Here is a 57,671-nt window from a genome sequence, read left to right on the forward strand (position 1 = left end):
ATATGGAACAACCAGTACATTGCCAATGTGCAAATTACCGCATCTGAGACTGTAGGTGTAGAGGAGCGAGCAGGATACTACGATCACTCCGGTGCTATTCGTGATATGGTACAAAATCACATGCTGCAGGTGCTGATGATGACGGCGATGGACAAACCGGGACATATCACAGCTGACCAGGTGCGGGACGAGAAAAGTAAGGTGATGGACGCGCTTCGTGCCCTCGATCCTTCCGATATTAAATCCAACGTAGTTAGAGGACAATATACCGAAGGTGAAATCAACGGAAAAGCAGTTCCATCCTACAAAGAAGAGCCGGACATCGGACCTGATTCGCAAAATGATACGTTCATTTCAGCTCGTCTTTGGATTGATAATGAACAATGGTCGGGTGTGCCGTTCTATATTCGTACTGGCAAACGCATGAAAGAAAAATCCACTCGTATCGTCGTGGAATTTAAAAAGGACAACACAGATCCTTATGCTGCTCAAGGGCAGCCTACAGACCCGAACTTGCTGATCATCCATGTTAACCCGGATGAAAAAGTAACACTTCGTTTGAACAGTAGAGATCCGCTGAACAATGGCCAGCTGGAGACGATTCTGATGAATTATCATTCCGAGGCCAAGGATGTTCCAGAAGCCTATGAACGCCTCATCTATGATGCGCTGCGCGGTGATTCCACCTTTTTTGCTCATTGGAACGAAGTGGAGCTTTCATGGGTGTGGGTTCAACCAGTACTGGAAGCTTTTGCCCGTGGTGAAGTTCCGCTTCACACGTATGCGGCAGGCTCTTACGGTCCAGAAGCTTCAGATCAATTGTTGGAAGAACAAGGCTTTACATGGTGGTTGGACGAAAAGTCCGAAAGCTCTGAAAAAGCAGTCGTTCGTGCTTAACCCAACATAAAAAAAGTGTATACAAAATATATATTTGCTACGGCAGGAGGCCTTTATAATGCAAGTAGGATTAATTGGTTTGGGAAAAATGGGCTTGAATCTTGGAAAAAACCTGATCGATCATAAGCATGAAGTTGTGGCTTATGACGTCAACGCAGCTGCAATCCAAGAAATGAAGGAATATGGAGCTAAGGGTGCTTCTACTTTGGAAGAGCTTGTGCAAGCAACTCAATCCCCTAGAGTGCTGTGGATTATGGTTCCTCACCAAATTGTTGATTCTGTACTGGATCAGCTTCAACCGATGTTGTCCAAAGGAGATATCATTATCGAAGGCGGAAACTCTCATTACAAAGAGTCCATTGCTCGCCATGCCCGTCTGAAAGAATATGGTATTAGCTTCATGGATGCAGGAACTTCTGGCGGTATGGAAGGCGCGCGCAACGGTGCTTGTTATATGATCGGTGGCGATCCAGAAGCTTGGGCAGTTGTTGAGCCTATTTTCCGCGATACAGCGGTGGAAAATGGATATCTGTATGCAGGTAAATCCGGTAGCGGACATTTTCTGAAAATGGTTCACAATGGTGTGGAATACGGCATGATGGCATCCATCGGTGAAGGCTTTGAAGTGCTGGAGAAAAGTAACTTTGACTTTGATTACGAACAAGTAGCGCGTGTGTGGAACAACGGTTCCGTTATCCGCTCTTGGCTGATGGGCTTGACAGAACGCGCATTTTCCAAAGATGCAAACCTGGAGGAAATCCGTGGGGTTATGCACTCTTCCGGCGAAGGTAAATGGACAGTTGAGGAAGCACTGGATCTTCAGGCAGCAACTCCGGTCATTGCCTTGTCCTTGCTGATGCGCTACCGTTCGCTGGATGCCGATACATTCAACGGAAAAGTAGTTGCTGCACTGCGCAATGAATTTGGCGGCCACGCTGTAGAGAAGAAGTAATAACGATATAAGTTAGTATCTATCCCCGTAGCTTCATGACTGCGGGGATATTGCTATATGTTTTTGAGTATCAGATTTTTGTAAAATTCTTCCTTATGCATATTTTTCCTTGTATATCCGCACAATAGGTAAAAAAAGGCGGAGGGATGAATTGCATATGTGCAAAAGATTTTCGTTATCGGCAGATTTGGATGAGGTCAGGGATCATTTTGGTATACAACGTGTCATGTATTATTATAAAACACGTTATAACATGAGTCCCACCCAGCATGTTCCAATCGTGCTGCATCAGGATGGAGAACGGGTGCTTGATGAATTTCGCTGGGGATTTATTCCCTATTGGGGCAAGGATTGTGTCAATGCAGACCTGAATACCGTTCGGGTAAATCCCAGTTATCGCAAGATGGCGGAAACCCGTCGCTGTATTATTCCGTGCAATGGATTTTATTATTGGCGAAAATTAGGAAAACGCATGTGTGCCGTCCGAGTGGTATTGCCGGAACAGAAAATGTTTGCGGTCGCGGGGCTATATGAGATATGGCAGGATAGCCGAAAGGAACCGTTACGCACCTGTACGATGATGACGGTTCAAGCTAATACGGATATACGTGAATTTGACAGCCGTATGCCCGCTATTTTGGAAGTAGACCAAATAGATTCATGGCTAGATCCGTCGCTCCAGAACATTGATGAGTTGCTGCCTTTATTGCGCACGTATGAGCAAGGTGATATGAGCATCTATCCGGTGACCCCGCTGGTGGCCAATGATGAACATGATAGTCGTGAATGCATTCAGGAAATGGATTTGCAGTGGTCCTGGATTAAACCTTAAATGTATGTTTGAAGATTTGTGTCTAATATTGATCATAAGCTTCCCGCCACCTGCATAGGTATGTAGTGGGGAACAAGCGTCATAATCCGGGGAGAGGGGAAACGGCCGAAGGAGTATCTCATATGGGATGGAGGCGATTGGAATGAGTAACGATACACTCATCCAGCTGCTGGTGCTCATGGTGACGATCATCGGTCTGGTCCAAAACCGGTAAGTGGCAGGTTCCAGAAGGCGGGAGAATTGCCGTAGGCAATCTTCCGTTTTTTTCTGCGTTAAAATGCTCGCGGATTGAGGAAGCTTGCGGTACAATAGAGTCTGGACTACAGGTGACAAGACACCTGAATATACGTCTACATACGATGCATTTTTAAGGGAGAGCGGATCATGAGTGAATTAACTTCATTACCACCAGCCAAAAAAAGGAAATTGCTGTTTAGTGCAGGACTTAGCTGGCTGTTTGATGCTATGGATGTGGGGCTGCTCTCATTTATAGTTGCAGCATTGGCTAAGGAGTGGCATCTCGGATCAGAGCAGATTGGTCTGCTGACTGCAATGAATTCGATAGGAATGGTATTTGGGGCTGCTTTGGCAGGGATTTTGGCAGATCGTTACGGCAGACGCGCTATATTAGTGTGGACACTGTTGATCTTTTCCATTGCCAGTGGCTTGTCTGCTTTGGCTACAGGCCTCGGTATGCTGCTGGTGCTGCGTTTTATTGCTGGCGCAGGCTTAGGTGGAGAATTGCCTGTTGCTTCGACACTGGTGTCAGAATCAGTGCCTGTGAAAGAACGAGGGAGAGCGGTTGTGCTGCTGGAAAGCTTCTGGGCGGCAGGTTGGATTCTTTCGGCTCTTATTGCCTATTTTGTTATTCCGAAATATGGTTGGCAGCTTGCCTTTATTCTCGGCGCAGTACCTGCCCTGTACGCTCTTTATTTGCGCAGAGCTATTGAGGATTCACCGCGATACAAACAGCAAAGCGTCAAACTTCCGTTACGTGCACGCTTGGCTGCGATTTGGTCAGGACCCCATCGCAAGTCTACGCTAATGCTGTGGATTTTATGGTTTACAGTTGTATTTTCATACTATGGCATGTTCCTGTGGCTGCCAAGCATAATGTTTATGAAAGGGTTTGAGCTGGTTAAAAGCTTTGAGTATGTCCTAATCATGACACTTGCACAATTACCAGGTTATTTTACCGCTGCCTATCTGATTGAAAAGCTGGGTCGCAAATTTGTACTAATTATCTACTTGTTGCTCACAGCAGTGTCCGCTATTTGGTTTGGAACTTCGGAAACGGCAGGGATGCTGCTGGCTGCTGGTATCTGCTTGTCCTTCTTTAATCTCGGTGCATGGGGCGCCATGTATGCTTATACCCCGGAGCTATACCCAACGTCTGCCCGTTCTACCGGTGTGGGTATGGCAGCTGCATTTGGCCGTATTGGGGGCGTAATCGGGCCTTTTGTGGTTGGTATACTCGTAGGACAAGGCATAGCGTTACCATCTATCTTTGCGATTTTCTTCGTAGCGATCCTGATCGGAGCAGTTGCTGTATGGTTGCTGGGTACCGAAACTAAAAATCAGGAGATTGACTAACCTTTACATTCACCTGTGTAAAGATTCATAATACAAGAGAGAGGAGTGACCTGAAATGGAGCATACCTTTCTGCTCAAGGCAGACTGGAACGGGGGGCGCAACAGCGACGGGCGTATTGAGGCCGGACAGTTGCAAACAGCGATTTCGATTCCGGCTGAGATGGGAGGCCCTGGTGTGGGCACCAATCCGGATGAAATGCTGCTCGGTGCAGCTGCTACCTGCTATCTGATTACTTTGGCGGCGATGATGGAGCGTGCCAGTCTCCCGGTGGTATCACTGGCACTGGAATCGGAAGGGATCGTCGATGTAACGAACAACATTTTTACATATCGCCGAATCGTGCATCGTCCGCGAGTTCTATTGTCCGTCGATGCAGCAGAATCACAAATCGAACAAGCATTGCGCCTTGCAGAGCAGGCTGAAACCTCATGCATGATCTCGCGTGCCGTAGCAGGAAATGTAGCATTGTCTACAGAGCCTGTGGTGGAGCGCGCCTCTTAAAGCAATATCTGTAACAGGAGCAATCATTCCAATTGCCCATCATTTTTTTAATCCAAGGAGGACACAACCATGACAGCACAACAAAAATTGCTCGTATTCGCAGGCTCTTACGCCGAATTGGAAGGTAACGGAGTTTATTCGTATACTTTTAATGAACAGACAGGAGCCCTGACACTACAGGATGAGTTCTCCGGCTTAAAAAATCCTACATTCCTAAATGTGGACGTTAAAAATCGGAAGCTGTATTCTATTGGCGAGACAACTTCCGCTGCAGGAGCGAAGGTAGGCGAAGCCTCTGCTTTTGAAATTGACCCGGTTAAAGGCACATTTACATTGCTAAATCGTGCGGAAAACGTAGGCTCCACAACTTGTCATATTCAGCGTGATCCATCCGATCGTTACCTGATTGTGGTCAGCTACCACGGAGGTATGGTAGGGCTGGTCTCTCTGACTGAGGACGGACGTATCGGTGAGTTGCTGGATGTTAAACAGCACGAGGGCAAAGGAGCGCATCCTGAGCGTCAGGATCGTCCACATCCACATTCCAGCTTCTTTAGCCCGGACGGCCGCTTCCTGTTCGTACAAGATCTTGGACTGGATCTGATCCGTATTTATACCATTGATGACAACAAGGGGCAACTGGTGCTGCACGGTGAAACAAAAACCCATGCAGGTGCAGGTCCACGTCACTTGACGTTCCACCCGAACAGTAAATTTGCTTTTGTTATTAACGAAGTGGATTCTTCCATTACTTCTTTCGCATATGATGCAGAAGCTGGTAAGCTTACTGAGCTGGAGAGTGTACCGACATTGCCGTCTGACTTTACTGGCGAAAACACAACTGCAGAAATTGCGATCTCACAGGATGGAGCTTATCTTTACGGTTCCAACCGTGGACATGATAGCATCGTAGTGTACGCTGTAGACGCTGCAACAGGCAAGCTGAGTCTAGTGGAGCATGTATCTGCTGAAGGCGAGCATCCGCGTCATTTTGCTTTGACACCTAATGGTGATTATATGCTCGTGGCTAACCGCGACACCAACAATATTGTTACCTTCAAAGTGGACAAGGCAAGCGGTCGCTTGACTTACACAGGACAACAAGTAACTGTGTCCAAGCCTGTATGCGTACAGCCTTTTTACTTTTCCGTGTAAAAATAGGGCAAAAACATCAGAATTATTGAAGTAACGGTATGCGGCTCGTGACCGCTACGAGAAACGGACCAAACATAAAAATTTATTAGTAGAAACGGCTTGTAGGATAACTGCAGCCGTTTTTATTTTATACCCAGTCGTTCCAAATAGATCATTACCCACGGAAGTAATATAAAGTTTTAAGATCATAAATAAAATACGAATAATCTCGGTGGGAAAAGGGTACATATGTTATAAGCGGAACAGTTATCCCTTTTGCAATTTAGGACAAGCACTGTGGCTCCCATATATAAGGGTTGGAGCTTTGAAACGAAAAGATATATTTTAGTCTGAGTATTGGTATCAGTTTGTTAGATCGTTGTTGTTTTGGATAAATTCATGAAAGATGATAATGGCAAGGATAAGCTGAGTAACGAAGCGGGCAGTTGGATTTGGAGTAGCGATCGGAGAAACCATCTGTTTGCGCAGTGGGCTACACATTGCACGCATTCTTGAGGAGGATGGGATTCATATGAAAATAATCATTACACAAAAGGAAGCCGCCGACAAAGGAATCTGGACAGAGATTATGGGGATGTTTGCTGTAACCAAAGAGGACGAGGTATGGCAAAATGAAGAGTTTATTCTCACCGAGGAACAGGCACGTCAGGTGGGATTACTAAAATAACAAAGGTAAATTAGGACATGTCATCAAGTTTTAAGACCAAGTCTTAAAAAATCGTAACTTATTTTTTATGTATCTGATACACTTTTTAACCGTTCAAAGTTTATGATAGGTACACAAGGGTAATGAAGCTTACAGACACCGTGTACATACCCAAACGGCAAGGAGAGATCAGACATGATGAAATTAGCTTCGAAATGGACCGTATTGACTTTGATGATGATGCTGATTACGACGGCAGGGGCAACAGCGCAAGGCTACACACCTGTAGCAGCTGCTGAAAATCAGGAGACCGTATATATAAACCAAATGGACATTCGCGATGGACAAATTTATTTGTCAGCAGACCCGATTGAATGGTACGAAGGCGCAGCAGCAGACAAAGCATTTGTGGAGCATGAAGGAAATACAGGATTGGATGGAGCGCCGGATGGCTACTACATCGTAAACAATTCCGTACAAAATGACGTGTATCAGGTTGCACCAGATGCTACGGTAGAGGTGCAGATTTATGACCACACAGGGAATATAGAAGACACAGACGTGCAATGGAACGAATCCATCCCTTTGGCACAGTTTGAGAAGGATTTTGCTAAAAAGGATGTTCTGGACCTCAGCCAATTTCCATACCATGTTACGCTTCGTGACGGTAAGGTTGTAAAAATCGTGCAGCAGTTCATTCCTTAAATAGAGGTAAGCTCATACAGACACGTGCTTCTTACTTGATCACAGATCAGGGGAGCACGTGTTTTTGTATTTTGTAGCAAAAAAAAGAGGATTTCCATCCCATCAAGGGTGCGGACATCCTCTTTTCTTCATATATATAATTAGAACGATTTTGCTGCGTCTACTGCACGTTGTACGGCAGAAGCAACGATCTCTTGTGCTTGGTCAGGAGCTTGGTTATGCCCTTCCAGTACAACCTTCACAATGTCTTTAACACCGAAGAAGGTTAAGATGTTGCTCATGAAGTTCAAAGACATTTCAGCAGCAGCAGCAGGCCCTTCGGAATAAACGCCGCCTCTTGCATTCAACAGGGCTACTTTAGTGTCAGTTACAAGACCTACAGGACCTTCAGCAGTGTATTTGAATGTTTTACCAGCTTGGTTCAGGTAGTCAATGTATGTGTGCAGTACAGCTGGAATCGTCATATTCCAGAGCGGGAAAGCAAATACGACTTTGTCTGCTGCCAAGAATTGATCCAGGTAACCATTAGCGATGTTTGCCAGGCGAGCTTCTTCTGCGTTCAACTCCATGCCTCTTGCGGATTTGAACGTGCCGTTGATCATGTTAGCGTTCAGATAAGGAAGCTCGACGGAGAACAGGTCCAGTTCAGTGATTTCATCAGATGGGTGGGAAGACTTGTAGCTTTCCACGAATGCGTTATACAATTTAACTGTTGCAGATTCTTCAGCTGTACGATCATTAGCTTTGACAAATAATACTTTAGACATGATTTATTTCCCCCTAAGTAAGTTGAATAAGTAAGTTTAGTTAGTAAGTTACCACGTAATATTACAATATAAAGATAATATCTGTCAACACTTCTATATTAAATTTACTTTGAAAAGCTGCTTTATTTTTTACACTGTGAAATTTACGTGTTTCTTTTGCAAAATATCAGTTTTGCGGTAAAATTTAAATGTAAAGTCTAATGAAGAGTGTGCTTGGATAGGCGAGGAAGGAAATGAACATGGTGCCATCAAGATTTAACACCATAGTTGAACGAAAAAAGGTGAGTAGCTTGAAGATAGGTTTTTTTGATTCGGGATTGGGTGGAATTACAGTATTGTCTGAGGCGCTAAGACGTTTGCCAAACGAAAATTTTGTTTACATGGCGGATACGCTTCATGTTCCTTATGGAACGAAAACACCCCAAGAGGTGCTTGGTTATGTCAAGGCTTCGGTGCAAACGATTCTAAAAGAGGATATTAAGGCATTGGTGATTGCCTGCAATACGGCTACAAGTATCGCGGTGGCGGAGCTAAGGAAGGAATATAAATTTCCGATTATCGGAATGGAACCAGCCGTGAAGCCAGCGGTCGAGATGAACCGAGCCAATGGTAAAAGAGTTCTGGTGCTGGCGACACCGTTGACATTAAAACAATCCGGTTATGCGGCACTAGTATCCAGAGTTGACGATCACGGAAGTGTGGACTCATTGCCTTTGCCGGAGCTCGTACAATATTGCGAACAGTTGAATTTTGACCGTACGGAATTGTTCAATTATTTTAACCATAAGCTGTCTTCGTTTAACTTAGACGTCTATGGTACGGTCGTATTGGGATGTACACATTATCCATTTTATAAGGAAATTTTGAGAGAACTGCTGCCTTCTCATATTCAGCTCATTGATGGGAGCCAGGGAACGGTCAAACGCTTGAAACAGGTGCTGTCCGAGCGTAATTTACTGGCAGCTCCGTTGACAACGGGCCAATTGCAGGAGGGACATGTCACTTTTCTATGTACCAGTCAGGATAAGGCCTATGTCCATAAGATGGAGCGGGCGCTTGAAATCTATGCGGAGCATGAAAAAATATATTTGTAAGAAAAGAATGGCTGGCGAACAGGTGGGCTAGATTAGCAATCCGAAGCGCCAGCCGCATTATTTGTCGTATTATTTATGGATCAGATGCATAGGGAGGTTTTACATGGACATTCAATTTATCCTGAATGAGCTGTATGAAGCAGGCGTGCTTGAAAGCCATATGCAAAATCTCAAACCGCTGACTGGCGGAACTTCGAGTGAAGTGGTTGTTGTCATGGACGGTACCAGACCACGATATGTCATTAAGCAAAATGATCCCGCGATTGTAAAAGCCGAGGCAGAATTTTTGCTAACCTATGCACAGATTGAGAAGCTATCTCGAGTGATTTATGTAGATTCGCTGCATCGTTATTTGGTATATGCGTTCAAGCCAGGGTTCACTAGACAATATAGTGAAAGAAATAAGGGTGATTTGCTGCTCAGTCTGGCGACAGAGGTCATTGCACACTACAAATCCCTTCGAGAGGAACGCAAGTATGGTTATTCGGATCATCCGTTTGTGGAATGGAGAGAGTTTTTGCTCCACAGAACAAAAGAATCCGAAAAGATTATACAAGACGTCTTACCCTCAGAAAATCATCGGTTCATCCATACTCTTGTGGCCGGATCACCGCAGCGGAATATTAAATATTTGCTTCATGGCGATTTCGGAGTACATAATTTTGTGTTTGCCGAAGATGGTACATTGACAGGTATTATTGACCCTGATCCAGTGGTGGGAGAACCTCTGTATGATTTGATATATGCCTTTTGTTCTTCACCGGATAGGCTGACCATCGATACCATTTTGCCGGCAGTAGAGAAGCTTAGTCCAGAGATGACAGGGGAATATGAGCTGAACAGGGAAGTGCTACAGGGATTATACTTTCGTATAGCTACCTGCATTCGCCATCATCCGGAAGATCTAGACCAATATACAGAAGCATGAAATTACTGGCTGAACAGGGTTCGCTGAAAGGAATAGGAAGCATGAGCATACAAGGATGGAATCACATTTGCTTTTCGGTGTCTAATTTGGATAAGTCTATACAATTCTATCAGAATGTACTAGATGGAAAATTGCTCGTTAAAGGACGCAAGCTGGCTTATCTGGATTGCCTGGGAATGTGGTTGGCTCTCAATGTGGAAGAGGATATTCCGAGAAATGAAATTCATCATTCCTACACGCATATTGCATTTTCAGTAGCGGAAGCGGATTTTGAAAGTATGCTAAACAAGCTGAAAACTCTTAATGTCCCTATTCTGCCCGGACGGGAGCGAAATGAACAGGATAAAAGATCAGTCTATTTTACAGATCCAGACGGACACAAGTTCGAATTCCACACAGGACAATTGCAGGACCGCTTGGAATATTATAAAAATGATAAAAAACATATGACTTTTTACGAATAAGTAAGCGTTATCAAAAAATGTATGAGTAAATTTGGATTTACATACGGAAGCGGGAGGAATACAGAAGTATGTCATTGTCGCAGGAAAGTGGCTCCAAGCAAGCGCAGGCCGTTAAAACGATGACGGTTTTCGCGATTACTTGGCCGATCTTCATAGAAATGCTATTTCATATTTTGATGGGTAGCGTGGATACGTTCATGCTTAGCCATGTTTCAGATGAGGTTGTATCGGCTGTTGGTGTATCCAGACAGTTAATTGAATTTACGATTATACTCTTCAATCTGCTTGGTCTTGGAGTAGGTGTGATCATTGCTCAGTTATTAGGTGCGCAAAAGCATGTGGACGCAAGCCGTGTTACCGCATCGGCACTAACCTTTAATCTGGTATTTGGCCTGGCGCTGAGTTTGATGTTTATCGTGAGCCGGGATTTTTTACTATCCTTCTATCATATTACTCCGACCATTAAGGAAAATGCAGAAATCTATATGATGCTGGCAGGGGGTTCGCTTTTTTTGGAAGCCCTTATGCTAACCGCAGGGCCGGTCATTCGCTCGCATGGTTTTACCAAAGATACGATGATCGTAGGCATCGGCATGAATATATTGCATGTTGTGGGAAATGCATTGCTCATATACGGCTGGTTTGGTCTGCCGCAAATGGGAGTGGCGGGAGCAGCGATTTCAACGGTTATTAGCCGCGTCGTCGCATGTGTGTGGATTTTTATCCTGCTGTACAAACGTGTAAGTGCGCCGATTCGTATCCAATATTATGTACAGCTTCAATGGAGCAAGCTGGTGGCGATCCTTAAAATTGGGATTCCTGCCGGACTAGAATGGCTTTCTTATCAGCTTAGTCAAATGATGGTGACCCGATTTGTCAGCTTTATGGGTACAACAGCGATTGCAACTCATTTCTATACGAATACGATTGTGTATTTTTTTATGGTATTTGGGATGGCCGTCGGCGAGGGAACCGAAATTATTGTGGCTCGCCTGATTGGAGCAGGAGACAAGGAAAAAGCATATCATCAACTTTTGCGAAGCCTGAAATGGTCACTAGTCATTACGATTGCTGTGATCGTGGCTGTATCCTTTTTCCGATATGAAGTGATGGCGATCTTTACGGACGAGCCAGCGATCATTCAATTAGGGGCAGCGATTTTGTTGTTCTGTATATTGCTGGAGCCGGGCCGTGTGTTCAATCACGTGGTCATTAACTCTCTGCGAGCAGCAGGAGATGTTCAGTTCCCCTTAATGATGGCCATTATTTCAATGTGGGGGATCAAAATCCCGCTAGCATATGTGCTAGGCATTCATATGGGATATGGTGTGCTGGGTGTGTGGATAGCACATGCATGCGATGAATGGGTACGAGGTATTTTTCACTATTTACGCTGGAAAGGCCGGAAATGGCAGCACAAATCGCTGCTATCTAAGGCTGAGCTACAAGCGGAATCAATCTAAGGCTCATAGAGGGACTAGAGCAGACATTTCCCAATTGATTTGGTTGATGTCTGTTTTTTTTTTGCAAAAATAAGCAAATTGGGATGTTCAAACTTTTCAAAAATTGCTAGAATATAGTAACCTCGAATGCAGTAGAGGTTTTCAAAGTTTCAAAGACGGATGGTTTCCAATTGAATCCATGAAGGAGGGAATAAGATGGAACGTAAAGTGCATATCATTCCTTACCAAGTGATCAAGCAGGAGCAACAAGTGAATGAAATACCGCGAGGGGTGGAGATGATCCAGGCACCTGCGGTATGGAACCAGACTCGAGGCCGAGGAGTAAAGGTGGCGGTGCTGGACACGGGCTGTGATGCGGACCATCCGGATCTGAAGGCACGCATTATTGGTGGCCGCAATTTCACGGATGATGATGAAGGTGATCTGGAAATTTTCAAGGATTACAACGGTCACGGTACACATGTGGCAGGAACCATTGCGGCAGCGGAAAATGAGAATGGTGTCGTAGGTGTCGCCCCAGAGGCAGATCTGCTCATCATCAAAGTGCTAAACAAGCAGGGCTCCGGTCAATATGACTGGATCATCCAAGGTATCTATTATGCGATTGAGCAAAAGGCAGACATCATCTCAATGTCGCTTGGTGGCCCTGAGGATGTGCCTGAGCTTCATGAAGCAGTAAAAAAGGCTGTAGCCAGCCAAATCCTGGTCATCTGTGCAGCTGGAAATGAGGGAGACGGTGACGACAGAACGGACGAGCTCGGCTACCCTGGCTGCTATAATGAAGTGATCAGCGTAGGTGCTATCAACTTTGACAGACACGCCTCAGAGTTCAGTAATTCTAATAATGAGGTGGATTTGGTTGCACCAGGAGAAGATATTTTGTCCACAGTTCCGGGCGGGAAATATGCGACCTTTAGCGGAACATCGATGGCTACTCCGCACGTAGCAGGTGCATTGGCGTTGATTAAGCAGCTGGCGAATGCGAGCTTTGAGCGTGATCTCACCGAACCGGAATTATACGCCCAACTCATCAAACGCACAATTCCACTCGGCAATTCTCCTAAGCTGGAGGGCAACGGCCTGCTGTACTTGACAGCAGTGGAGGAGCTTTCCTGTATTTTCGACACGCAACGTGTAGCGGGAATATTGAGTACAGCATCGTTGAAGGTTAAATAAGTCGTAACAACGGACTATAACGACTCTCCTAAGCGGAGAGTCTTTTTGTGCGCTTCATTATATTTGAGAATCTCCATTTACATCGTATTCAAATGTCGGGTAACATGTATCTCAAGGAAATAGTCAAGAAAAAAGTGGGGAATTAGCATGGAACAAATGATTGCAAAAGTCAGCGATCTAAGACGTACAGGACAGGCAATGGAAGCACGTGAGCTTTTATTAAAGGCCCTTGAGCAGGAGCCGAAAGAAGCGGAGTTATGGTATCAGACAGCCTGGACGCACGACGTATTGGGCATGGAAAGGGAGGCGGTTCCCTTTTATGAAAAAAGCCTAGGTATGGCATTAGCCGCAGATTCCAGGAGAGGAGCCATCCTAGGATTAAGCAGTACATATCGTGTAATAGGGGATTACGCCAAGGCGAAAGCGTGGTTGGACACAGGAATGAACGAATTTCCGGATTACAGACCGTTTCGGGTATTCTACGCTATGGTGTTATATAATCTGGGGGAACACGGGAAGGCCATGGAGGGGCTGCTCATGGAGTTGGCTGAAACGACCGCAGACATAACATTACAGGAGTACTCCCGTGCCATTCAATATTATGCTGATAAGTTAGACCAGATCGAGGAATAAGTAGGCCGGAGTGAGAGCATAAGCGGCATTGTGTATATATGTTGCCTACATAAAAAGATCACAGTCAGAGAGCAGTAGCCTCATTTTCTGACTGTGATCTTTTGCTTTTTATTTTCTAGCTGTAGGGGCCTACCTGGACGAGCTATATGCTGTGATTATTGCGCACCCTCAGTAACAGCGATTTCTTTCTCCAAGTCTACTCTGGACAAATTAGCCTTCAAGTAATCTGGTGTATCGGGCAGCACAAGATGTAGATTGGATTTTTGACAAATACGGATTGTGCACTTGTCGACAACAAAATCAAAAACATGCCCGCCTCCAGTACGTTCATCATTAATAAAATGGAGATGAAATCCGGCTACTCCAATCCCTTGGGCATAAGCAGGTGTCCAAAAGCCTGTGATCACGCCGGAAGCGTCATTAAAAGTAAAGGTAGGCTGTGACTTGGTTGCTTCGATAAATGGTTTGTAAGGCTTCACTTGATGAGGCACAGTACGTGTCTTTACTTCACGAAAAGTGCCATCCATACGGAACGCATAGAACAGATTACGGCTTGGAAACAGCTTTAGCAGCAAAGCTTCCAGCTCTTCACGATGCATGGGATGGTCAATAGTATATGTGAAATCTTCGCGGAAAAAGGTGACGGTGGAAAACGGAGTAGTTTCTTCCGGTTTTACGCGATGGGCCGTACCGTCTGGAAGCAAGTGATAAAATTCACCATCGAACGCGATCATCTCGCCATTCAGTTGATCAAAGGTACCAATTCCGAAATCCCCGTGCTTTTGCAGCTCATCAAAGGCAACAACTCCATCATAAAGACCATCTAATAGAGCAAGCATAGTGGACGTTTGGTAAATATCATGATCAGTTTCTTGCTTGGTTTCCAGTCCTGCAACGGTCATGGTAATACACTTCCTTTTGTAATTGTATGCATTCATTTTCTTTCTTTTTCAATAATAAACGTAATGTTTCAGTAAATAACACAAATAGCTCAAAAAAATTATAAAAAATAACGTGTTGCTCTTTAATTGTCACGAAACCGTCACGAGAAAGTCTCGGTAAAAGTTAGTTTAATTGATTTGGTAGCAGTTTGCGTCCCAACTGGATATTATCTTGATAATCAATCGGAATATCAACGACCACAGGGCCATCCGTATGAAGAGCTTGCTGCAATACGTTTTCCAGTTCTTCAGGAGAGTGGACGCGTAATCCGGTGGCCCCAAAGCTTTCCGCATATTTCACGACATCGACATCTCCAAATTTTACGCCAGACGTTCTGCCGTATTTAATCTGTTGTTGAAAGGCGACCATGTCATAGGTACCATCTCTCCATACAATATGCACTAGCGGTGAGTTAAGACGTACAGCGGTTTCGAGCTCCATGGATGAAAACAGAAATCCTCCGTCTCCAGAAATAGACACGACTTTTTGACCGGGGTTGACGAGTGTAGCGGCAATCCCCCAAGGCAGTGCTACGCCCAACGTCTGCATTCCGTTGCTGAATAGCAGGCGTCGCGGTTCATACGAACGGAAATACCGTGCCATCCAAATGTAGTGTGAACCGACATCACAGGTGACTGTGACGTTATCATCAATCAGACTGCGAAGTGTGCGAATAAATTGTAATGGATGAATCAGAAAATCATGCTTGTGGGCTGGAACAGCTGCTTGCTCGTTCAGATCATGGCGTAGACGATTCAATTGGTCGCAGGAGGATTTAGGTAGCTTTAAGGTAGGCAACTCTTCTGCGAGGCCACTCACAATCAGACCTATGTTCCCGATTAACTCGTAGTCCGGTTGATAATCATGATCAATATCGGCTTGATGGTCATCCAGATGAATGAGTGTTCGATTTGCCGGGATGTTCCAGTTTTTTGGGTCGTATTCGATAGGATCATAGCCAATCGTCAGTACCAAATCTGCGGCTCCAAGCAGCATATCACCCGGTTGATTTTGGAACAGCCCCACTCTTCCAAAATAGTGGTCTTCCAGTTCACGGGAGATGGCTCCAGCGGCCTGGAAGGTTTCGACAACAGGCAGATCTGTATCTCGAATAAGAGCACGGATAGCTGCGGTGGCTTCAGGCGTGCTGGCTTTCATACCGAGAAGAAGTACGGGCAGTTTGGCTTTTCTGATTTGGTCTGCGACTTGTTTGATGAGCTCGGCGGGTGCAGTCCCAAGCTGGGGAAGGGAAACCTTCTCAATGACTGTTACTTCGGATGACGAAGTCAACACGTCCTGCGGCAGGCTGACGAATGTGGCTCCAGGCTGGGCTGAGGTCGCAATCCGAAATGCATTAGCAATGGCTTCCGGTACATTATCAGGGTGTTCTACTTCTACACTGTATTTAGTGATAGGTTCGAATAGTCCGGCATTATCCATAGATTGATGTGTGCGTTTCAGGCGTTCCGATCTTGGGACTGCACCTGCAATGGCGACGACAGGATCACTTTCTGCATTCGCGGTGACAAGTCCTGTCGCCAAGTTAGACGCGCCTGGACCCGAGGTAACAATGCATACACCCGGCTTACCAGTTAATCGACCGACCGCTGCTGCCATAAAGGCGGCATTTTGTTCATGGCGGCATACGATCAATTCTGGACCCCGATCTTGAAGAACATCAAAAACAGAATCGATTTTGGCACCTGGAATGCCAAAAATATGCGTAACCCCCTGCTTAATCAAACAGTCGACAACAAGGTCGGCTCCTTTTGTATCGGATTTGGTTTTAGTTTTAGTTTGAACAGCTTGCACTTTTGTACTCAATGCTACCACCTCTTCTTCTTCGTGTGTGAAATAAACTAATGAAATACTTTCAATGTAAATCAATGGATGTATATTGCAATTATAATACAATAACTGGTATTTTCAAGAAAGAAATTTTCAGAAAAAAAGAGAAAATCGTATAAAACGTTTTCAAAGTTTGATTTATCGCGGAAATTAAAATTTGTGGAATTTTCTTATGGTCTCAGTCATCGAGAAGGTTTAGAACAGTTCTCCTCAAATGGGGGCAGATCATTTTTATCCGCTCACATGATAAAAATCACTTTCCTCTACAAAGGATAGCGGTTACAATGTAATTGTTGTTAACGTAAACATTAAATTTAAGGTGAAGTAATCCAGCGTGATAGGATGTACAGAAATCATATTATAGCTTTTTCATCCTGTATAACCACGTGGATTTCTATGTTATGGAGAATGTAATTGTTAAAAGGTAAGTAGAGCTCGAATATTTTTGTTAACGTTAACAATTAATTAAGAAACACGATTATAGAAGGGATGAGAAAGTAATGACCAAAACGTTTTTAGACGAAAACTTTTTGTTGAGCAATCCAACGGCTGAAACCTTGTATCATCAATATGCCAAGGATATGCCGATTATTGACTATCATTGTCATTTAAGTCCACAAGAAATTTATGAAAATAAAAAATTCAAGAATATTACGGAAGCTTGGTTGTACGGTGATCATTACAAGTGGAGACTTATGCGGGCCAATGGGGTCGAGGAGCGATTGATCACGGGTGATGGTGAAGATTATGATAAGTTTCTGGCCTGGGCCAAAACTGTACCTACATTGATCGGCAACCCGTTGTACCATTGGACACATTTGGAGCTTCAACGCTTTTTTGGTGTCTACGAGTTGCTGAATGAACAGAACGCACCTGTGATTTGGGAAAAGGTAAACCAAAAGCTGCAGGGGCCGGGCTATGGGGCACGTGATCTGATTGTGAACTCGAAGGTAACTGTCGTGTGCACCACGGATGATCCGACCGACCATCTCGAATACCACAAACAAATCAGCAAGCTGACCGATTTCCCAGTAGCTGTGTTGCCAAGCTTCCGCCCCGACAAAGCTTTGGAAATTAATCGTGAAACCTTCCAGCCATGGGTGGCTCGATTGGGTGAAGTCAGCGGATTGGACGTTTCCGGGTTTGAAGGATTTTTGAATGCGCTGGCAAGCCGGGTGCGCCATTTTCATGCTGCCGGAGGTCGGGTATCTGATCATGCGCTGGATACTGTAGTTTTTGAAGAAACAACACCGGAGGAAGCAGCAGCCATATTCAGCAAGGGGCTGGAGGAAGGCCGTGTGACTCCTTTGGAAGAGGCGAAATATAAGTCGTACGTGCTGGTCTTCCTTGGCAAACAGTATGCAGAACACGGCTGGGCGATGCAGTACCATATTCACGCGCTGCGTAACAACAACACTGCGATGTTCCGTCGTTTGGGACCGGATACAGGTTACGATGCTGTTAATGATGGTTCCCTCGCCCGTCCACTGGCAGCATTACTGGACGCACAGGAACTGGCAGGAGGATTGCCAAGAACCATTTTGTATTCGCTTAATTCGGTTGACTATCCAGTATTGGCAAGTCTCGCAGGCAGTTTCCAATCCGGCGGTACAGTAGGGAAAATCCAGTTTGGTACCGCTTGGTGGTTTAATGACCATATCGAAGGTATGCAGGAGCAGATGAAGTTGCTGGCTAATTACGGAGTGCTATCCCGCTTTATTGGCATGCTGACGGATTCGCGCAGCTTTCTATCTTACACACGTCATGAATATTTCCGCCGTATCCTTTGCGATTTAATCGGAACGTGGGTTCAGGAGGGCAAGGCCCCTGAGGATCTGGAACTGCTCGGAGCCATGGTACAAAATATTTGCTACAATAACGCCGAGCAATATTTTAACTTCCCAACGGTTGTTCATAGTAAGTGACGCTACATTCTAAAGTGAGGACTCACTAACTTCAGAGAAAAGGAGCTCTTGCTAGGAGCTTGTACCCATCTCCCGGCAAGAGCAATTAAAAACCAAAATAGATATCAATGAGTATGTGAAAATAATTACAAGTGTAGAGGAGTGTGTAGGTATGGGAGTGCCTATCGTGCAGGAGAGCGTCCAAACTGACAACAAGACAGGTGAGCATATTAGCCTGAAAGAAAAGATTTCGTATGGTATGGGTGACTTTGGAAACGGATTCATGTTTGATTTGGGGCAGTTGTATTTGCTGAAATTTTTTACGGATGTAGCAGGGGTTTCTGCAGGAGCCGCCGCAGGCATTTTCTTGGTCAGCAAGCTGTTTGCCGCCGTCTGTGATCCCATTGTAGGGTCCTTTGTTGATTATCGCAAACATATCGGTACACGCGGAAAATTTAGACCTTTTCTTGTCGTTGGAAGCGTTATCCTAGCAATTCTTACGGTTCTTACCTTTATTTCGCCGAATATTTCACCCACAGGCAAACTCATTTACGCCTACGCGTCCTATATGATCTGGGGGATTGGTTACTCTATTGTAAACATTCCATACGGCTCGTTGGGTGCTGCCATTACGCAGGATACTCAGCAACGTGCTTCGTTGTCATCTTTCCGTCAGGCGGGATCACTAGGTGCATTATTCGTAACCAGTGTCGTGGTCATGCCGCTTATTTTATTGTTTCCTAACCATCATGTTGGCTATCCGGTGGTCATGGGGATCATGTCATTCATTGGTGTGATCGCTTTCATCATATGTTACCGAGGAACGAAAGAACGTATTATTAGCCAGTCCGGGCCAAAAGAGAAGCTATCTTTAGGCGTGATTGTGCACACCTTTACGAATAATAAACCCTTGCTGGTGCTCGTTTTAATGACGATTTTCACCATTTCCGCTTACAATATCAAGTCCGCACTGTTGATCTATTTTGCCGAATATAATTTGGGACATGTAGAATTAATGGCGTATATGAATTTTATTATTATCGGTTCGTCACTGCTGGGTGTATTGTTCCTGCCCAAACTGGTACGGCGTTTTGGTAAACGTAAAACGGCAATCTTAGGGATGCTAGTTAGCGTTATTGCCGATTCGATTAACTTTTTGATGCCTTCCAACGTATATATTTTCACAATTCTGGCGAGTATTTCGTTCATTGGTATTAGTATTCCCAACGGGGTTACCTGGGCATTCGTGTCCGATATCATTGATTACGGCGAATGGTCATCCGGGGAGCGCAAGGAAGGGATTACCTACTCACTATTTAACTTTTCACGTAAATTGGCTCAATCCTTGTCCGGCTTTCTATCGGGTATTGGACTGGCGCTTGTAGGATATGTACCGAATGTGATTCAATCCTCTGGAACGCTGCTTGGAATCAAAGCCTTGCTTTGTCTTTATCCGGCTGTTGCCTTGGCATTGGCCATGCTAGTAATCGGTAAAATGTACAAACTGACGGACAGCAGACATGCAGAAATGGTTCAAGAATTACAGCGTCGACATGCGGACAACCGCGTATAATTTGTGAAGGTCTTCTTTTCCGGGCGGCTCCTGTGGTATGGTGAGTATATAATTTTTTAGAGCCTTACTAAGGAAAGGATACGTATATGGCAGCTACTATTAAAGACATTGCCAAACTGGCTAATGTTTCCCATACAACCGTCTCCCGGGCGCTCAATAACAGCCCGCTGATTAAAGAAGATACGAAACGCAAAATTATGGAGTTGGCAGAGCAGCTCAATTACATTCCAAATTACAATGCTAAAAGCCTGGTTCTCCAGCGCTCGCATACGATAGGCCTGTTTTTCACCAGTATTTCAGAAGGCACCAGCTCCAGTTTTTTTGCGGATACCATCCGTGGAGTTAACAACGTCATTGGGGTGGATTACAATCTGTTTGTGCGAGGAATTGACGATTACGCTGATTTTTCTGCTATTCATCGCAAGCGTTTTGATGGCATCATTCTGATGAGTCAAAGCGAAGCGGACAACCCTTTTATTTATCATGTGCTAGGTCAAGGCATTCCGCTAGTTGTACTGAACCGGCAGGTGTCTGGGGCTGGGATTGTAAATGTGATTTCTAATGATAAGGAAGGCTCCTATGAAGCTGTTTCCTTTCTCATTGAAAGCGGGCATGAACGCATTGCGATTATCGAGGGGGTAGAAGGCTTCAAGTCGACCCAGCAACGCCGCGAAGGTTTCATGAATGCATTAATTGATCGTGGTAAGCCGATCCGACACGAATATATTGTGCAGGGTCACTATGATACGGAAAGCGGAAGTCTGGCAATGAAGCAACTGCTTGCCTTGGAAGAACCACCGACAGCAGTGTTTTGCTCTAACGATGATATGGCTATTGGTGCGATGAATGCGGTATTTGAAAATGGCTTGAAAGTACCGGAGGATATCTCTATCATTGGGTTTGACGATATCGGCTTCTCAATGTATACGACTCCACCGTTAACGACGGTCAAAAGACCGATTGAGCAGATTAGCGAGCGCGGAGCCGCTTGCATTCTGGAACGAATTCAGTCACCGTCCAATGAGGGCGAGCTTATATTTATGGAAACCGCGCTCATGAAGCGGAAATCGACGGCAGACAGACTACGCTGAGTTTTGTTATGTAAAAGAGGCAAGCCCCAAAGGGGCAGGAACAATGCTCAAGCACTGTTCCTGCCCCTTTTTTGTTGAAATGAGCACTGCTTCGTCATGTATTTAACGAAAGAGATTGGTTTTAGCCAGTTCAACAATCTCGTCCCCGCGTCCGTTCAGCACGGCTTTCATCATCCACAGTGTAAATCCCTCTGCTTGCTTAAGATTAATTTTAGGTGGCATGGATAGTTCCTGGCGGTTCACCACCACATCTACCACAACAGGGCCGTCATGAGCCAATGCTTGCTGAATGGCATCCTCCAGCATGGTCGGATCTTCAACCCGAATGCCCTTAAGTCCCATGGCTTGTGCTACAGCACCAAAATCAGGGTTAACCAGTTCAGTCCCGTTTTCCAAGAATCCGGCTGCTTTCATTTCCAACTCGACAAAGCCGAGAGCGCCATTGTTGAAAACAATAACTTTTACAGGCAGTTGATGCTGTTTTAGGGTGAGCAGGTCGCCCATCAGCATCGTGAGTCCACCATCGCCTGAGAGGGCAATCACCTGTCGGTTAGGCTCAGTGGCTTGCGCACCGATCGCCTGCGGCAGTGCATTTGCCATCGTACCATGATTGAAGGAACCGAGAAGTCGGCGCTGACCGTTCATTTGCAAATAACGCGCTGCCCATACTGTGGGAGTACCGACATCACAAGTGAAAATAGCATTTTCCTGGGCGGCATCACTGATAACCTTGGCGAGATATTGCGGATGGATCGGCATATGACCTGGCTTACCAACCGCCAGATCGTCCAGCTCCTGGCGTACCTTGGCATAATGGGAGACGGTTTTTTCCAGATGCTTGGCATCATGCTTCGACGTTAAATGAGGAAGCAGCATTTCCAACGTTGCCCTTACATCCCCGCATAAACCATACGTCAACGGAGTTCGTCTGCCGAGATGGGAAGGATCTATGTCTACCTGTAGGACAATCGCATCTTCAGGATAAAATTGTCTGTAAGGAAAGTCTGTTCCGAGCATGAGCAGGACGTCACAATCCATCAAGGCATGGTACCCGGAAGAATACCCGATCAGTCCCGTCAATCCAGCATAATAAGGGTTGTTATATTCCAAATATTCCTTGCCTCGCAGAGCGGATACCATGGGAGACTTTAGCTTGTCGCACAGCTGCATAAGCAAGTCGTGAGAGTGAGCACAACCAGCGCCACATAGCAGCGTAATTCGTTTACCGTTATTTAAATATTCGGCCAGCCGGGAAATTTCAGAAGCGGATGGATGGACGACAGGTGCTGTGGGGTGATAGACATGTTCAGGAGTGGGCACCTTTTCAGCTTCCAAAGCTGCTACGTCACCGGGAAGAACAATGACGGAAACACCTGAACGTGAAACTGCCTCCTGAATAGCCATGGTCACTGTTCTTGGAATTTGACGCGGTGTCGTAATTACCTCACAAAAGTGACTGCATTCTCCAAAAAGATGCTCAGGGTGTGTAGCCTGAAAATATTCACTTCCGATTTCATCACTTGGAATATGAGCCGCAATAGCAAGTACAGGCACTCGATTGCGGTGGCAATCATATAAACCGTTAATCAGATGCAGATTCCCGGGGCCGCTACTACCGGCACATACGGCAATGCTGCCACTAAGATCAGCATCTGCTCCAGCTGCAAAGGCAGCCACTTCTTCGTGCCTTACATGAATCCATTCAATTTGACCATTGCTGCGAATGGAATCCACCATATTATTTAATGAATCTCCAACGATGCCATAGATCCGCTTGACCCCTGCATTAACTAAAACTTGTACAATAGTATCTGCGATTGTCTTCATAGATGCTCCTCCTGCCTAGTAAGTAGTGTTATCCTGCCCGTGCTTTCTTGCGTCTATTCTGCTGAAATGTATATATGAACAAGGTCTCGGGATAGGGTAATAGTTAGCCTTAACCGTCTTGGAACAGGTGCGAAACAACGCAAGAAGGACAATATACTTGCATATTTTTATATAAACGTATATGTTAACGTGTTCATATTATTGTCATTATTATTTTTTTAAACTAAAAATGTTGATAAAACTATTTTGTTAACGTGTGCATTGTGATAAAATAACGGTGAAATCATTATGGTACTAGTGGGAGGCTACTCCAGATGAAACATGTAGATGAATTAGACCAATTAAACAGAAAAAGCTTTATCATTACAGAACCACATCCCGAGAGGGTACTGCAATTCGGGGAAGGGAACTTCCTGCGTGCTTTTGTAGACTGGCAAATTGACAAAATGAATAAGCTGGCAGAATGGAATACAGGGGTTGTGATTGTACAACCGCAGCCAGGAGGCCTTGTGGAGAAGCTTAACGTACAGGATGGTCTCTATACGGTTATCCTTGAAGGAATTAAGGACGGGAAAGCCATGAAAGAGCATACCGTTGTGGAGTGCGTCACTCGTGGTATTAATCCATACGGCCCGGAATTCATGGAGTATGAAGCATTATCCCAAAAGCCAGAGCTGCGCTTTATTGTTTCAAACACAACGGAGGCAGGGATCGCTTATGCACCTGAGGATCAATTGGAAGATCGCCCGCAAAAAAGCTTTCCAGGCAAGCTGACCGCCTTTCTGTACAAGCGCTTTCAATTTTTCGGGGGCGATCAAAGCAAGGGACTGGTCATTATTCCGTGCGAACTCATCGACCGTAATGGAGACGCTCTCAAGGAAATCGTGCTGAAATATGCGAACCAATGGGAGCTTGGGGCCGAATTTATTGCATGGCTAGAGAAAGCGAATACGTTCTGCAACAGTTTGGTGGATCGGATTGTACCTGGTTATCCCAAAGACCGGATTCATGAAATCCAAGCGGAATTGGGTTACAAGGACGATTTGGTTGTTGTGGGCGAACAGTATCATTTATGGGTTATTGAAGGGCCACAGTGGCTTAAAGAAGAATTACCTGCTCATTTGGCTGGATTGAATGTACTGATTGTCGACGATATGGCGCCATATCGTACACGGAAGGTGCGCATTTTGAATGGGGCACATACGGCGCTTACCCCTGTAGCCTATCTATATGGCCTGGATACAGTGGGGCAAGCGGTCGAGCATAAGGTTATGGGCGAATATATCCAGTCGTTGATTCGAGAAGAAATTGTTCCGACACTGGACTCGCCAGCAGCGGAATTGAATGTTTATGCCGACGATGTGATTGAACGGTTCCGTAATCCCTATGTAAGTCATTATGTCATGAGCATCGCATTGAATTCGGTGTCCAAGTTCAAGACACGGAACTTGCCATCCTTGCTACAGTATGTGGCACAGCGTAAGGCGTTGCCTGCCAAAATCGTATTTTCGCTAGCGTCCTTATTCGTATTTTACCGGGGAGACAGAAATGGCGAGTCGATTGCATTGGCCGACGAAGCGGAAGTATTGAGCACGTTTGGCGAACTGTGGAGTACGTATGACGGATCTCTCGCTGGAGCGAAGCAATTGACCGAGCAGGTACTCAGCAAACAGACATGGTGGGGTCAAGATCTGAATCAGATCGAAGGGCTGGCTGAACAAACGGCGCAGCACGTGTATGAAATTACAAGCAGAGGAATGAAGGAGACGCTCGATTCCCTAACCGGGAACAGCGTACCTGGAGCATAAGCAAGGAGGAGACTGGAATGCTGGAATTCATTCAAATTCATGATCAAGATAACGTGGCTGTCGCTTTGCGTGATTACAAGCAGGGAGAGACGCTGGCATGGGGAGCACAACAACAAGAACAATGCGTGGAGCTGGCGGAGGATGTAGCGCGTGGGCACAAAATTGCGTTGCAGGACATCCCTAAAGGTGGGCATGTCCTGAAATACGGATATCCCATCGGTCATGCCATTCAGCCCATTCAGACAGGTCAACATGTGCATACGCATAATACGAAAACGAATCTGACAGGTGTGGAGGAATATACTTATAAGCCTAAACCAGCTCCTCATATATATGAACAGGAGAGTCGGACGTTTCAAGGATTTCGGCGCAAGGATGGTCGTGTAGGGATTCGCAATGAGTTGTGGATTGTGCCGACGGTAGGCTGTGTGAATGGAATTGCCGAACTCATTTTAAACCGCTTCAAGCAGGAAGTGGGAGATATCTCACCTTTTGAAAATGCACTTGTGCTCAAGCATAACTATGGATGTTCTCAGTTGGGCGACGACCATGCACATACGCGCACGATTTTGATTGATGCAGTGAAACACGCGAATGCAGGTGGCGTACTAGTACTTGGTTTGGGTTGTGAGAACAATGAAATGAAAGAATTTAAAGAAGCCATCGGGGAATATGACGCGGAGCGGGTGAAGTTTTTACTTTCCCAGGAGGTGTCGGATGAAGTGGAGGAAGGGGTAAAGCTGCTCCATGAAATTTTTGCAGCTGTGCAAGAAGATCGAAGGGAGCCTGTACCTTTGTCTGAGCTGAACATCGGCTTGAAATGCGGTGGATCTGACGGTCTGTCGGGTATTACTGCCAATCCACTGCTTGGACGATTGTCGGATTATATGGCAGCACAGGGTGGAACGACCGTACTGACGGAGGTACCCGAAATGTTCGGCGCGGAGACGATTTTAATGGAGCGCGCTGCCGATGAGCAAGTATTCGATAAGATCGTACATTTGATTAACGATTTTAAACAATATTTTCTGGATTATAAGCAGCCAGTATACGAAAATCCGTCACCAGGCAATAAAGCAGGCGGCATCACGACACTGGAGGATAAATCACTGGGCTGTACGCAAAAATCCGGGTCCTCCACGGTCACCGATGTTATTCAGTACGGAGAGCGTCTCAAGACCAAGGGGCTTAATCTGCTCAGCGCACCGGGGAACGATCTAGTTGCTTCTTCGGCGCTTGCTGCAGCGGGCTGTCAGCTCGTCATATTCACAACCGGGCGCGGCACGCCTTTTGGCTCCTTCGTTCCGACGATGAAGGTGTCGACCAACTCGCCGCTATATAAGGCTAAACCTCACTGGATCGACTATAACGCTGGTTCACTGGTGGAGGATGTCAGTATGGAAGATGCGCTACGCAACTTTGTCGATTACATTATTGATGTAGCCAGTGGAACCTGGGTGAATAATGAGAAAAACAATTTCAGGGAGCTTGCTATCTTCAAAAATGGTGTTACATTGTAAAGGGTTGTAACCTAAAAGGAGGCGGAAGAATCCGCCTCCTTTTTGTGTTTGAATGCTGCTAAATACACATGTTAGACTTACTGCAAACCATACTATACGGATATTCGCATAAGGGGGAAATACAGTGCCACATGACATTATTGCTTATCGAGAAGAAAATCATGATCAACTCGTAGATATTTGGCTTCGGGCAGTACGCCAAACGCACACATTTTTGTCTGAAGAGGACATTCAATTTTACCATCACATCGTAAGTAACGGCGCTTTTAGAGAAATTGAGGTTTGGGTAGAATGTACTGAACTTCAGGAGCCCACGGGTTTTATCGGGCTGGACGGGCAGAAAATAGAGATGCTGTTTGTCGACCCAGAACGGCATGGACAGGGCACAGGCAGCCGACTTATCAAGCATGCTGAAAAAATAAAAGGGACGCACCTCAAAGTAGATGTGAATGAGCAAAACGAGAAGGCGCATGCTTTCTATAGACATTATGGCTTTAAACAAACAGGACGATCTGCGCTGGATGGATCAGGTCGGGCATTTCCGTTGCTTCATATGGAACTGAACAAATGAATGCTCTATAGGATCTACATTTTGAAAACTGGAATATTTTATAATTTCCCTTGTCATATGTTTGATTTCATGATATAACTTAATTACGTTATAAATACGTAATTAAGTTATTTTTTGATTAGGATATAGATCATGGTTTGTTTGATGAGTACAAAAGTCGGACAAGGAGGTGGGGAGGGTGGATGATCTTGTTCACTCCGACATCACAGATCTAGACACACTTGTTAACATGATTAAGCTGTCCTTTTCGTTTATGGATGGTACCCATATGATCGCTTTATGCGATCAGCTGTATTACCACGTCAACCAGAAGTATCAAGAGTGGCAGCTCTACAAAGCATTCAAGAAACCTATACAACCGATACATACCAAACGGCCGTTAGTCTACTATTACGGCTACAGTCATCTTATGAAAGGCATGGCCTTCCAAAAACAGGGCAAGTATGAGGCCGCCCGAGACTGCATTGAAAAATATGCAGAGTTAGGCTGGTTTAATGGTCTCGATCCATATGGAGAAGCAGAAGTGGATTATTATCGCCATGCTGCGAGAGCTAATTTATATGCTCTTGATATTTTGTCAGGTCGTTCCGAAATGTTGCAGGAATACGTTCAATTTCTTCGTGACAATCCGGAAGAGCTGTTACCAGGACTTCTTTCCATTGTTGAGGGAGCGACCAGACACGACTATCCTTTGGAGCGCGTGCTTGAATCATTTGCCGAACAAATTGAGGATTTTAAATATTTTGAAGAGCCTGTGAATGTTTCATATTATTTTCGCTTCTGCTATCAGTTGGCTCTTTATTATATAAAACTGCGGCAGTTTAGGGTTGCGTTGGGCTATATCCTGCAATCTCTCAAGCTGTCCGATACTCTGGGTATGGAACATGAGCATGAGTTTAGGAAATGTACTGCTATATTTGAGATTTTCAGATCCCAAGCTACGGCAACACAGCAAGACCAATATATAACTATTCTAAAAGGAGTGTTAAAGGATGAAAAAATTGATTTCACGCCCGTTGTCGCTCAGTCTGTTTAGTTTGCTAATGTTTGTTACTAGTCATGATCTCATCACCGTGTTTTATCATGGAGCCAATCATTAATAAGTGAGAATGGTAAAAAGTAGGATGTTTTGATTAACCAAATAGCAAGTAAGCTCATGAAGATCAGAGCTTGCTTGCTATTTAGCGTTTTTTATGAGGAATATTTAAGCGGTTGTAGGCTTGTGCAACAAACCTTGTTCTAATGGATGCAATGAAATCCTTGTCTGTTGGTAAGCGGGGAATGTTTCTTCTGTACTGTATGATCCAATTTTTAATGCTGCGTCCAGCGCTCGTAGCAAGCAGCCCACGAATTGCTCTGGCGAAAAGTAAATGCTTTTCCCGACCATATGAATGTGAAGCTCGTTATGGTCACGGTTGCTTACAGACAGTAATAAACCTTGACCCTGAAAACCCGTACCGATGGCGCGTACTTTGTTTATACCTGAAAGTAGTATTTCTGTTTTCAACGCACGTCCTTGTTCCTCTACAAACACAGATATCAGCCGTTTGTCAGTAACGATAACAATTTGGTTACCCTGAAACGTATGGCTAAGGTGTAGGAAATCTTTATACACTCCAATAGTTTGCTCATGCGGAGAGACAATCCCCATCCGTACAAACTCATCCAACTCTGTGACGTCGGGCTCCTGATGATTTTTAATTCGTTTTTTGATACTGAATTGAATGGTCAAGATCCCCAAGATAGCTATAAGAAAAGCACTAAGGCGGACGTGGTATATAAAGAACATCAAAACGATAAAGCCGCCGAGTAACCACTGTCCCCAAGTCAAATAACGCAGCTTTTGTTGTGCCGTACGGCGATAATAACCATAGCCCTTTCCTGGCTGATACTCTTTACTTAACTTTGTCATACCACGCAGCATGGTCAATCCATAAATCGATAGGACTGTCATCCCGAGCCCCAGGAGGGTCATAAACCATTCCTGAGCTGCCACGCCGACTAAAGTACACAGGCCAAACATGAAGAACCCTGCCCAGCAGGCAAACCTTTTATTCCGAACCTGTTTCTGAATCGAACGAACCAATTCTTCCATTCTTAATCCTCCTGATCTAGGCACATAGGTAATGATTGGAATTCTATATAGTTTTATCGTACCATCTGATAGTCTTTTTCGTAAATTAATAGAAATAGAAAATCCAAGGGCTGGAATAATTTTTTTGCGTATTGTCCTATCTTCACCTGAACTTTAGACACCAAAATCAAAAAATCCAGTACTACTCATTAGAAGCAGAAGCCCCTAAAATAATGGATGTAAGTGCTTACAAAAAAAGAAGGGAGGTCTTCTGCATGAGTACAGGATGGAAAAATCCACAGCCACAGCCGTCGGTTCGATCGAGGAAGGGGACATCACTAGCGCGCAGATGGGCTCAACAAAGACATTTGCAGACCATGGCACTGCTTGGAGTGGTATGGATGATTATTTTCCATTACATTCCGATGTACGGCATTTTGATTGCTTTCAAACATTTTGACATTATTGGTACTATATCAAGCGCACCATGGGCGGGGTTAGAACATTTTCGTGCCTTCTTAGAGGATGATAGCTTCTGGTATATTGTCAAAAATACACTGGGCATTAGCCTGCTCAAGCTGGCAATAGGGTTCCCGTTACCTATTGTATTTGCTCTGTTTCTAAATGAAATCCGGTCTACGCGGTTTAAAAAATCCATTCAGACCATTTCGTACCTTCCTCACTTTCTATCATGGGTCATTCTTGGCGGAATTTTAACCACATGGCTGGCAGATACCGGGATGATCAATCAACTGTTGCTGGCTTGGGGCTGGATCGACCAGCCGATTAGTTATTTAGCGGAGCCAGGCTATTTTTGGACTATCGTCGTCAGCTCGGATATTTGGAAGGAGCTTGGATGGTCAGCTATTATTTATTTGGCAGCCATGGCGGGCGTATCTACGGACATGTACGAAGCAGCCACCATTGACGGAGCGGGACGGTTTCAGAAAATGTGGTACGTCACACTTCCCGCCATCAAGGGCACAATATCCATTTTGTTTATTTTAGCGGTCAGCGGCATATTGAACTCCAACTTTGATCAAATTCTTGTCCTGCGTAACTCGCTAAATGAAAGTGCAAGTAATGTAGTTGATATTTATGTATATCAGGTGGGCATTCAGCAGGGACGCTTCTCGTATTCTACTGCGGTGGGATTGCTAAAATCAGTTCTTGCTCTCATTTTGCTGCTGATAGCCAATTCGGTGACCAAACGGATGAATAATACCTCTCTATTTTGAAGGAGGACGGATGTATGCAGTTATTGCGACGCAGAACAGCAGGCGAAGCGATATTTGATTTCTTCAACAACATCTTCATGCTGGTTATTTGTTTTGTGACCTTATACCCCGTGTGGTATGTGCTGGTGAACTCCTTTAACGAAGGAGCTGACGCAATGCGAGGCGGCATTTACTGGTGGCCGAGACTCTTTAGTCTGGATAGCTATCAGGCTGTTTTTGCCAACAGCGGCATCATGACTGCGATGGGGGTAACGGTTGCCAAGACGCTAATTGGCACGATTGTACATGTGTTTTTTACCGCAATGATTGCATATGCATATTCCCGTAGAGAGCTGATCGGGCGTAAGCTGTATATGCTGATCGGCACCATTACCCTATTTTTCGGTGGAGGTTTGATTCCTACGTATTTGCTGATCCGTGATCTTGGGCTGCTGGACAGCTTTTGGGTGTACATCATTCCTGCAATGTTCAGCTTTTTTGACCTTATTATTTTTATGGCTTTTTTCCGGGAGCTGCCGGATGCGTTGGAGGAGGCGGCGAAAATAGACGGTGCTAACGACTTCAGCATCTTCTGCCGGATCGTACTTCCTGTATCGATGCCTGTAGTAGCGACCATTTCGTTGTTTCATGGGGTGTACCAGTGGAACGATTATTTTACAGGAATGATCTATATCAATAATACGGATCTTCAGCCGATTCAGACGTATTTGTACCGGGTTGTTGCCCAATCCAGCTCTAATCAAATGATGTCTGCCGCACCCGGGATTGTCGCCCAGTCCGTTACTTCGCAGTCCATCAAGCTGGCGACGATGGTCATAACAACGTTGCCGATTGTACTTGTATATCCATTTCTGCAAAAATATTTTGTCAAAGGGCTAATGATCGGCTCGGTTAAGGGCTAGCATATCATCCAAGGGGGAGATTTATGATGAACATTCGCAAATGGCAGAAGGGGCTGTTGGCTGTTGTTCTACTGGTAGGAACGCTCGTGGGATGTACATCCGGTGGAAGTGGCGCTGTCACGGAATTGAAGGACGAGAAGACTAAGGCTTCGGCAGATGCGCCAGGCTGGAAGGCCGATACAGAGCCGATTACGTTTGACTGGTATTTAAATTTTTCCTGGTTCCCGAACAAGTGGGGGACGGATATGACTTCGAAATATGTGACGCAAAAGACTGGAGTCAGTGTCAATTTTATCGTACCTGCTGGGAATGAAAATGAAAAGCTGAATACCATGCTCGCCTCCGGTAAGCTGCCTGATTTTGTCACGCTTGGTTGGGGGGAAGATGCGGTTAAAAAAATGATCGAGGGCAAGATGGTTCTCCCGCTTAACAAGCTGGCCGAGAAATACGATCCGTATCTGATTAAAATGGCTGACCCGGCCAAAATGTCCTGGTATCGTCAAACAGACGAGAATGTATATGGGTATCCCAACGCGTCCTCTTCACCGCAGGACTACCAAAAATACGGCCAAAATTTTGTCTCCAATCAGACGTTTATGGTTCGGAAGGATATGTATGAGGCGATTGGCAAGCCGGATATGAGAACACCGGAAGGATTTTTGAAAGCGCTTCAAAAAGCGAAAGAGAAATTTCCAGAGGTGAACGGTCAGCCGTTGATCCCGATAGGGTTCCACGAATTTACGGATAACGGGAATTATTCTTTTGAAGACTATTTACTCAATTTTCTAGCCATTCCGCATGAAAAGGATGGGAAGTTGTACGACCGTCGTTCAGACGAAGAATACATTCGCTGGCTCAAAACGTTCCGTCAAGCGAACGAGCAGGGCCTAATCGCCAAGGACGTTTTTATCGACAAACGTCCGCAAATGGAGGAAAAGGTGGCACAAGGCCGATATTTTGCCATGCTATATCAGCGTTCCGACTTTGCTACACAACAGGTGATGTTACATGCGAAGGACCCGAACTCCGTCTATATTGCGGTGGATGGACCCTCCAACAGTAAGCTGGACCCGCCGACGCTGGCCGGTCCGGGCATTTCCGGTTGGACGGTGACGCTCATTTCGAAGGATGTCAAAGACAAGGAGCGGGCTATTGAATTTCTGACTTATCTGATTAGCGAGGAAGGGAACCGTGATCTATATCTAGGGGAGCAAGGAAAGCTGTGGGACACGGTTAATGGTAAGCCAGCCTTCAAGCCGGAGGTACTGGAACTGCTGAACAAGGATCGCTCTGCTTTTGACAAAAAGTATGGCGCCTCCTTCACTTTCTGGATGCTGATGGATACGAATATGAATTTGCAGTGGGCGCCGCCCAGCGTCGAGCCGTATAAGCAGCCGGAAGATTGGACGAAAGGCAAGACCCACAGCTTCTCCCAATATGAAAATATCAAACCGACCGGAACCTCGGCAGAAGGCATTGCTTCAGGCCAGATAGACAAAATTTGGGGCAAGGCATTACCGAAGCTGCTGCTAGCTTCCTCGGATGAGGAGTTCGATCAGCTGTTTGCCCGCTTTTTGGAAGACCGCAGAAAAGCAGGCTATGACAAAGTAATGGCTTATCAACAAAAAGCCTATGAGGAAAACCTCAAAAAAATGGAACAGTTCACAAAATGATCTCGCTCAATCATTTATCTATTGAATGCTAAGGATGTGATTTCATGTCAGGCCGTGTACGTTCACAGCTGAAGAGCCTGCTGCGCCGCCATATATGGCAGTGGCTGACGGATACGGCCGATCGGCTAGGCGGTTGCTCCCTTCAAGTCAAGCTCATTGTCGCTTATATTGGCGTCATTTTAATCCCGGTGGTATTGTTCTCGCTATATACCTTTCATCAATTGTACGAGAACACCATGCATGACATTACCGTACAAAATCAGTATGTACTGGATACAGAGCTGGCCCAGATTCACAGCAATATGGAAATTATGGAGCGGACCGCACAGCTTGCGATTTCAGATCGCAACGTACTTCGTTATCTAACCGAGGAACGTGAAATAAGCAGCGATGAATTGGTTCAATTCAACTTAAATGTGTTTCCCAATTTACAGCACTTGCTATACAGCAATCCCAACGTAGAGAATATCCGGCTGTATACGAGTAATCCCCAGGCACATGAAATATGGCCCATGATTTTCAATGAATCACGCCTGCCCAAAGCTTCCTGGCTGACAACAGCTCAACATCAGCAAGGAAAAATATGGTGGGATATATACAAGGGACCTAAGAGCTTATTGCTGGGGCAAGCAGGGCAGGAAAGTGAAGCGGTACGGTATATAGCATTGCTGCGTGAAATTCAGGCTAGCGGGGGAAAACACGCAGGCTTAGTGGAAACCAACATGAGGCTGGAGCTCTTTTCACCTAGAGTATTCGGAACCGTACCACGTGATTATGCATGGCAAATGTTCATCCTGAACGGTGGAAAATCAGTGTCTTCTACCGATATAGCTACAGCTTCCTTTCAACCTGATCCCATTCCGATCCCTCTGTCCCATGTGCACCATCTGTTACAGTCCCGCGTTCAGGGACAGGGTGGTGCTTTTGACTTTACCTATGGAAATAAGCCCTATCTTGGTTTGTACCGTTATATAGAAGGACTAGATGCCTATCTGCTAAATGTAGTGGCGCTGGACGGTCCGCTGGGTGACCTTCGTCAAAAACGCAATGCCATGCTGCTCATTATTTGTATATTGATATTGCTAATGTCCGTCATTTCTTATACCTTGCACGCCCTTATTCTCAAGCAGCTGCATACACTGCGTGAATCTATGAAAAAAGTACAGCAAGAGGGCGACTTTCAGCTTACAATCCCGGTATATGGGCGGGGAGAAGTCGCGGAGCTAGCACTATATTTTCGCAGTTTGCTAAGTCGGATTAACGTGCTCATTGCTGAGGCTGTACAGAAGCAGGCCGCTGCTCAGGAGGCCGAGCTACAGGGACTCAAACATCAGATTGATTCCCATTTTCTCTATAATACATTGGAAAATCTAAAAATGATGGCGGAGATCGAGCGACAGTATCCGCTGTCGGATGCGCTCACCTCCCTTGGTTCGATGATGCGCTATAATCTCCAATGGTCTGGGCCGTGTGTTTCTTTGCGGGATGAAATCCGTCATATTCAGCATTATGTAGCCATTATGAACATCCGCCATGATAACCAAATTGCACTGGACATTCGCCTGTCGTCGACGTTTATGGAATTGGAAATACTGAAAATGTCGCTGCAGCCTGTAGTCGAAAATGCGATAAAGCACGGTTGGAGTGCATTACAAAGCCCGCTGCGCATCACCATTGAAGCCTTCTCCAAGCAAGATATCGTTGAACTGCGTATACAGGATAACGGAGTGGGGATGTCTGAAGAAAGAAAAAACGCCATCATGGCTGGTCTGGAACAGACGGATATGGGTTCCCACGAGCCCGGGGTAAATAGGGGGATCGGTTTGTATAATGTGCATCGCCGTTTGAGTATGCAGTATGGCCTAGGGTTTGGCATAAAACTGGCCAGCATTCCTGGACAATCGACGACAGTAACCCTGATTTTGCCTAGACGTCACATCACGAGGGGGGCGAACCATGACGACTAAGCTGTTGATTGCAGATGACGAGAAGAACATTCGAATGGGGCTACAAGCTATGATCGAACGGGAGTATTCCGATCTCTATGAATGCGTGCTGGTCAAGGACGGAGGCGAAGCCTGGCAGCATGTAAAGGAGTTTTCACCCGAGTTGGTGATAACAGATATCCGTATGCCTGTTATGGATGGAATTATGCTGATGCAGCATATTCGCAAGCTGGAGCCAAGAGACAGACCTCTGGTAATCATTCTCAGTGGATATGACGAGTTCCAATATGCGCGCGAAGCGATTCGTTGTGGAGCGCGGGAGTATTTGCTGAAGCCGATCGTGAGAGAGGAACTGTTCAGTGCGTTAGCAGTTTTGAACGAAGAATTACAGCAAAGGAACTCTCTATTAAACGATTGTGTGAATAGCGGGGAGATAGATAGACTGACTGGAAGAACGAACGTTGCTAGTGCGATTGCCGATAGAAGTGGCAGCTTGACGAGAGCAATCCAGTACATCCATGCTCATTTCAGCGAGGATTTGAACATGGCGGTAGTATCTAATGTAGTATCCTTGAATTATACGTATTTTAGTCAGGCGTTCAAAGCCTATACAGGTCTTAGTTTTGTTCAATATTTAAAAAGACTGCGCATTGCAGAAGCCAAAAAGCTGCTAGGGCGTCAAGAGGGCAAGATTTATGAAATTGCGGCTACTGTGGGCTTTGACAATGCCAAGCATTTTAACAAGGTGTTCCGTGAACTGGAAGGGATGACTCCGCAGCAGTTTCGGCTGAAGAATCTAAGGGGTAATTGAAAGTAAGGATGGAGAAAACTTCACTGCCTTTTTACCCTTATCCTGATATAATGAATGAAGGTAAACATAACCATGGCCTTCGATCAGAAAGTTTGTACAAATATCAGATAGACGCCTAACGGAAGGGGATAGCATATGGTTATTTATGAAACGGATCAAGCTTATATCATGACGACGCAGCATGACCATGCTCGTATTTCAGGTGAGTTGGCTTCACAGTGGGAAGACAGTGCCTTTAAAAATAGACGTCATAGACAGGATTTTATATATGCAGCGAGGGAGCATGACCGGGGTTGGATTAGGCTGGACGCTGCTCCTTTCTGGAATGATTATGTGTCAGCACCTTATACGTTTATCGATTTTCCGCTTAGTCCACGTTTTGTTTTTTATCGTCTCGGGATTGATGAAGTCGAGCAAGAGAATGCGTATGCGGCGTTGCTGTGCAGCTTGATGTACAAGGAGCTCGTCGGACGGACCGAGCATGAAAAAGCTCAGGACAAGCAGATTACGCATGCTTATCAAGAGGCAGAGGAACAGCGTCGCCAGAGGCTCAAACAGGAGTTGGCATGCGGTGTAACCTTCGAACATCAAGTGCGGACGGATGTACGGAGAATGTTATTTTGCGACGAATTGAGTCTGTTTTTATGCAGCCGAAAGCCGGGTACTCCTACAGCAGATTATGAATGGTTTGCTGAAGGTTTGAGCTTCCCGGCTGTTCGTCATGAAAGCGGACGGGTTCGGGCTGAGTGGTTATCGGACCAGACAGTAGGTCTGTCCTTTTTCCCTTTCAAGGGCAAAGTAGAGATTACTCATACCTTCAAGAAGGTGAGTAAAGAGAACATTCGTACCTCGGGTCTTCTAGAAGCGTACCGTTCCTCCGAATGCACGCATCGAACCTTTACCATCGAACATATCATGGAAGTAGAAGAGCAAAAGGAGAATGCCTGAACGTCTAATGATTCAGCCTCGAACCGATGTGTTGTGCATTGTTCGTGGTTGCTGAGTAGCGTCAGAGCAGAGCCTCCCTGAACAATTTTTCAGAGAGGCTCGTTTGTTTTCTGGCTTTAAAATTTACGATTAAGATTTTGCAGATGTTTTTGCACGGTTGACCATCGTCTGTACCTTATTCAACACCTTATCACGTGCTCCTTTATTTTTCATCAGATACGTAACACCCATTCCCAATGCTGCTACTACCCATTTTTTATTCTTCATCAATAACGCCTCCTTATGATCATGTTGTCATACTCTAATGCCTAAAAAGCATCCAAAATGTGAAATGATGAACGGGATTTTACGATTTAGTGATTCCTTGCACTCGTTCCGCATAACTATGATTTACCCTTTCCATCACATCTTACCCGTTCCAATGGTAATGAAACGATTACGACTGTCTTTTCACGTTTAATGGATATTATCAAATATCCTGCCACAATTGCTTCAGACGCACATGACAGGGAGGTCTTTGTTATGAGAAAGAAGGAAGTGGTTGCCATGCTGCTCGCCGGCGGACAAGGCAAAAGACTCAAAGGACTGACCCGCACACTGGCCAAACCGGCAGTATTTTTTGGAGGAACTTATCGTATTATTGATTTCCCTCTCAGCAATTGCTCTCATTCGGGAATAGACACCGTGGGCGTATTGACCCAATATGAGCCGTTGGTGCTTCATTCCTATATCGGCGTAGGCAGCGACTGGGATTTGGATCGCCTGGATGGAGGAGTTTTCGTTTTACCACCGCACGAGAAAGAGAATGGAAACAATTGGTACCGTGGGACAGCGGATGCGATTTATCGGAACCTGCATTTCCTGGATCAGTATGACCCGGAGCATGTGCTCATTCTGTCAGGGGATCACATTTATAAAATGGATTACAGTCGAATGCTCCACTATCACAAGGAAAAGGGAGCCGATTGCACCATTTCTGTTATCAATGTCACGATTCAGGAGGCCCAACGATTTGGGATACTGAACGCTGATGAGGACCTGAAGATATACGACTTTGAGGAGAAGCCTGAACAGCCGAAAAGCACATTGGCCTCTATGGGTATTTATTTATTCAAATGGGATGTGTTGCGTCACTACTTACTGGAAAGCGCAAGTGATTCTGAATCTTCACATGATTTTGGTAAAGACATCATTCCGCTATTGCTTCAGCATGGCCGGTCGCTGTATGCATACCCGTTTGCTGGGTACTGGAAGGATGTGGGCACCATTCAGAGCTTGTGGGAGTCTAATATGGATCTTCTGGTTCAGGACCCGCCGCTAGATCTGAATGACCCGTTCTGGCGCATCTATACCCGCAGCCCCAATCAACCTGCCCAGTATATCACCCAGCGGGCTATCCTGAAAAACAGCATCGTAAATGAAGGCTGCATGGTGGATGGAGAAGTAAGACACTCCGTACTGTTTTATGGGGTTGAAGTCGGTGAGGGGAGCGTTATTACCGATTCTGTCATCATGCCGAATGTAAAAATCGGACGCAATGTACGTATTCACCGGGCCATCGTGAATGAGAACATGGTTATTGAAGACAACGCAGTCATTGGACCTGAAGATAGCCTGGATGAGATTATTTTGTTCGATCAGGAAAGCCAGCTTCACGCACGAATATAACTCGGATAAGGACGGTGTCCGCTATGAGCCGGCTCATTGGAGTGATCAACCTGGATCACGAATTGGATCAATTGAAGGAGTTGACTTATTTCCGGTGCGGGGCAGCAGTACCCTTTGCTAGTCGATATCGGCTCATTGATTTCACCTTATCCAATATGATGCATGCAGGGATGCAGGATATTGCACTGTTTATCCGCCGCAAATACCGTTCGCTGCTGGATCATTTGGGTGAAGGTCGGCCATGGGATTTAGACCGCAGAAGGGGTGGGTTGTTTATTTTGCCACCGGACTGGAACGATCCGACGGACACATCACGTGGGGACTTGCAGCATGTGCACAATAATCTGGATTTTTTCCATCGCTCATCGGGGCAAACCATTGTACATGCAGGAACTCAGCATATCAACAAGGTTGATTTAGAGGATGTATACCGATATCATCTGGAAAAGAATGCGGATGTCACCCTCGTATATAAACCCATTCACCAGCTCGAAACTGAGCATGCACCGTGTGTACGGCTGGAGATTGACGACAGCGGACGAGTGACCGGTATTCATCAAGAGCAGGATCATCATAATATTTATCTAGAAATGTTTGTGATGGACAAAAGCTTGTATCTGGATCAGGTAAAGCATTGCATTGCTCATCAGGATAATCATTTCTTTCGCGATGCGATTCAGAAAAATCCAAGTGGCCTGCGCATCTACGCGTATCGCTATGATGGTTATCATGCAGTTATTAATTCTATCGAGAGCTATTATAAAAATAGCATGAAACTGCTGGATCAGGAGCAATATCAAGCCCTGTTCCAGAATCAGCCCGTGCATACCAAAATCAAGTATGAAGCTCCGACGCGTTATACGTACAGCGCCGAGGTGGATCATTCCCTTGTTGCCAATGGCTGCACCATTGGGGGGAAGGTTGAGAACAGCATTCTTTTTCGTGGCGTGCAAGTAGAGGAAGGCGCGCGGGTAAGCAACTCGATTATTATGCAAAAATGTATCATCCGTAAAGGCGCAGTTGTGCAGAATGTGGTTTTAGATAAGGATGTACAGCTTTCACCAGATCGAACTCTGATTGGAGACATTAAAGTTCCCTATGTGATTGCCAAGAATAGCGTGATTTAAAAGATCATACTTAGCCATTAAAACGGAATTAACAGGAGGTACCACTTTGTTCAGCAATAAAGAAGCATTTAAGCAGGCCTTTCGAGAGCAACTAGTCGGAAGACTGGGTAAACCGATGCAGGAGGCTCAGTCGGAAGACGTATATAAGGTTTTGGGCGGCATGATTCGTGAACAAGTCGGCAAGAATTGGGCAGAAACGAACCAAGCCTACAAAGAAGGACAAGTGAAGCAGATTTATTATTTTTCATTGGAATTTTTAATAGGTCGTCTATTGGGTAGTAATTTGCTGAATTTGGGCGTATTGGATATGGTTCGGCAGGCATTGGGGGAATTGGGATGGAATCTGGAGGAAATCGAGGAACAGGAAGCAGACGCAGGGCTAGGCAATGGGGGTCTCGGCCGTCTGGCGGCTTGCTTCATGGACTCATTAGCATCCCTTGGCTATGCAGGGCATGGCTGCGGGATTCGATATAAATATGGCCTGTTTGAGCAGCGTATTGTAGACGGAAATCAGGTGGAACTGCCGGATTACTGGCTACAGAAAGGGAATGTATGGGAGGAACGTCGTCCTGACAAAAAGGTCGAGGTTCATTTTTGGGGACGTGTGGAAACTCGTGAACAGGAGGGGCGTCTTGTGTTCGAGACACAGGATGCCGAGACGGTCTGGGCCGTCCCTTACGATATTCCGCTGGTCGGCTATGGTCATGCGCAGGTGAATACGCTACGGATTTGGAGTGCGGAATCCGCGCTTGATCCCGTTCGAGGACCGATTCGAGGCGAGGGCGGATATTACCGCTTTCTCGATTACAATCGATCGGTAGAGTCCATCTCGGCATTTCTCTATCCGGATGATTCCAATTATGAGGGTAAGCTGCTTCGCTTGAAGCAGCAGTATTTCCTCTGCTCGGCCGGATTACAGAGCATTTTGCGTACGTTTGAGAAGCTTCGTTTACCTTACAGTCAATTGCCTGATAAAATAGCACTGCACATTAACGATACCCATCCGACACTGGTTATACCGGAACTGATGCGTATTTTGATGGACGTGAAAGGCTTGGGGTGGGACGAAGCATGGGATATTACGACACGGACCGTTTCATATACGAATCATACGATATTAAGTGAGGCGCTGGAACAATGGCCCGTCAACATGGTGAGAGAACTGCTCCCCCGGATTTACTTGATCATTGAAGAAATGAACAAACGTTATTGCGCTATGCTATTAGAGCGTTATCCGGGTCAGGACATCAAAATTGGTGAAATGGCGATTATTCACGGTGAACAAATACGTATGGCTCATATGGCCATCGTTGGCAGCTACAGTGTTAATGGGGTAGCTGCACTGCATACGCAAATCTTGAAGGAACGAGAGATGAAGTCCTTTCATGAATTGTATCCTGACCGGTTTAATAATAAAACAAACGGGATTGCCCATAGACGTTGGCTGATGCATGCCAACCCGGAGCTGGCAAGCTTGTATGATGAGACTATCGGTACACGTTGGAGAACCCGTCCACGCGAACTCATTGACCTGCTTCGCTACAGTGGGGACGAATCGTTCCAAGAACGGATTCAGGTGATTAAGCGAAATAATAAGGTCAGGCTTGCTGAGCATGTGTTTGCAAAACAGGGCGTACGACTGGATACATCCTCCATTTTTGATGTACAGGTCAAACGGTTGCACGGATATAAGCGACAACTGCTCAATATTTTGCATGTGATGCATCTATATAACCAGCTCAAAAGTAATCCTGCGCTGGATGTTACGCCACGCACATTTATTTTTGGCGCGAAAGCAGCCCCCGGTTATTTTCTCGCTAAACAGACGATTAAGCTCATAAATAATGTGGCGGACACGATCAATCGGGATGTAGATGTTAAGGACAAGCTGAAAGTCGTTTTCCTTGAAAATTATTCGGTCTCGCTGGCGGAGCTGATTATTCCTGCAGCGGATGTCAGTGAACAGATTTCTACGGCAGGCAAGGAAGCATCAGGCACAGGGAACATGAAATTTATGATGAACGGCGCGCTCACACTGGGTACATTGGACGGAGCTAATGTTGAAATGCATGAAATGGTAGGCGATGCCAACATGTTCATTTTTGGATTGAAGGTAGATCAGATTGAAGACTATTATCGGAATGGACAGTATTCGGCACGCAAAACAGCCAACAGTGATGAAAGATTGCGTGAAGTGCTGGATCAACTGGTAAACGATGCACCTTTTACGCGGCATGAACGGGAATTTGAGGCCATTTATCAATCTCTGATTGATCATAATGATGAATACTTTGTGCTTAAGGATTTTGCAGCTTATGTAGATACGCAGGTTCATATTGAACAGGTGTATCGCAATCCTTCGGAGTGGACACGACGTGCTATTGTAAATATGGCCCATTCCGGGAAATTCTCCAGTGATTGTACAATCCAGCAATACGCGGCTGAGATTTGGGACCTTGTACCTCTATCCAGCGATGTCAATAAGCGAATTGTGTTCTAAAATAGCGAAACAGGCGGAATAGCATTGCTTTTCGAACGCTGAGGGTTATAATGACAGTATAGACTAAGTAAGGATGGGGAGTTATTTGAACTCATTCCTAAACTTGAAATTGTACTGTTGAAGGAGTCCTCCTATTGATAAAGTTCAATCCGAAAAGGCTCAAACCTCATAAATCAAGGAAGAAATACAATGTGTTTCAAAATATATGGCGGGCGATTCGTCTGAATTTTATTAAGCTGTTGCGCGCCCCTGGTGGAGTTAAAAAGATCTCTTTGGGCTTCGCCATTGGCTTTGGTCTGGAGATGATCGTAATTTCCACGGCCTCTCTCGTATACCTCGTGTTTTACCCGATTGTTCGGCTGTCCGGTGGTTCGCTGCCTGCGGCCATTGTGGGTAACGTTGTCGGCAAGCTGACCTTTTTGCCGATTGTACTGATGCCATTCGCCAAGCAACTGGGAGCTTGGATTTATCCATCACATTATCCGGTACATGTCAGGGGCGGTCGACTTCACGAGCATTCTTTTATGGAGCTTTTTCACGGCAACTGGTCTGTATTCAGAGACTTACTGCATGGAGGCCTCCACATCCTGATCGGCATGTCTATTTTCGGTGTGGTGCTGGGCATAATTTCGTATTTTGTCATTCAGGTTCTGTATAACCGTTCGCTGCACAAACGGTTGGAAAAGCGGAAACTGCGTCATGGCGCAGGATTTTCGCCGACCAGATTGCTGAAGAATGGATAATGTTGTACATCAGAAGCTCCTTGAGCCTATCGTTTAGGCCTTGAGGGGCTTCTTTTGGGTTAAGCAAATCTTTACTTTTATGCCACGTCTAAGGATTATGTGTATGTCTCTTTTTGGGATTAACCTGGATGGATATACCGTGAAAATATAGAAAAACGAATATACATTCTTAAAAAAGGCACGACTACTGTTGTGGGAAAAATTTACCGTTTGGCGGAAAGATATTGTACTTCTCTAGCATTCTAGACCTGTACAACGGGGAGATTGTGGCTTACAGTATAGCGGACAAGCAAGATACGTCCTTGGTTGTGGATACGCTGAATCAACTTCTAAAACAGACAAGCATGCTGCTTCATAGCGTTCAGGGAAGCGTATATACGTCACAGGCTTATCAAGCTGCAGTAAAGGGAAAGGCATAACCATGAGCATGTCCCGTAAAGGAACATTCGCTGATCATGCCCCTAACGAATCGTTTCACTCCACGCTAAAGTCTGATGTACTGAAATTAATTTATTGACATGAAACCAGTTACATATTTTAATCTTGTTTTGTAGCGAGAGATCATAGATAAGCATGTTACCAACTCGTTTTGAATTTTTTTAGATACTTTTTAAACATTCATTATAAAGTATCTAAAAAAAGACCTTTATGAACTTCACAGGAAGCGAATACTCATGGGAATATTAGTGGGAATTATATTGACCACATGCATTTTGATAGGTTCGTATTTTATCATCAGCGCAATTGTATATTCGCAAAAAATTCAAATTCTTGTGGAAAACATGCAAGTGAAACATGTAGATCATTTTAATCAAAAGGACAAAAAAGACAAGCAAAAAACTGGAGGGCATAAGTATGATTAAACTTGTAGTCACGGATCTAGACGGAACATTTCTGAACAATAAAAGTCAGTACGATGTCGAACTTTTCAAAAAAGTTTATGCAGAGATGCAGCAAAAAGGAGTTACATTTGTCGCATGTACAGGTAAACAATGTGAACGTGTTGAAAAATTGTTTGACGAACATGGCAAGGGAGTTTGGATACTGGGTGACAGTGCTGCTCGAATTAAAAAAGATGGCCAAGTGGTTAAAGAGTTTAGTATTGATCGGAATCTAGCTCTACAGGCGATTGATCAAATTCAAGACTTCGACAACAATATGACGCTTATTGTATGTGCAAGTGATGCTGCGTACGTTCATTCTTCCATTTCAGAAGATATGTATAAAGTTGTTAAAGGCTCCTATGAACGTGTATTAAAAACAGACTCTTTTGCAAACATAGATAGCCGTTTTATCAAAATCACGGTCTTCGACACGGAGGGGCGAAGTACAGCATTAAGAGCACATGTTGAGAATACGTTGGGTGGACAAATTTATATTGTTGATTCTGAAGCTAGATGGCTGGATATCACGGCATTGCATACGCATAAAGGTGAGACAGTAAAGAAACTGCAAGAAATGTTGGGCGTCACATACGAGGAAACAATGTCATTTGGTGACGGCGAGAATGATGTGGAACTCATGGCAATCGCGAAATACAGCTTTGCAGTGAGTAATGCTTGTGAAAATACTAAAAAGGCAGCAAACTTCATTACTAAGTCAAACGAAGAAAATGGTGTTCTTCTCACGATTCAAAAAATACTGGATTTGCAGTGACCCTTGTCTGTCAAATGGTATTGCATTCTGTAAAAGAGCGGGGCAATGGTGTGATTGCCCCGCTCTTTATTATTTGAGTTGCAGTGCCCGTACTCCTTATTGTTTGAATTTCTATATTACGCTTTTGACAAAATAATATTTGAGTTGAAAGACTGTTGTAATCCATATTATTCCAAAACAGCTTGTATTACTTCCATTCAAGTTGAATCGTTATTCGAAACTTGTTTTCGATAATTTTGCGGAACTACACCCATCTGTTTACGGAAAATGGACGAAAAATAGCTAGCACTTTGAAAACCGCAGGCAAGTGCGATTTCACTAATGGATCTTCGTGTTTCTCTTAACATTTCGCAACTTTTTTGAAGGCGATATTGAGTGACATAGTTGTTGGGCGTCTGGCCCACATATTTGTTAAATAATGTACAGCAACGGCTTCTGCAAACAGCTCCTGCAGATGCGATCTCCTCAAGAGTTATTTTTTGATCATAGTTTTGATGAATGAAACGAGTCATTTCCTGAACATGTGTCAATACTCCAGATTGCCCAGAAATGGGTTGCAAATGATCCCCTATAGTAGCACACAAAGATAAAGCTTGTGATGCCAGACGAAGCGGATTGGGAGGAGTATGGTCCTTGTGCATTTCCTGATAGATTTCTTGAATGGAAAGTAATATTCTTTGCTGCCAATCAATCTGATTTGTAAGCACGACAAAATCATCCATCATTAAACTAAACTTATCCCCCCAGTATGTTTGAACAAATGAAGGCTTCACACCAAGGATAGACGGATGAATGACGATGACAAGGAATAAACAATCGTTGTGGTTTGCAAGAGAATAACCGAAATGCAAACGTTGGCTATTCACAAAAAGTCCATCTCCCTGCTGCAATCGAGTGATAGTTCCATTAACAGAGAAATCCATCGCTCCTTTTAATACGTAGATAAACTCCACGTCCACATGCCAATGCGCTACTGCTGTATGATTGTTAAATTGATGAAGGCTTCCCTTTCTTATGTAAAGTGGTAAATCAGGAATATTATAATTCAAACGTTCTGATAAATCAGAAAACACCTCTAAATTTGTCATCAACAAAATCATCCTTTGAATATATACGATTTTTATAAAATTATAGCCAATTTTAATGGAAATAACAATGATACTATCCTATTCTTATATTGTGGAAATCAACGAGAGGACAGGGTATAGGTGAGAAACCGTATACAATTTAGAGGATCTGGCAATCGTGATTTTAATCGAGAGTTAATGATGCTCGTCATTCCCATTGCATTACAAAATTTAATATCAGCAACCGTGATATCCGTTGATGTATTTATGCTGGGTATGATTAGTCAATCTGCAATGTCAGCCGTATCACTCGCAGGGCAAATTACTTTTGCATTAACATTGTTTTACATGGGGATGTCAGCGGGGGCAAGTATCCTGACTGCGCAATACTGGGGAAGGGAGGATTTACCAACCATACAGCGCATTCTTAGTATTGCTTGCATGTTCTCCTTTTGTATCTCCATTTTGTTTTTTTTGACTTCCTTCTTTCTTCCAGAGGCACTTATGTATTTATTCACCAATGATACTGAACTGATTCAATATGGCTCAAAGTTTTTACAAATGAATTCCTTTTCTTATCTCGTGATGGGAATATCGCAGATGTATCTCAGTGTGATTAGAAGTATGGAAAATGCAAAACTCAGTGCGTGGATTAGCTCCTTATGTTTGATCTTAAACATTTTGTTCAATGCCTTTTGCATTTTTATTTTATTCCCATCAAGACCCGAACTGGCCATTTCCGCAGTAGCTCTTGCCACGGTTTTAGCACGGATTATTGAACTAGTATGTTGTATGATTCACTCCGTAACCAAGGGGGGCATTCGTTTTCGTTTGCCTGTACGTGATGGCATTCAACGAAATCTATTAAAAGATTTCTTAAAATATACTCTGCCTGTACAGGGGAATTATATTGTATGGGGAGGAGCTCTTACCGCTACGGCTGCAATTATTGGCCATGTGAACTCCGATATGGTAGCAGCTAACTCGATAGCGTCTGTAGTTAAAAACCTAGCAGTTGTTCTCTGTGGAGGCATAGCTACTGGAGGCTCTGTACTTGTTGGAAAGTATTTGGGACAGGGTGACATCGAGAAGGCAAAGCATGCGGGCAACAAAATGTGTTTTTATGCTTTGATATTTGGAGTTATTGCAGGCTGCACGATTCTGTTCATTAAACCATTGGTATACTCCATCGTCAATTTGAATTCAATTGCTCAAAGTTACCTAGATGGAATGCTTTACATTAGTGCGTATTATTGTATGGCCAAATCGTTAAACTCCACAACTATAGCGGGTATATTTACGGCTGGTGGGGATTCCAAATTTGGATTTTGGTGCGACACTGTTGTCATGTGGCTTATTATTCTGCCGCTTAGTTACCTATGTGCTTTTGTTTGGCAAGTGCCGCCTATCTTTTTGTATATCGTCATCAGCTTAGACGAGATGATTAAATTACCCATTGCTTTTATTCGATATCGACAGTTTAAGTGGCTTAACAACATAACTAGAAACTTTGCATAAACCTGATCATAACTAAGGGTTATGCAATTTACTCTAATAAATACAAGCATTTATAAGGGAGAATGTTGCATGAATATCCAAGAACGAATGGCTAGCAAACAATTATTTACAGATCACGATGCTAATTATCCGAAAGAGGCTGCAGAGTTGGCGAAAGCACGCCAGCGTGGTAAGGCAATATGCTATGAAATTAATAATTTGCATCCGGATGATGTTGAAATGCGCAAAACGTTAATGAAACAACTCTTTGCAAGCATTGGAGAAAATGTATGGATGGAGCCGCCAATTCGCATGTCTTATGGTTCAAATACGACCGTAGGAAATAATGTATATATCAATTTCAATCTAACCGTGGTTGACGACTATAAAGTTACGATTGGTAATGATGTCATGTTTGGCCCGAATGTAACGATTGCTGTAACGAATCATCCTGTACATCCAGAAAAGCGCAAAGAAGGCGGGATGTTTGCATTACCAGTGGTCATTGAGGATGGGGCATGGATCGGGAGCGGAGCGATTATTGTTCCAGGAGTCACGATTGGCAAAGGGAGTGTAATTGGTGCTGGTAGTGTGGTAACCAAGGATATCCCTGCGAATGTAATAGCTGTTGGAAATCCATGCAGAGTTCTTCGTGAGATTACGGATCATGATAGGGAGTTCTACTATAAAGACATGCGTTTTGATCAAGTTGAGTGGTAAGAAAAAGTGACCAATAGTTTTATAAAATAAAAATGCAGCTCACATAAAGTCAAATGGAACCATACAATCTTCGATCCATCTATCTTCTGGAGAGGGTTTTTTCTATGAATATACTTTATTTTTTTCTAACAATAGTTTCCCTTTATTTTGTCATTACAGCAATTGTGCATTCACGCTACACAAACTTGGTAGCCGATAAAATGGAAAAACAGTTTGAACATTACTTTAATGAAGATGCGCATCAAAATGATCAGCATATTGTATCAAATTGATAGCAATGCATTATTAAGCTAACGGGAGACGATAACTCAATGAAACTTAAAAGGCAACCGATCAACGTGGTCGGCTGCATGATTCCAATCGCGGTAACTGGCAGTTTGCTGTTTTCTACACTCCTTACTTTATTTGTGGTACCGTCTCTTTATATGTTTCTGGCAAAATATAAACTAAGACGCAAACTAAAGAAAGAACTGCCTTCAGCTTAAGAGGAACAGCCCTCATAACGTGAGACAAATCAAAACACCTTCAAGAGAATCAAGCCATGTCGTAAGATATGAAGATAACCTTGGAGGTGTTTTTACGTTAGCAACGAGAGTGAGTTATCCTTAGAAATAAAGATGAAAGCTATTGAAATGAGATTGGCAAGAGTTTCGATAAGAGAGGTTATGGAGCAACTGGGAATAAAGAATAAGGCACAGCTACAAACATGAATGAGGTGGTATCGAAATGGCGAAGAACCAATGTTTTGATCCCTGTCTCACAAATGGGGGGGGGGGAGTCCCCAAATCAATAAATAGGGTGCTTTTTATTTGATGGAGGCTATGCCTGCAAATGGAGTTCGTTTATTACATTCGCTTCAGCCGCTCAAATCGTTTACAATACGTGTGCATACAACAATGGACGATAGGTTAATGTACATATGAGGAGTGGTGAAGTTGCGGAAGATATGGCAAATCTACTTAACAGACTGGAAAAATGTATTCAAAGTATCGACCGGGACTTTATTAGTCATTGGCATCATTCTTTTGCCTTCCGTCTACGCATGGGTGAATTTGAAAGCAATGTGGGACCCATATGCGAATACATCAGGTATTAAAATTGCAGTAACCAGCCAAGATCAGGGTGCTGAGGTAAATGGTAAAAAGATTAATATCGGCGACGAGGTTATACATAACCTTCAAAATAACAAGAAGCTGGGTTGGACTTTTGTCAATGAAGCGGAAGCGCGAAAAGGGGTACTGAACGGTGATTATTATGCCAGCCTGCTGATCCCAAAAGATTTTTCAGAGAAAATTACGAGTGTGCTTACAGAAAATCCGCAGAAGCCGGAGATCGATTATGCTGTGAATGAAAAAATCAACGCGGTCGCTCCGAAAATTACTTCTTCAGGGGCAACCTCTCTGACAAACCAAATTAGCCAAAACTTTATTGAAACGGCCAGCCAGGCGGTTTTGACGAAATTAAAGGAAGCCGGAGTAAAGCTGGAAGAGGAGTTGCCGACGATTCGCAACATTGAGAATCGGGTGTTGGAGCTGAATAATCGGTTGCCTGATATCGATCGGTTGGGTAAGCAGGCATTGGAGCTGGAGCAGAATTTACCGAAAATTAAGGCTCAGGGCCAAAAGATCATTGCATTGAAGGAAAAAATTCCTGAAATCAACCGAGCTGGCGACCTAGTGCTTAAAATTGACAAAAACCTGCCTGAGCTGGACAAGGTGGCCGCAGTTATTTTGGATATACAAAAAAAACTGCCCGATATTCAAAAAGCCGGTGACCGAATTGTTGAGCTGGATCAGAATTTCAATAAGGTAGAAAGTGCACTCGCTACCGCCTTGGAGGACACGCAAACGGCCCTAAAGGTCATTAATGCTGCCCGGACAGCACTGCCGGAAGTACAGAAAATAGCCGATACAGGCAAGGATTTTACAACTGGTATACTTGACTTTCTGGATAAAAACGAAGGTGCGCTTGATTCGATCGGAACCATAGTTAAAGAAGATTTACAGCTGGTTCAACAAATTGCGAATGAAGTTTCACAGATTACAGGCATCATTCGTGGTGTGGATTTTGATCCTAAAGCAGCACAAGCTGCGGCGAATCGGATTAGCGGTAGGCTCACGACTGCCGTAGGTGTGCTGGACCATATTTCTCAACTGCTGAACCGTGTGAACGGATATTTGCCTAGCCAGCCACTGAATTCACTTATTTCCCGGGTAAACGGGGTAGAGGATCGCTTCCGCCGATTGAATAGCACGGTCACTAGCATTGGGGATGCTATTCAGCGTGGTGAGAAGCCTGCCCAAAATCTGCTGGATGATGCTGACCGCCTTGCAGGAGAAATCAGTAGCGGAATTGACAGCATTTTGGACAATTATGATACGGAATATGCTCCTGCCATTCAAAAAGCGCTGGATCAAATCAAATCTGTTGCCCGCAATTCTGCCAATGTGTTGACCACAGCTCAAGAACAGCTCCCGAATATTGATAAGCTATTAAATGATGCACAGGCCGCAGCTGAATTCGGCCAGCAAGAGCTAACACGTCTCCAGCAGGACTTGCCACAATATCGCCAAAAGCTGCATGAAGCCGCTACGACGATTCAGGGACGTATGGACGAGTTTACGAATGCTGTGAACAAAGCAGCAGACTTTGTGAAGCACGATTTGCCAACGGTTAAAAGTAAAATTCATCAGGCGGCAGACTTTGTACGTAATGATTTGCCGAAAGCGGAACAACAGTTTGTTAAAATGGCGGATTTGATTGAAAACAAATTTCCTGAAGCTGAAAAAGCGGTACACCAGGTAGCCAATTTTGTCAGAACCGATCTTCCTGCTGCCGAGGATTCCATACGTCAGGCAGCAGACACGATCCGTAAGCTTAAGGGCGAAAATGCCCTCGGAAGAGCTATTGCGTTGCTTAAGGGAGATGTAAAAAAGGAAAGTGATTTCCTCGGTAGTCCGGTATCACTGAAGCAGGAGCGGATATACCCGATTCCTAACTATGGTTCTGCGATGTCACCTTTTTACACTACATTATCGATTTGGGTAGGTGCGATGCTGCTGGTCTCCATGTTCAGGGTAGATGTGGATGACCCGGAAGGACAATATAAAAGCTACCAGGTGTATTTTGGACGGCTCATGACGTTTTCTACAATTGGTATTTTTCAGGCGCTGAGCGTATCTCTCGGTGATTTGTTCCTGTTGGGAACATATGTGGATGCCAAAGTAGCATTTGTACTCTCCTCTATGCTGATCAGTCTAGTGTTTACGGCCATGACCTATACTTTGGTTTCGGTGTTCGGCAATATCGGGAAGGGTCTGGCAGTCATCCTGCTGGTGCTCCAATTCTCCAGTTCAGGGGGCACATTTCCTATTGCGACGAGTACAGCTTTCTTTCAGACCCTGAATCCGTTCGTACCTTTCACCTATGCGGTTAGTCTACTACGGGAAACGGTAGGAGGAATGTTGCCTTCAACGGTAACACGAGATGTAGTGATGCTGTTTGTGTTTATCGGAATTTGCTTCTTGTTTGGATTAGTACTTAAGAAGCCGCTCAGCAAACATACGAAGAAAATGGCAGAGCGAGCGAAAGAAACGAAATTAATTCCTTGATTGTTAAAAAGAGAGTGAGTTACGGTGGCTGAGGTGAGCGGCTCCGCCGTAAAGTCACTTTCTTAACATTCGGCGTGTAGTATGTAGGGGTGGCCTCCGCATGTAATGCTTCGGCATGGTGCGGAGGATTTTTTGCATGCGCTATCTACCTTTTCAAATGCATTTTGGGGTGTTTCAAAGGGGTTTATTCTGGTGAATGAAGCAAGTATGGTCTTTTTTTATGCAATTTTTCGGAATTTAACAAAATCCTTAAGCAAAGGCGGGAGATAGTATGGAATATTCATACTTAGGAAAGTCAGGCTTGAAGGTTAGTCGGTTATGTCTAGGCACAATGAATTTCGGACCGGAAACTGAAGAAAAGGATGCTTTTAAAATTATGGATGCCGCGCTGGATGCGGGCATTAATTTCTTTGATACGGCTAATGTATATGGCCATGACCGTAAAGGCTGGACAGAAGAAATTATCGGACGATGGTTCCAACAGGGTGGTGGAAGACGCGAGAAGGTCGTATTGGCGACCAAGGTATATGGAGACATGAAAAATGAAAATGACGGACCCAATGCAGGGTCGGGCTTATCTGCATACAAAATTCGCCGTCATTTGGATGCGTCGCTGAAACGTCTGCAAACAGACCATATAGAGCTATATCAAATGCATCACATTGACCGCAACGTGTCATGGGATGAGCTATGGGGCGTATTTGAGTCCGTAGTGGATCGGGGACAAGTTGGCTATATCGGTTCCAGTAATTTTGCGGGTTGGCACATTGCGGTGGCGCAGGCCGAAGCGAAGGCACGGCGTTTTCTGGGACTGGTCTCGGAGCAGCATTTGTACAACCTGAACGAACGCTCAGCTGAGCTTGAAGTATTACCAGCAGCTCAAGAGCTGGGTCTGGGTGTGATTCCATGGAGTCCGTTGGCGGGCGGACTGCTGGGACGCAATGCATTAGCAGGTACTGGTTCCCGCAGCGCACGTGCCAAGGAAAAGGTAGAGCAGAATCGTGCGAAGCTGGAGCAATTTGCAGCGTTGTCCCGCGAGCTGGGCGAAAAGGAAGACGTGATTGCCCTGGCTTGGGTGCTATCTCATCCGGCCGTGACGGCTCCAATTATCGGACCACGTACATTAGAACAGTTAGAGGATGCGCTGCGGGTACCTGAGGTTAAATTAAGTGAAGATGTGCTTGCCAAGCTGGATGAGATTTTCCCGGGTCCGGGAAAACCTGCACCAGAAGCCTACGCTTGGTAATGGATTGATCATAAATCGGCAAAAAGCAGCAGATCAGAAGCCTCTTCTATGATCTGCTGCTTTTGCACTAAACGGAATCTGCCTTTTTAGATCGTATTTGCTGAACAGTCGTTTTTTGATGTGATACATAGCTATGCAGACTCATACCAAGGATGACGATGAACATTCCCAGCCATGACCAAGCAGATGGGATGGGGATAGACAAAAAGATTAATTCCCCCATTAGTGCAAAAAGCACTTCCAGCGATTGTGTGGCTTCTACTGTGGCCAGCTTTTGCATATTTCCACGTACCTGATCTGTAGCTTTAAAAAATAAAACCGTAGCAATGACCCCTGAGAACACGGCCACCAGAGCAGACTGTATGGTCTGATCCTTGCTTGGCAATCCTGTGCTAAAAACCCCGTATAACGAAAGCAATAACCAAAAAGGCAGGCTGGCTATAGTCATTCCGAGCACACGTTGATAGGCATCTAACCGCCCCGCACAAACTTCCATCATTTTACGATTACCTAAAGGGTATGCGAAAGAAGCCAGTATGACAGGCAATATACCGAATAAAAAATCTTGAGTAGAAATAGATTGCGACTGTTCGACCTGCATCACAATAATTCCGATTAAAATAATCAGAGACATCAATAGTCCTTGGATAGGGATTTTTCCTCGCACTTTGACAGGTCCGTTCTCCGTATGGACAACCTCAGCAAATAAAGGAACAAGCAAAGAACCGGAAATAATGGTTATTTGCCAAGTTCCTGCGATCAACCAACCCGGTGAATATGCCGATGCAAAGCATAACGGAGCATAAAATAACCCAAATCCAATGAAGCTCCACCACAGCCACCTTCCCGGTTGTTCCTTCATAACTTTCCACAGAGGCTTAAGCTTATGCTGGGCCATGACAATGACAAACAGCATAGGAACCATAAATAGATAACGTAACGAAGCACTCCAGATCCAGCTCCCCCCAGACAGCTCCATAGACCGATTGAGAACAAATGTAAAAGCAAAAAAGAAAGCTGCAAACACACCTAACCAGATTGAGCGCATAGCATTCTCCTAATTCTTTAAGTGTCGTTATTTCTCATATTAATGACTCAAGATCATTCATTTCAAGAGTTTCTTTACAGTTGACAAAGCAAAAGGAATAATGTATATTTCTGAATGCTGATTTAATAGTAATTATTACGATTAAAACAATAATAAACCAATATTAAAGGGAGTGCACCAGCAATGAATAAGAAACCAATCCCGGTAACCGTGTTGAGCGGGTATTTGGGTGCAGGAAAAACGACGATTCTGAATCATGTATTAAACAATCGAGACGGAATGAAAGTAGCAGTCATCGTTAATGACATGAGTGAAGTGAATATAGATGCCGAGCTGGTTAAGAAAGAGGGCGGCTTGTCCCGAACAGAAGAAAAACTGGTCGAGTTGTCTAATGGCTGTATTTGCTGTACATTGCGTGAAGATTTATTACTTGAGGTCAAGAAGCTGGCGGAACAAGGTGAGTTTGATTATATATTAATCGAATCTACAGGCATCAGTGAACCCGTACCCATCGCTCAAACCTTCACATACGCTGATGAAGGAACAGGCATTGATTTAGCTTCGCTGGCAAAACTGGATTGTATGGTGACTGTAGTCGATGCGAACCGTTTCTGGCATGACTTTGAATCAGGAGAAACGCTGCTGGATCGCAAGCAGGCTACTGGAGAAGATGACACACGTGATATCTCGGACTTGCTAATTGACCAGATTGAAACTTGTGATGTATTGATTCTGAATAAGTGCGATCTGGTTCAGCCCGCAGAGCTGGACAAGCTGGAGGGTGTGCTGCGGAGATTGCAGCCTGAAGCCCGAATCATTCGCACCTCCAAGGGAAAGGTCACGCCTACGGACATTTTAAATACGGGGCTGTTCAACTTTGACAAAGCTAGTCAATCCGCTGGATGGATTCGCGAGCTGGAGCTGGAAAGCCACACACCGGAGACGGACGAATATGGAATCAACTCCTTTGTTTATCGCCGCAGAAGACCGTTCCATCCTGCAAGATTGGCAGAATTTATGAGCTACTGGCCGGAGGAAATCGTTCGCGCCAAGGGTTTGGCCTGGATTGCAGCCCCCCAGGATTGGGCAGCGAGTATCAGCCAGGCAGGGCCATCTATTCAATTTGGTCCAGCGGGAAGCTGGCTTGCGGCGTTGCCAGAAGAAGAACAGCAGGAAATCGTCGCGGCCAACCCTGAGGTTCTGGACCATTGGGATGAGCAATGGGGAGACCGCTTGAACGAAATCGTTATGATCGGTATTGGAATGAATCGGCTGAACTTGGAAGAAGAGCTAGATGAATGTCTGCTGAACGATAGCGAAATGGAAATGGACTGGTCCAGCTTTGAGAATCCGTTGCCTTGGCCAACAGGAAGAAACTAGTTGATCCATTCAGTAATAAAATCCATACACTTTTTGGCGGCTGGAGCCATGTTCTTTGAGGAGGCAGTAGCGATACCAACGGAACGGAAATATGGTCCATCCAAGGGCCGAATACAAATTTCATAAGGGTTTTGAACTAAAATCATTTCGGGCAGGATACTTACGCCCAGGCCATTTTGCACCATAGCCATAATGGCATGATCATCTTCTAATTCATATTTGATTTTCGGAACAAGCTTATGCTGGGAAAAAATTCTCTGTACATCTGTGTCACAGCCTGAAGCCGGCATAATGAAGGGCTCATGGAGAAGCTGATCCACACGTATGCTTGTTTGCTCCCGAAGCACATGATTAGATGGAAGTACGCACAGCATTCTTTCTTTTTTTAACGGTAATACTTCCAGTCCATCGAGAGTAGGCAAATTAACGAAGCCAAAATCAGCTTCTCCGCTGGCTATCCAATTTTCAATGTCATGGTAGTTCCCGTCAAGCAACTTTAGTTCAATAAATGGAAACTGCTCGTTAAACTTTTGGATAATCCCAGGCAACCAATGGATGGATACACTTGAGAATGTGCCTATCTTTACAGTTCCGGTTTCCAATCCTTTGATGAGGGCGACCTCTTGATACAGCTTTTCATTCATTTGTATGATTTCTCTGAAATGCTTCATCAGATGTTCTCCGTTGCTGGTCAATTGGATGCCTGAACGTCCTCTAATTAAAAGAGTCAGGCCCAATTCCTGCTCCAAAGCGGAAACGGCATGGCTAATAGCGGATTGTGTAAGATTGAGAAGTTCTCCTGCTTTGGTAAAGCTTCCTGCTTCTATTACGCTAAGAAAGACCTTATATTTAAACAAATTCATATGTCCTCCAACTTAGAATGAAATATATTCATACATAATATCATATATATTCATTTTTTTTATCTCAGCTTTGTGGTTATAATCGAACTTGAGAAAAATGCCGATTAATCATTAATTTCTGGGAGGTACCTATGAGTTCAATTGCAAAGACACCACAGCCCCCTTATTATGCAGCTATTTTTACTTCTGAACGTCCGGAAGGGGATGGTGGATACGGAAAGATGGGGGACAAAATGGTGGAACTGGCTGCCAAGCAGCCTGGCTTTCTAGGTGTGGAAAGTGTTCGTGACCAAAACGGAGTGGGCATCACAGTGTCCTATTGGGAGTCCTTGGACGCTATAAAACATTGGAAGGATAACGAGCTGCACAAGGTAGCACAGGAGAAAGGGAAATCCGAGTGGTATACAGCATTCGGTTTAAGAGTGAGCAAGGTAGAACGAGATTATTTTTTTACAGTGTAAACATGAAATGCGCACTGGCCCTGTAATTACAAAAGGAGCGTCTTCCAAGCCATAAACGGCTGGCAGGACACTCCTTTTTTTGTTCCTATGCTTATAACTCTTACGGGCTATGTGTATATGCTCAGGAGTTAGATGTATTTACCGGCTTCATCTCCTGTATAGCTTCTTTCAAACTTTGTGAGCATTGTTCGTATAGTTGTTTTCTTTGCTGCTCACTGGAGCCAGATGCGAGCTTTTGCAATTCAGTAGTGCACTGTTCTAATAGAGTCAGCACGGCTTGATTAGAGTCCTGTACCTTGGATTGTTGTACATTATCGCTATATTGGTCAATATATAGTTCTCCTTGTGTGTCCACCTGGGCAAAAAACACATCTTTGACCGTTAGACTCTTTTCCTTTAGCTTGGCATCCAGCCATTGCTGAGTAATCCCCATGTATGCCATTTGTTGCTCCATAAGTTGTCCATCCATAATGACTGCTGTAGGTTCCTTCTCCGGTAGCTGCAGCATATTCAGATCCTTAAGCGTCACAGGCTGCTTGTCTTTGGTTAACAGCACATTAACTTCGCCACTAGTTTCCATAAGAGCAAATTCTACATCAGCTACTTTGAATACATTCTTGCTTCGAAGCTGTTCCATGAGTTCATCCAGGGTGAGTCGCTCTTTTCTCAGATTATCCTCTAAAATTTTGCCGTCTTTGATTAGGACTGTCGTCTTTCCATCTGATAAATCCCTGACTTTCTTGCTTTTAATTTGCAAAAATTCAATGCCAAGTGTTGTCAGTACCCATACGGCTAACGATACAGTACCCAAGTACCAGGAGGATTCGCGTTCCAAAGGGATAGAAGCAGCCAAGTTACCAATGGTGATTCCAGTTATATATTCGAACAAGGAAAGCTGTGATACCTGACGTTTTCCGAGAATCTTGGTAATCACAAAAAGAATAACGATGGCTAATAACGTACGTAAAGCTACAATGGTCCATTCCTGCATTTGTCCAACCTCATTTCATTTCGCCATAAGGGCGCTACTATTCCAAGGATGTCCGCGCCAAGTCCCATTTAAACTCTAATCTACCCAAATTTAAATAACAGACTGTCACCTATCCGATTCAATGCAATATAAAATTAAAATTTTCTATCGTTCAATTACCATTGTCTATTAGTCAAGCGATTGACGGAAAGGAGGGAGCAGGATACATTATAGATATAATTCATATTTAATCAATCGGGATTATAAACATTAAACTCGCGGAGGTATGTATATGTCATCCAAACCTAAAGTTGTAGTGTGGAGCAAAACCGGCTGTCATTTTTGTGGAGAGATCAAATCGTACCTAGAATCCCAAAATCAGCCGTATGAAAATATCCAAGTGGACGGTAATGATGCACTGCGTGATGTGTTGGAGACCAAATATGGTATTCGCTATGTTCCTGTCGTAGAGGTAGGCGGAGATAACAAATATGAAGCACTTCTTAACCCGGATCTGGAAGAGCTGGGTAAAGTGCTGGAAAGTTATAATCAAGCGGTATAACAATTATATTCAAGAGAGGTGGAAGAGCCATGGCTAAGAATAGACAGATTAAATTGGGTGCGATAATTC

The 57,671-nt window shown here is 44.6% G+C and carries 52 protein-coding genes and 1 pseudogene (2 of these 53 cut by a window edge); 43 read left to right on the forward strand and 10 right to left on the reverse strand.

Features of this window, described 5'->3' with window-relative positions; genetic code table 11:
- The 8 genes from zwf to MKX36_RS10100 form a co-directional block, all read left to right on the forward strand.
- Positions 1-897, forward strand: partial view of a glucose-6-phosphate dehydrogenase gene (gene zwf / locus MKX36_RS10065; RefSeq protein WP_017428334.1) — the 3' portion only. It extends 606 nt beyond the left edge of the window; the window shows 897 of its 1,503 coding nt (coding positions 607-1,503); the start codon falls outside the window, past its left edge; its stop codon occupies positions 895-897.
- 58 nt (positions 898-955) lie between these two features.
- Positions 956-1,849, forward strand: a complete 894-nt coding sequence (gene gnd / locus MKX36_RS10070; protein ID WP_044785625.1) for a phosphogluconate dehydrogenase (NAD(+)-dependent, decarboxylating) — start codon at positions 956-958, stop codon at positions 1,847-1,849.
- A gap of 157 nt (positions 1,850-2,006) precedes the next feature.
- Entirely contained in the window at positions 2,007-2,681 is a 675-nt protein-coding gene (locus MKX36_RS10075; protein ID WP_017428335.1) for an SOS response-associated peptidase, read from the forward strand.
- A gap of 384 nt (positions 2,682-3,065) precedes the next feature.
- Positions 3,066-4,274, forward strand: a complete 1,209-nt coding sequence (locus MKX36_RS10080) for an MFS transporter (RefSeq protein ID WP_017428336.1) — start codon at positions 3,066-3,068, stop codon at positions 4,272-4,274.
- A 55-nt stretch (positions 4,275-4,329) separates the two neighbouring features.
- The gene (locus MKX36_RS10085) at positions 4,330-4,776 is read left to right on the forward strand and encodes an OsmC family protein (RefSeq protein WP_025364698.1); all 447 of its coding nucleotides are present in this window, start codon (positions 4,330-4,332) and stop codon (positions 4,774-4,776) included.
- 69 nt (positions 4,777-4,845) lie between these two features.
- Complete coding sequence (locus tag MKX36_RS10090; RefSeq protein ID WP_340864591.1) at positions 4,846-5,931, forward strand: lactonase family protein; 1,086 nt, start codon at positions 4,846-4,848, stop codon at positions 5,929-5,931.
- A 511-nt stretch (positions 5,932-6,442) separates the two neighbouring features.
- Entirely contained in the window at positions 6,443-6,598 is a 156-nt protein-coding gene (locus tag MKX36_RS10095) for a hypothetical protein (RefSeq protein ID WP_013370850.1), read from the forward strand.
- 174 nt (positions 6,599-6,772) lie between these two features.
- Positions 6,773-7,282 (forward strand): hypothetical protein, encoded by a 510-nt coding sequence (locus MKX36_RS10100; protein WP_017428339.1) that lies wholly within the window; start codon positions 6,773-6,775, stop codon positions 7,280-7,282.
- A gap of 140 nt (positions 7,283-7,422) precedes the next feature.
- Here the strand turns inward: MKX36_RS10100 and MKX36_RS10105 are convergent, their stop codons facing one another.
- On the reverse strand, positions 7,423-8,049 hold the full coding sequence (locus MKX36_RS10105; protein WP_016821060.1) for an FMN-dependent NADH-azoreductase: 627 nt from the start codon (positions 8,047-8,049) through the stop codon (positions 7,423-7,425).
- 239 nt (positions 8,050-8,288) lie between these two features.
- Here MKX36_RS10105 and murI point away from each other — a divergent pair, with 239 nt between their 5' ends.
- The 6 genes from murI to MKX36_RS10135 all read left to right on the forward strand — a co-directional run bounded on the left by murI (position 8,289) and on the right by MKX36_RS10135 (position 13,807).
- The gene (murI, locus tag MKX36_RS10110) at positions 8,289-9,143 is read left to right on the forward strand and encodes a glutamate racemase (protein WP_045243833.1); all 855 of its coding nucleotides are present in this window, start codon (positions 8,289-8,291) and stop codon (positions 9,141-9,143) included.
- Between the two features lie 103 nt (positions 9,144-9,246).
- Positions 9,247-10,071 carry an aminoglycoside phosphotransferase family protein gene (locus tag MKX36_RS10115; RefSeq protein ID WP_340864592.1) on the forward strand — a complete coding sequence of 275 codons (825 nt, stop codon included), beginning with the start codon at positions 9,247-9,249 and terminating at the stop codon, positions 10,069-10,071.
- Between the two features lie 41 nt (positions 10,072-10,112).
- Entirely contained in the window at positions 10,113-10,535 is a 423-nt protein-coding gene (gene fosB / locus MKX36_RS10120; protein WP_167440917.1) for a metallothiol transferase FosB, read from the forward strand.
- 68 nt (positions 10,536-10,603) lie between these two features.
- The gene (locus MKX36_RS10125) at positions 10,604-11,998 is read left to right on the forward strand and encodes an MATE family efflux transporter (RefSeq protein ID WP_019687056.1); all 1,395 of its coding nucleotides are present in this window, start codon (positions 10,604-10,606) and stop codon (positions 11,996-11,998) included.
- A 195-nt stretch (positions 11,999-12,193) separates the two neighbouring features.
- A complete protein-coding gene (locus MKX36_RS10130) occupies positions 12,194-13,174 on the forward strand; it encodes a S8 family peptidase (protein ID WP_340864593.1) in 981 nt (326 codons plus the stop codon).
- Between the two features lie 147 nt (positions 13,175-13,321).
- On the forward strand, positions 13,322-13,807 hold the full coding sequence (locus tag MKX36_RS10135; protein WP_045243831.1) for a tetratricopeptide repeat protein: 486 nt from the start codon (positions 13,322-13,324) through the stop codon (positions 13,805-13,807).
- 155 nt (positions 13,808-13,962) lie between these two features.
- Here the strand turns inward: MKX36_RS10135 and budA are convergent, their stop codons facing one another.
- Positions 13,963-14,709: an acetolactate decarboxylase gene (gene budA, locus MKX36_RS10140; RefSeq protein ID WP_340864594.1), complete on the reverse strand. Its 747-nt coding sequence runs from the start codon at positions 14,707-14,709 to the stop codon at positions 13,963-13,965.
- Between the two features lie 163 nt (positions 14,710-14,872).
- Positions 14,873-16,582, reverse strand: a complete 1,710-nt coding sequence (gene alsS, locus MKX36_RS10145; protein ID WP_026065499.1) for an acetolactate synthase AlsS — start codon at positions 16,580-16,582, stop codon at positions 14,873-14,875.
- Between the two features lie 515 nt (positions 16,583-17,097).
- On the opposite strand from alsS, the gene uxaC reads away from it, so the two are divergent.
- The 3 genes from uxaC (at position 17,098) to MKX36_RS10160 (ending at position 21,165) form a co-directional block, all read left to right on the forward strand.
- Complete coding sequence (gene uxaC, locus MKX36_RS10150; protein ID WP_025364705.1) at positions 17,098-18,522, forward strand: glucuronate isomerase; 1,425 nt, start codon at positions 17,098-17,100, stop codon at positions 18,520-18,522.
- Between the two features lie 151 nt (positions 18,523-18,673).
- On the forward strand, positions 18,674-20,074 hold the full coding sequence (locus tag MKX36_RS10155) for an MFS transporter (RefSeq protein ID WP_016821072.1): 1,401 nt from the start codon (positions 18,674-18,676) through the stop codon (positions 20,072-20,074).
- An 86-nt stretch (positions 20,075-20,160) separates the two neighbouring features.
- Complete coding sequence (locus MKX36_RS10160) at positions 20,161-21,165, forward strand: LacI family DNA-binding transcriptional regulator (RefSeq protein WP_016821073.1); 1,005 nt, start codon at positions 20,161-20,163, stop codon at positions 21,163-21,165.
- A 102-nt stretch (positions 21,166-21,267) separates the two neighbouring features.
- Here MKX36_RS10160 and poxB read toward each other — a convergent pair whose 3' ends face one another.
- Positions 21,268-22,992, reverse strand: a complete 1,725-nt coding sequence (gene poxB, locus MKX36_RS10165) for a ubiquinone-dependent pyruvate dehydrogenase (protein ID WP_340864595.1) — start codon at positions 22,990-22,992, stop codon at positions 21,268-21,270.
- Positions 22,993-23,306: 314 nt separating this feature from the next.
- On the opposite strand from poxB, the gene MKX36_RS10170 reads away from it, so the two are divergent.
- The 4 genes from MKX36_RS10170 to MKX36_RS10185 all read left to right on the forward strand — a co-directional run bounded on the left by MKX36_RS10170 (position 23,307) and on the right by MKX36_RS10185 (position 27,927).
- Entirely contained in the window at positions 23,307-24,800 is a 1,494-nt protein-coding gene (locus tag MKX36_RS10170; protein ID WP_340864596.1) for a tagaturonate reductase, read from the forward strand.
- Between the two features lie 17 nt (positions 24,801-24,817).
- Positions 24,818-26,320: a UxaA family hydrolase gene (locus tag MKX36_RS10175; RefSeq protein WP_340864597.1), complete on the forward strand. Its 1,503-nt coding sequence runs from the start codon at positions 24,818-24,820 to the stop codon at positions 26,318-26,320.
- Positions 26,321-26,444: 124 nt separating this feature from the next.
- Positions 26,445-26,891, forward strand: a complete 447-nt coding sequence (locus MKX36_RS10180) for an acetyltransferase (RefSeq protein ID WP_019687063.1) — start codon at positions 26,445-26,447, stop codon at positions 26,889-26,891.
- Positions 26,892-27,069: 178 nt separating this feature from the next.
- Positions 27,070-27,927, forward strand: coding sequence for a DNA-binding protein (locus MKX36_RS10185; RefSeq protein ID WP_016821078.1), 858 nt, complete (start codon positions 27,070-27,072; stop codon positions 27,925-27,927).
- Between the two features lie 168 nt (positions 27,928-28,095).
- Here the strand turns inward: MKX36_RS10185 and MKX36_RS10190 are convergent, their stop codons facing one another.
- Entirely contained in the window at positions 28,096-28,986 is an 891-nt protein-coding gene (locus MKX36_RS10190; protein WP_340864598.1) for a hypothetical protein, read from the reverse strand.
- A gap of 254 nt (positions 28,987-29,240) precedes the next feature.
- Here MKX36_RS10190 and MKX36_RS10195 point away from each other — a divergent pair, with 254 nt between their 5' ends.
- The 6 genes from MKX36_RS10195 (at position 29,241) to MKX36_RS10220 (ending at position 36,483) form a co-directional block, all read left to right on the forward strand.
- Positions 29,241-30,203 carry an ABC transporter permease gene (locus tag MKX36_RS10195; RefSeq protein ID WP_016821080.1) on the forward strand — a complete coding sequence of 321 codons (963 nt, stop codon included), beginning with the start codon at positions 29,241-29,243 and terminating at the stop codon, positions 30,201-30,203.
- Positions 30,204-30,217: 14 nt separating this feature from the next.
- The gene (locus MKX36_RS10200; RefSeq protein WP_016821081.1) at positions 30,218-31,105 is read left to right on the forward strand and encodes a carbohydrate ABC transporter permease; all 888 of its coding nucleotides are present in this window, start codon (positions 30,218-30,220) and stop codon (positions 31,103-31,105) included.
- 26 nt (positions 31,106-31,131) lie between these two features.
- Positions 31,132-32,778, forward strand: a complete 1,647-nt coding sequence (locus MKX36_RS10205; protein ID WP_025364710.1) for an extracellular solute-binding protein — start codon at positions 31,132-31,134, stop codon at positions 32,776-32,778.
- 44 nt (positions 32,779-32,822) lie between these two features.
- Entirely contained in the window at positions 32,823-34,745 is a 1,923-nt protein-coding gene (locus MKX36_RS10210) for a sensor histidine kinase (RefSeq protein ID WP_340864599.1), read from the forward strand.
- On the forward strand, positions 34,735-35,535 hold the full coding sequence (locus tag MKX36_RS10215) for a response regulator transcription factor (RefSeq protein WP_017428354.1): 801 nt from the start codon (positions 34,735-34,737) through the stop codon (positions 35,533-35,535). Before MKX36_RS10210 ends, MKX36_RS10215 begins: the two co-directional genes overlap by 11 nt.
- A 135-nt stretch (positions 35,536-35,670) precedes the next feature.
- Complete coding sequence (locus MKX36_RS10220; protein WP_340864600.1) at positions 35,671-36,483, forward strand: DUF3891 family protein; 813 nt, start codon at positions 35,671-35,673, stop codon at positions 36,481-36,483.
- A gap of 129 nt (positions 36,484-36,612) precedes the next feature.
- Here the strand turns inward: MKX36_RS10220 and MKX36_RS10225 are convergent, their stop codons facing one another.
- Positions 36,613-36,750: a hypothetical protein gene (locus MKX36_RS10225; RefSeq protein ID WP_013370876.1), complete on the reverse strand. Its 138-nt coding sequence runs from the start codon at positions 36,748-36,750 to the stop codon at positions 36,613-36,615.
- A gap of 255 nt (positions 36,751-37,005) precedes the next feature.
- Here MKX36_RS10225 and MKX36_RS10230 point away from each other — a divergent pair, with 255 nt between their 5' ends.
- The 7 genes and pseudogenes from MKX36_RS10230 (at position 37,006) to MKX36_RS10260 (ending at position 44,177) form a co-directional block, all read left to right on the forward strand.
- Entirely contained in the window at positions 37,006-38,151 is a 1,146-nt protein-coding gene (locus MKX36_RS10230) for a glucose-1-phosphate adenylyltransferase (RefSeq protein ID WP_016821086.1), read from the forward strand.
- A 23-nt stretch (positions 38,152-38,174) separates the two neighbouring features.
- On the forward strand, positions 38,175-39,278 hold the full coding sequence (glgD, locus tag MKX36_RS10235) for a glucose-1-phosphate adenylyltransferase subunit GlgD (protein ID WP_016821087.1): 1,104 nt from the start codon (positions 38,175-38,177) through the stop codon (positions 39,276-39,278).
- A 46-nt stretch (positions 39,279-39,324) separates the two neighbouring features.
- Positions 39,325-41,778: a glycogen/starch/alpha-glucan phosphorylase gene (locus MKX36_RS10240; RefSeq protein ID WP_340864601.1), complete on the forward strand. Its 2,454-nt coding sequence runs from the start codon at positions 39,325-39,327 to the stop codon at positions 41,776-41,778.
- A gap of 134 nt (positions 41,779-41,912) precedes the next feature.
- The gene (locus MKX36_RS10245; RefSeq protein ID WP_016821089.1) at positions 41,913-42,521 is read left to right on the forward strand and encodes a DUF2062 domain-containing protein; all 609 of its coding nucleotides are present in this window, start codon (positions 41,913-41,915) and stop codon (positions 42,519-42,521) included.
- A 203-nt stretch (positions 42,522-42,724) separates the two neighbouring features.
- Positions 42,725-43,023, forward strand: a pseudogene (locus tag MKX36_RS10250) (transposase); the annotation flags it as partial.
- Positions 43,024-43,195: 172 nt separating this feature from the next.
- Positions 43,196-43,384 (forward strand): hypothetical protein, encoded by a 189-nt coding sequence (locus tag MKX36_RS10255; protein ID WP_016821091.1) that lies wholly within the window; start codon positions 43,196-43,198, stop codon positions 43,382-43,384.
- Positions 43,377-44,177 carry a Cof-type HAD-IIB family hydrolase gene (locus tag MKX36_RS10260; RefSeq protein ID WP_025364715.1) on the forward strand — a complete coding sequence of 267 codons (801 nt, stop codon included), beginning with the start codon at positions 43,377-43,379 and terminating at the stop codon, positions 44,175-44,177. Before MKX36_RS10255 ends, MKX36_RS10260 begins: the two co-directional genes overlap by 8 nt.
- A gap of 197 nt (positions 44,178-44,374) precedes the next feature.
- On the opposite strand, the gene MKX36_RS10265 is transcribed toward MKX36_RS10260, so the two are convergent.
- Positions 44,375-45,265: an AraC family transcriptional regulator gene (locus MKX36_RS10265; RefSeq protein WP_340864602.1), complete on the reverse strand. Its 891-nt coding sequence runs from the start codon at positions 45,263-45,265 to the stop codon at positions 44,375-44,377.
- A 120-nt stretch (positions 45,266-45,385) separates the two neighbouring features.
- Here MKX36_RS10265 and MKX36_RS10270 point away from each other — a divergent pair, with 120 nt between their 5' ends.
- The 5 genes from MKX36_RS10270 to MKX36_RS10290 all read left to right on the forward strand — a co-directional run bounded on the left by MKX36_RS10270 (position 45,386) and on the right by MKX36_RS10290 (position 52,318).
- Positions 45,386-46,762 (forward strand): MATE family efflux transporter, encoded by a 1,377-nt coding sequence (locus MKX36_RS10270; RefSeq protein WP_340864603.1) that lies wholly within the window; start codon positions 45,386-45,388, stop codon positions 46,760-46,762.
- A 69-nt stretch (positions 46,763-46,831) separates the two neighbouring features.
- A complete protein-coding gene (locus MKX36_RS10275) occupies positions 46,832-47,461 on the forward strand; it encodes a sugar O-acetyltransferase (protein WP_017428360.1) in 630 nt (209 codons plus the stop codon).
- Positions 47,462-47,772: 311 nt separating this feature from the next.
- The gene (locus tag MKX36_RS10280; RefSeq protein ID WP_155399767.1) at positions 47,773-47,946 is read left to right on the forward strand and encodes a hypothetical protein; all 174 of its coding nucleotides are present in this window, start codon (positions 47,773-47,775) and stop codon (positions 47,944-47,946) included.
- Positions 47,947-48,396: 450 nt separating this feature from the next.
- Entirely contained in the window at positions 48,397-51,072 is a 2,676-nt protein-coding gene (locus MKX36_RS10285) for a YhgE/Pip domain-containing protein (RefSeq protein ID WP_340864604.1), read from the forward strand.
- 271 nt (positions 51,073-51,343) lie between these two features.
- Complete coding sequence (locus MKX36_RS10290; RefSeq protein ID WP_016821099.1) at positions 51,344-52,318, forward strand: aldo/keto reductase; 975 nt, start codon at positions 51,344-51,346, stop codon at positions 52,316-52,318.
- Between the two features lie 67 nt (positions 52,319-52,385).
- On the opposite strand, the gene MKX36_RS10295 is transcribed toward MKX36_RS10290, so the two are convergent.
- Positions 52,386-53,366 (reverse strand): DMT family transporter, encoded by a 981-nt coding sequence (locus MKX36_RS10295; RefSeq protein WP_031463380.1) that lies wholly within the window; start codon positions 53,364-53,366, stop codon positions 52,386-52,388.
- A gap of 183 nt (positions 53,367-53,549) precedes the next feature.
- On the opposite strand from MKX36_RS10295, the gene MKX36_RS10300 reads away from it, so the two are divergent.
- Entirely contained in the window at positions 53,550-54,746 is a 1,197-nt protein-coding gene (locus MKX36_RS10300; RefSeq protein ID WP_025364720.1) for a GTP-binding protein, read from the forward strand.
- Here the strand turns inward: MKX36_RS10300 and MKX36_RS10305 are convergent.
- Positions 54,743-55,609: a LysR family transcriptional regulator gene (locus MKX36_RS10305; RefSeq protein ID WP_340864605.1), complete on the reverse strand. Its 867-nt coding sequence runs from the start codon at positions 55,607-55,609 to the stop codon at positions 54,743-54,745. The two genes, MKX36_RS10300 and MKX36_RS10305, sit on opposite strands and share 4 nt — an antisense overlap.
- A 131-nt stretch (positions 55,610-55,740) precedes the next feature.
- On the opposite strand from MKX36_RS10305, the gene MKX36_RS10310 reads away from it, so the two are divergent.
- Positions 55,741-56,070, forward strand: coding sequence for an antibiotic biosynthesis monooxygenase family protein (locus MKX36_RS10310; protein ID WP_340864606.1), 330 nt, complete (start codon positions 55,741-55,743; stop codon positions 56,068-56,070).
- Between the two features lie 121 nt (positions 56,071-56,191).
- On the opposite strand, the gene MKX36_RS10315 is transcribed toward MKX36_RS10310, so the two are convergent.
- Positions 56,192-57,061 carry a DUF421 domain-containing protein gene (locus tag MKX36_RS10315; RefSeq protein WP_019687077.1) on the reverse strand — a complete coding sequence of 290 codons (870 nt, stop codon included), beginning with the start codon at positions 57,059-57,061 and terminating at the stop codon, positions 56,192-56,194.
- 271 nt (positions 57,062-57,332) lie between these two features.
- On the opposite strand from MKX36_RS10315, the gene MKX36_RS10320 reads away from it, so the two are divergent.
- On the forward strand, positions 57,333-57,602 hold the full coding sequence (locus MKX36_RS10320) for a glutaredoxin family protein (protein WP_017428368.1): 270 nt from the start codon (positions 57,333-57,335) through the stop codon (positions 57,600-57,602).
- Between the two features lie 29 nt (positions 57,603-57,631).
- On the forward strand, positions 57,632-57,671 hold the 5' end (the start) of the coding sequence (locus tag MKX36_RS10325) for an LLM class flavin-dependent oxidoreductase (protein WP_164965529.1). The gene runs 1,301 nt beyond the window's last position; only the first 40 of its 1,341 coding nucleotides appear in the window; it begins with the start codon at positions 57,632-57,634; its stop codon lies off the right edge, out of view.

The organism is Paenibacillus sp. FSL W8-0439 (assembly GCF_038008995.1).
Lineage (GTDB): Bacteria > Bacillota > Bacilli > Paenibacillales > Paenibacillaceae > Paenibacillus > Paenibacillus polymyxa.

Excerpts from the sequence above, each read along its gene's own strand:
- gnd (WP_044785625.1), top strand. The coding sequence starts at position 956 with ATGCAAGTAGGATTAATTGGTTTGGGAAAAATGGGCTTGAATCTTGGA.
- MKX36_RS10075 (WP_017428335.1), top strand. The coding sequence starts at position 2,007 with ATGTGCAAAAGATTTTCGTTATCGGCAGATTTGGATGAGGTCAGGGAT.
- MKX36_RS10080 (WP_017428336.1), top strand. The coding sequence starts at position 3,066 with ATGAGTGAATTAACTTCATTACCACCAGCCAAAAAAAGGAAATTGCTG.
- MKX36_RS10085 (WP_025364698.1), top strand. The coding sequence starts at position 4,330 with ATGGAGCATACCTTTCTGCTCAAGGCAGACTGGAACGGGGGGCGCAAC.
- MKX36_RS10090 (WP_340864591.1), top strand. The coding sequence starts at position 4,846 with ATGACAGCACAACAAAAATTGCTCGTATTCGCAGGCTCTTACGCCGAA.
- MKX36_RS10095 (WP_013370850.1), top strand. The coding sequence starts at position 6,443 with ATGAAAATAATCATTACACAAAAGGAAGCCGCCGACAAAGGAATCTGG.
- MKX36_RS10100 (WP_017428339.1), top strand. The coding sequence starts at position 6,773 with ATGATGAAATTAGCTTCGAAATGGACCGTATTGACTTTGATGATGATG.
- MKX36_RS10105 (WP_016821060.1), bottom strand. The coding sequence starts at position 8,049 with ATGTCTAAAGTATTATTTGTCAAAGCTAATGATCGTACAGCTGAAGAA.
- murI (WP_045243833.1), top strand. The coding sequence starts at position 8,289 with ATGGTGCCATCAAGATTTAACACCATAGTTGAACGAAAAAAGGTGAGT.
- MKX36_RS10115 (WP_340864592.1), top strand. The coding sequence starts at position 9,247 with ATGGACATTCAATTTATCCTGAATGAGCTGTATGAAGCAGGCGTGCTT.
- fosB (WP_167440917.1), top strand. The coding sequence starts at position 10,113 with ATGAGCATACAAGGATGGAATCACATTTGCTTTTCGGTGTCTAATTTG.
- MKX36_RS10125 (WP_019687056.1), top strand. The coding sequence starts at position 10,604 with ATGTCATTGTCGCAGGAAAGTGGCTCCAAGCAAGCGCAGGCCGTTAAA.
- MKX36_RS10130 (WP_340864593.1), top strand. The coding sequence starts at position 12,194 with ATGGAACGTAAAGTGCATATCATTCCTTACCAAGTGATCAAGCAGGAG.
- MKX36_RS10135 (WP_045243831.1), top strand. The coding sequence starts at position 13,322 with ATGGAACAAATGATTGCAAAAGTCAGCGATCTAAGACGTACAGGACAG.
- budA (WP_340864594.1), bottom strand. The coding sequence starts at position 14,709 with ATGACCGTTGCAGGACTGGAAACCAAGCAAGAAACTGATCATGATATT.
- uxaC (WP_025364705.1), top strand. The coding sequence starts at position 17,098 with ATGACCAAAACGTTTTTAGACGAAAACTTTTTGTTGAGCAATCCAACG.
- MKX36_RS10155 (WP_016821072.1), top strand. The coding sequence starts at position 18,674 with ATGGGAGTGCCTATCGTGCAGGAGAGCGTCCAAACTGACAACAAGACA.
- MKX36_RS10160 (WP_016821073.1), top strand. The coding sequence starts at position 20,161 with ATGGCAGCTACTATTAAAGACATTGCCAAACTGGCTAATGTTTCCCAT.
- poxB (WP_340864595.1), bottom strand. The coding sequence starts at position 22,992 with ATGAAGACAATCGCAGATACTATTGTACAAGTTTTAGTTAATGCAGGG.
- MKX36_RS10170 (WP_340864596.1), top strand. The coding sequence starts at position 23,307 with ATGAAACATGTAGATGAATTAGACCAATTAAACAGAAAAAGCTTTATC.
- MKX36_RS10175 (WP_340864597.1), top strand. The coding sequence starts at position 24,818 with ATGCTGGAATTCATTCAAATTCATGATCAAGATAACGTGGCTGTCGCT.
- MKX36_RS10190 (WP_340864598.1), bottom strand. The coding sequence starts at position 28,986 with ATGGAAGAATTGGTTCGTTCGATTCAGAAACAGGTTCGGAATAAAAGG.
- MKX36_RS10195 (WP_016821080.1), top strand. The coding sequence starts at position 29,241 with ATGAGTACAGGATGGAAAAATCCACAGCCACAGCCGTCGGTTCGATCG.
- MKX36_RS10200 (WP_016821081.1), top strand. The coding sequence starts at position 30,218 with ATGCAGTTATTGCGACGCAGAACAGCAGGCGAAGCGATATTTGATTTC.
- MKX36_RS10205 (WP_025364710.1), top strand. The coding sequence starts at position 31,132 with ATGAACATTCGCAAATGGCAGAAGGGGCTGTTGGCTGTTGTTCTACTG.
- MKX36_RS10210 (WP_340864599.1), top strand. The coding sequence starts at position 32,823 with ATGTCAGGCCGTGTACGTTCACAGCTGAAGAGCCTGCTGCGCCGCCAT.
- MKX36_RS10215 (WP_017428354.1), top strand. The coding sequence starts at position 34,735 with ATGACGACTAAGCTGTTGATTGCAGATGACGAGAAGAACATTCGAATG.
- MKX36_RS10220 (WP_340864600.1), top strand. The coding sequence starts at position 35,671 with ATGGTTATTTATGAAACGGATCAAGCTTATATCATGACGACGCAGCAT.
- MKX36_RS10225 (WP_013370876.1), bottom strand. The coding sequence starts at position 36,750 with ATGAAGAATAAAAAATGGGTAGTAGCAGCATTGGGAATGGGTGTTACG.
- MKX36_RS10230 (WP_016821086.1), top strand. The coding sequence starts at position 37,006 with ATGAGAAAGAAGGAAGTGGTTGCCATGCTGCTCGCCGGCGGACAAGGC.
- glgD (WP_016821087.1), top strand. The coding sequence starts at position 38,175 with ATGAGCCGGCTCATTGGAGTGATCAACCTGGATCACGAATTGGATCAA.
- MKX36_RS10255 (WP_016821091.1), top strand. The coding sequence starts at position 43,196 with ATGGGAATATTAGTGGGAATTATATTGACCACATGCATTTTGATAGGT.
- MKX36_RS10260 (WP_025364715.1), top strand. The coding sequence starts at position 43,377 with ATGATTAAACTTGTAGTCACGGATCTAGACGGAACATTTCTGAACAAT.
- MKX36_RS10265 (WP_340864602.1), bottom strand. The coding sequence starts at position 45,265 with ATGACAAATTTAGAGGTGTTTTCTGATTTATCAGAACGTTTGAATTAT.
- MKX36_RS10275 (WP_017428360.1), top strand. The coding sequence starts at position 46,832 with ATGAATATCCAAGAACGAATGGCTAGCAAACAATTATTTACAGATCAC.
- MKX36_RS10280 (WP_155399767.1), top strand. The coding sequence starts at position 47,773 with ATGAAACTTAAAAGGCAACCGATCAACGTGGTCGGCTGCATGATTCCA.
- MKX36_RS10290 (WP_016821099.1), top strand. The coding sequence starts at position 51,344 with ATGGAATATTCATACTTAGGAAAGTCAGGCTTGAAGGTTAGTCGGTTA.
- MKX36_RS10295 (WP_031463380.1), bottom strand. The coding sequence starts at position 53,366 with ATGCGCTCAATCTGGTTAGGTGTGTTTGCAGCTTTCTTTTTTGCTTTT.
- MKX36_RS10300 (WP_025364720.1), top strand. The coding sequence starts at position 53,550 with ATGAATAAGAAACCAATCCCGGTAACCGTGTTGAGCGGGTATTTGGGT.
- MKX36_RS10305 (WP_340864605.1), bottom strand. The coding sequence starts at position 55,609 with ATGAATTTGTTTAAATATAAGGTCTTTCTTAGCGTAATAGAAGCAGGA.
- MKX36_RS10310 (WP_340864606.1), top strand. The coding sequence starts at position 55,741 with ATGAGTTCAATTGCAAAGACACCACAGCCCCCTTATTATGCAGCTATT.
- MKX36_RS10315 (WP_019687077.1), bottom strand. The coding sequence starts at position 57,061 with ATGCAGGAATGGACCATTGTAGCTTTACGTACGTTATTAGCCATCGTT.
- MKX36_RS10320 (WP_017428368.1), top strand. The coding sequence starts at position 57,333 with ATGTCATCCAAACCTAAAGTTGTAGTGTGGAGCAAAACCGGCTGTCAT.